Annotated in this window: 43 protein-coding genes; 31 read left to right on the forward strand and 12 right to left on the reverse strand. The window is 64.1% G+C overall.

Annotated features, from left to right (window positions below; genetic code table 11):
* The 3 genes from ilvC to Q8Q83_RS03685 all read right to left on the reverse strand — a co-directional run.
* A partial coding sequence (ilvC, locus tag Q8Q83_RS03675) for a ketol-acid reductoisomerase (RefSeq protein WP_305621217.1) occupies positions 1-809 on the reverse strand: 809 nt, incomplete at its 3' end.
* A 41-nt stretch (positions 810-850) separates the two neighbouring features.
* The gene (gene ilvN, locus Q8Q83_RS03680; protein WP_305621219.1) at positions 851-1,342 is read right to left on the reverse strand and encodes an acetolactate synthase small subunit; all 492 of its coding nucleotides are present in this window, start codon (positions 1,340-1,342) and stop codon (positions 851-853) included.
* Positions 1,343-1,344: 2 nt separating this feature from the next.
* The gene (locus Q8Q83_RS03685; RefSeq protein ID WP_305621221.1) at positions 1,345-3,069 is read right to left on the reverse strand and encodes an acetolactate synthase 3 large subunit; all 1,725 of its coding nucleotides are present in this window, start codon (positions 3,067-3,069) and stop codon (positions 1,345-1,347) included.
* A gap of 405 nt (positions 3,070-3,474) precedes the next feature.
* On the opposite strand from Q8Q83_RS03685, the gene Q8Q83_RS03690 reads away from it, so the two are divergent.
* The gene (locus Q8Q83_RS03690) at positions 3,475-3,918 is read left to right on the forward strand and encodes a DUF4124 domain-containing protein (protein ID WP_305621223.1); all 444 of its coding nucleotides are present in this window, start codon (positions 3,475-3,477) and stop codon (positions 3,916-3,918) included.
* A gap of 16 nt (positions 3,919-3,934) precedes the next feature.
* Here Q8Q83_RS03690 and Q8Q83_RS03695 read toward each other — a convergent pair whose 3' ends face one another.
* Genes Q8Q83_RS03695 through mrcB form a run of 3 tightly spaced genes read right to left on the reverse strand, consistent with a single transcriptional unit; the run spans position 3,935 to position 7,285 of the window.
* The gene (locus tag Q8Q83_RS03695) at positions 3,935-4,264 is read right to left on the reverse strand and encodes a YqcC family protein (protein ID WP_305621225.1); all 330 of its coding nucleotides are present in this window, start codon (positions 4,262-4,264) and stop codon (positions 3,935-3,937) included.
* Positions 4,264-4,950 carry a M48 family metallopeptidase gene (locus Q8Q83_RS03700; protein ID WP_305621228.1) on the reverse strand — a complete coding sequence of 229 codons (687 nt, stop codon included), beginning with the start codon at positions 4,948-4,950 and terminating at the stop codon, positions 4,264-4,266. Before Q8Q83_RS03700 ends, Q8Q83_RS03695 begins: the two co-directional genes overlap by 1 nt.
* A gap of 16 nt (positions 4,951-4,966) precedes the next feature.
* Positions 4,967-7,285, reverse strand: a complete 2,319-nt coding sequence (mrcB, locus tag Q8Q83_RS03705; RefSeq protein ID WP_305621230.1) for a penicillin-binding protein 1B — start codon at positions 7,283-7,285, stop codon at positions 4,967-4,969.
* Positions 7,286-7,401: 116 nt separating this feature from the next.
* Here mrcB and Q8Q83_RS03710 point away from each other — a divergent pair, with 116 nt between their 5' ends.
* The 5 genes from Q8Q83_RS03710 to Q8Q83_RS03730 all read left to right on the forward strand — a co-directional run bounded on the left by Q8Q83_RS03710 (position 7,402) and on the right by Q8Q83_RS03730 (position 11,357).
* The gene (locus Q8Q83_RS03710) at positions 7,402-8,964 is read left to right on the forward strand and encodes a bifunctional aminoglycoside phosphotransferase/ATP-binding protein (RefSeq protein WP_305621232.1); all 1,563 of its coding nucleotides are present in this window, start codon (positions 7,402-7,404) and stop codon (positions 8,962-8,964) included.
* A 76-nt stretch (positions 8,965-9,040) separates the two neighbouring features.
* Complete coding sequence (locus tag Q8Q83_RS03715; protein WP_305621234.1) at positions 9,041-9,385, forward strand: pentapeptide repeat-containing protein; 345 nt, start codon at positions 9,041-9,043, stop codon at positions 9,383-9,385.
* 2 nt (positions 9,386-9,387) lie between these two features.
* On the forward strand, positions 9,388-10,137 hold the full coding sequence (locus Q8Q83_RS03720) for a class I SAM-dependent methyltransferase (RefSeq protein ID WP_305621235.1): 750 nt from the start codon (positions 9,388-9,390) through the stop codon (positions 10,135-10,137).
* A gap of 40 nt (positions 10,138-10,177) precedes the next feature.
* Entirely contained in the window at positions 10,178-10,450 is a 273-nt protein-coding gene (locus Q8Q83_RS03725) for a TfoX/Sxy family protein (RefSeq protein WP_305621237.1), read from the forward strand.
* Positions 10,451-10,556: 106 nt separating this feature from the next.
* On the forward strand, positions 10,557-11,357 hold the full coding sequence (locus tag Q8Q83_RS03730) for a Crp/Fnr family transcriptional regulator (RefSeq protein WP_305621239.1): 801 nt from the start codon (positions 10,557-10,559) through the stop codon (positions 11,355-11,357).
* Between the two features lie 276 nt (positions 11,358-11,633).
* Here Q8Q83_RS03730 and Q8Q83_RS03735 read toward each other — a convergent pair whose 3' ends face one another.
* Together Q8Q83_RS03735 and Q8Q83_RS03740 are read right to left on the reverse strand one after the other, a co-directional pair.
* Positions 11,634-12,041: a ketosteroid isomerase-related protein gene (locus tag Q8Q83_RS03735; protein WP_305621241.1), complete on the reverse strand. Its 408-nt coding sequence runs from the start codon at positions 12,039-12,041 to the stop codon at positions 11,634-11,636.
* Between the two features lie 59 nt (positions 12,042-12,100).
* A complete protein-coding gene (locus tag Q8Q83_RS03740; protein ID WP_305621243.1) occupies positions 12,101-13,006 on the reverse strand; it encodes a ChaN family lipoprotein in 906 nt (301 codons plus the stop codon).
* A 196-nt stretch (positions 13,007-13,202) separates the two neighbouring features.
* On the opposite strand from Q8Q83_RS03740, the gene Q8Q83_RS03745 reads away from it, so the two are divergent.
* On the forward strand, positions 13,203-13,529 hold the full coding sequence (locus Q8Q83_RS03745; protein ID WP_305621244.1) for a Rieske (2Fe-2S) protein: 327 nt from the start codon (positions 13,203-13,205) through the stop codon (positions 13,527-13,529).
* A 33-nt stretch (positions 13,530-13,562) separates the two neighbouring features.
* On the opposite strand, the gene Q8Q83_RS03750 is transcribed toward Q8Q83_RS03745, so the two are convergent.
* The gene (locus Q8Q83_RS03750; protein WP_305621246.1) at positions 13,563-14,453 is read right to left on the reverse strand and encodes a triacylglycerol lipase; all 891 of its coding nucleotides are present in this window, start codon (positions 14,451-14,453) and stop codon (positions 13,563-13,565) included.
* Positions 14,454-14,580: 127 nt separating this feature from the next.
* Between Q8Q83_RS03750 and Q8Q83_RS03755 the strand changes: the two genes are divergently transcribed.
* Positions 14,581-15,303, forward strand: coding sequence for a bifunctional 2-polyprenyl-6-hydroxyphenol methylase/3-demethylubiquinol 3-O-methyltransferase UbiG (locus Q8Q83_RS03755; RefSeq protein WP_305621247.1), 723 nt, complete (start codon positions 14,581-14,583; stop codon positions 15,301-15,303).
* Between the two features lie 233 nt (positions 15,304-15,536).
* Here the strand turns inward: Q8Q83_RS03755 and Q8Q83_RS03760 are convergent, their stop codons facing one another.
* Positions 15,537-16,613: a fatty acid desaturase gene (locus Q8Q83_RS03760; protein ID WP_305621248.1), complete on the reverse strand. Its 1,077-nt coding sequence runs from the start codon at positions 16,611-16,613 to the stop codon at positions 15,537-15,539.
* A 15-nt stretch (positions 16,614-16,628) separates the two neighbouring features.
* Positions 16,629-17,744: a flavin reductase family protein gene (locus Q8Q83_RS03765; RefSeq protein WP_305621250.1), complete on the reverse strand. Its 1,116-nt coding sequence runs from the start codon at positions 17,742-17,744 to the stop codon at positions 16,629-16,631.
* Positions 17,745-17,914: 170 nt separating this feature from the next.
* Between Q8Q83_RS03765 and fabR the strand changes: the two genes are divergently transcribed.
* The 18 genes from fabR to Q8Q83_RS03855 all read left to right on the forward strand — a co-directional run bounded on the left by fabR (position 17,915) and on the right by Q8Q83_RS03855 (position 40,157).
* Positions 17,915-18,550 (forward strand): HTH-type transcriptional repressor FabR, encoded by a 636-nt coding sequence (gene fabR / locus Q8Q83_RS03770; protein WP_305621289.1) that lies wholly within the window; start codon positions 17,915-17,917, stop codon positions 18,548-18,550.
* Between the two features lie 167 nt (positions 18,551-18,717).
* Complete coding sequence (gene ureE / locus Q8Q83_RS03775; protein WP_305621252.1) at positions 18,718-19,218, forward strand: urease accessory protein UreE; 501 nt, start codon at positions 18,718-18,720, stop codon at positions 19,216-19,218.
* 108 nt (positions 19,219-19,326) lie between these two features.
* Entirely contained in the window at positions 19,327-20,001 is a 675-nt protein-coding gene (locus Q8Q83_RS03780) for an urease accessory protein UreF (protein ID WP_305621253.1), read from the forward strand.
* A gap of 16 nt (positions 20,002-20,017) precedes the next feature.
* Entirely contained in the window at positions 20,018-20,632 is a 615-nt protein-coding gene (gene ureG, locus Q8Q83_RS03785) for an urease accessory protein UreG (RefSeq protein WP_305621254.1), read from the forward strand.
* Positions 20,633-20,652: 20 nt separating this feature from the next.
* Positions 20,653-21,225 carry a HupE/UreJ family protein gene (locus Q8Q83_RS03790; RefSeq protein WP_305621256.1) on the forward strand — a complete coding sequence of 191 codons (573 nt, stop codon included), beginning with the start codon at positions 20,653-20,655 and terminating at the stop codon, positions 21,223-21,225.
* Between the two features lie 211 nt (positions 21,226-21,436).
* A complete protein-coding gene (locus Q8Q83_RS03795; RefSeq protein ID WP_305621258.1) occupies positions 21,437-22,348 on the forward strand; it encodes a glycerophosphodiester phosphodiesterase in 912 nt (303 codons plus the stop codon).
* Between the two features lie 860 nt (positions 22,349-23,208).
* Entirely contained in the window at positions 23,209-24,150 is a 942-nt protein-coding gene (locus tag Q8Q83_RS03800) for a DUF808 domain-containing protein (RefSeq protein WP_305621260.1), read from the forward strand.
* A gap of 230 nt (positions 24,151-24,380) precedes the next feature.
* A complete protein-coding gene (locus Q8Q83_RS03805; RefSeq protein ID WP_003244646.1) occupies positions 24,381-24,557 on the forward strand; it encodes a hypothetical protein in 177 nt (58 codons plus the stop codon).
* A 129-nt stretch (positions 24,558-24,686) separates the two neighbouring features.
* A complete protein-coding gene (locus Q8Q83_RS03810; RefSeq protein ID WP_305621261.1) occupies positions 24,687-27,641 on the forward strand; it encodes a sensor histidine kinase in 2,955 nt (984 codons plus the stop codon).
* A 78-nt stretch (positions 27,642-27,719) separates the two neighbouring features.
* The gene (locus tag Q8Q83_RS03815) at positions 27,720-29,147 is read left to right on the forward strand and encodes a sigma-54 dependent transcriptional regulator (protein WP_305621263.1); all 1,428 of its coding nucleotides are present in this window, start codon (positions 27,720-27,722) and stop codon (positions 29,145-29,147) included.
* 848 nt (positions 29,148-29,995) lie between these two features.
* Positions 29,996-31,390, forward strand: a complete 1,395-nt coding sequence (locus Q8Q83_RS03820; protein WP_305621264.1) for a polynucleotide adenylyltransferase PcnB — start codon at positions 29,996-29,998, stop codon at positions 31,388-31,390.
* Positions 31,390-31,899 (forward strand): 2-amino-4-hydroxy-6-hydroxymethyldihydropteridine diphosphokinase, encoded by a 510-nt coding sequence (folK, locus tag Q8Q83_RS03825; protein ID WP_305621266.1) that lies wholly within the window; start codon positions 31,390-31,392, stop codon positions 31,897-31,899. Before Q8Q83_RS03820 ends, folK begins: the two co-directional genes overlap by 1 nt.
* Positions 31,900-32,277: 378 nt before the next feature.
* Positions 32,278-33,078 (forward strand): 3-methyl-2-oxobutanoate hydroxymethyltransferase, encoded by an 801-nt coding sequence (gene panB, locus Q8Q83_RS03830; protein WP_305621268.1) that lies wholly within the window; start codon positions 32,278-32,280, stop codon positions 33,076-33,078.
* Positions 33,075-33,935, forward strand: a complete 861-nt coding sequence (gene panC, locus Q8Q83_RS03835; protein ID WP_305621270.1) for a pantoate--beta-alanine ligase — start codon at positions 33,075-33,077, stop codon at positions 33,933-33,935. Before panB ends, panC begins: the two co-directional genes overlap by 4 nt.
* A gap of 129 nt (positions 33,936-34,064) precedes the next feature.
* Positions 34,065-35,729: a glucose-6-phosphate isomerase gene (gene pgi / locus Q8Q83_RS03840; RefSeq protein ID WP_305621272.1), complete on the forward strand. Its 1,665-nt coding sequence runs from the start codon at positions 34,065-34,067 to the stop codon at positions 35,727-35,729.
* Between the two features lie 185 nt (positions 35,730-35,914).
* Positions 35,915-37,852 (forward strand): acetate--CoA ligase, encoded by a 1,938-nt coding sequence (gene acs, locus Q8Q83_RS03845; RefSeq protein ID WP_305621273.1) that lies wholly within the window; start codon positions 35,915-35,917, stop codon positions 37,850-37,852.
* Positions 37,853-37,954: 102 nt separating this feature from the next.
* Positions 37,955-38,836, forward strand: a complete 882-nt coding sequence (locus Q8Q83_RS03850; protein ID WP_305621275.1) for an oxygenase MpaB family protein — start codon at positions 37,955-37,957, stop codon at positions 38,834-38,836.
* A 139-nt stretch (positions 38,837-38,975) separates the two neighbouring features.
* Entirely contained in the window at positions 38,976-40,157 is a 1,182-nt protein-coding gene (locus Q8Q83_RS03855; RefSeq protein WP_305621277.1) for an acetyl-CoA C-acetyltransferase, read from the forward strand.
* 165 nt (positions 40,158-40,322) lie between these two features.
* On the opposite strand, the gene Q8Q83_RS03860 is transcribed toward Q8Q83_RS03855, so the two are convergent.
* Complete coding sequence (locus Q8Q83_RS03860) at positions 40,323-41,231, reverse strand: LysR family transcriptional regulator (protein WP_305621279.1); 909 nt, start codon at positions 41,229-41,231, stop codon at positions 40,323-40,325.
* A 209-nt stretch (positions 41,232-41,440) separates the two neighbouring features.
* On the opposite strand from Q8Q83_RS03860, the gene Q8Q83_RS03865 reads away from it, so the two are divergent.
* The 5 genes from Q8Q83_RS03865 to Q8Q83_RS03885 all read left to right on the forward strand — a co-directional run.
* Positions 41,441-42,934 (forward strand): aldehyde dehydrogenase, encoded by a 1,494-nt coding sequence (locus Q8Q83_RS03865; protein ID WP_305621281.1) that lies wholly within the window; start codon positions 41,441-41,443, stop codon positions 42,932-42,934.
* A gap of 149 nt (positions 42,935-43,083) precedes the next feature.
* Positions 43,084-44,466: an aspartate aminotransferase family protein gene (locus Q8Q83_RS03870; RefSeq protein ID WP_305621283.1), complete on the forward strand. Its 1,383-nt coding sequence runs from the start codon at positions 43,084-43,086 to the stop codon at positions 44,464-44,466.
* Positions 44,467-44,739: 273 nt separating this feature from the next.
* Entirely contained in the window at positions 44,740-45,723 is a 984-nt protein-coding gene (locus Q8Q83_RS03875; protein ID WP_305621285.1) for an ABC transporter substrate-binding protein, read from the forward strand.
* 64 nt (positions 45,724-45,787) lie between these two features.
* A complete protein-coding gene (locus Q8Q83_RS03880; protein ID WP_305621287.1) occupies positions 45,788-46,591 on the forward strand; it encodes an ABC transporter permease in 804 nt (267 codons plus the stop codon).
* The coding region (locus Q8Q83_RS03885; RefSeq protein WP_371132359.1) for an ATP-binding cassette domain-containing protein at positions 46,579-46,967 on the forward strand (389 nt) is incomplete at its 3' end. The genes Q8Q83_RS03880 and Q8Q83_RS03885, both read left to right, overlap by 13 nt.

Consider the following 46,967-nt stretch of genomic DNA (forward strand, 5'->3'; position numbering starts at 1 on the left):
GATTCGGCGTTGATCACTTCCGGGCCGGTCACGTACTCGCCGTACTCGGCGTTGTTGGAGATCGAGTAGTTCATGTTGGCGATACCGCCTTCGTACATGAGGTCAACGATCAACTTCAGCTCGTGCAGGCACTCGAAGTAAGCCATTTCCGGCGCGTAACCCGCGTCGACCAGGGTTTCGAAGCCAGCCTTGACCAGTTCAACGCAACCACCGCAGAGAACAGCCTGCTCGCCGAACAGGTCGGTTTCGGTTTCGTCTTTGAAGGTGGTTTCGATGATGCCGGTACGGCCGCCACCAACGCCGGAGGCGTAGGACAGGGCAACGTTCTTGGCATTGCCGGAGGCGTCTTGGTAGATGGCGATCAGGTCGGGGATGCCGCCGCCCTTGACGAACTCGGAACGCACGGTGTGACCCGGAGCCTTAGGCGCAATCATGATCACGTCGAGGTCGGCGCGCGGCACTACTTGGTTGTAGTGAATGGCGAAACCGTGGGAGAAAGCCAGGATAGCGCCCTTCTTCAGGTTCGGCTCGACTTCGTCCTTGTACAACTTGGACTGGAACTCGTCCGGGGTCAGGATCATCACCAGGTCGGCAGCAGCAACGGCGGAAGCCACGTCAGTCACTTTCAGGCCGTGGGCTTCAGCCTTGGCGACGGTGGCGGAGCCTTTACGCAGACCGACAGTCACGTCAACACCGGAATCTTTCAGGTTGCACGCCTGGGCGTGGCCCTGGGAACCGTAACCGATGATGGCGACTTTCTTGCCCTGGATGATCGAGAGGTCACAGTCTTTGTCGTAATACACTTTCATGGAAATTCCCCTATTCGGCCCCTTGGGCCATTTCACAAAGGTTAGATGCTGTGTACTTTGTCGCCACGGGCGATGCCGGTGACGCCACTGCGTACGGTTTCCAGGATCGACGCGGTGCCGATCGCCTGAATAAAGCTGTCCAGCTTATCGCTGGTGCCGGCCAGCTGAATGGTATAGACGCTGGTGTTCACATCGACGATCTGCCCACGGAAGATATCGGTGGTGCGCTTGACCTCGGCGCGCTGGGCGCCAGTGGCCTTGACCTTGACCAGCATCAGCTCGCGCTCGACGTGAGCGCTTTCCGACAGGTCGACCAGCTTGACCACCTCGACCAGCTTGTTGAGGTTCTTGGTGATCTGCTCTATCACTTCATCGTGGCCCACAGTGGTCAGGGTCAGACGCGACAGGGTCGGGTCTTCGGTCGGGGCCACGGTCAGGCTTTCGATATTGTAGTTACGCTGCGAGAACAGACCGACCACGCGGGACAGTGCGCCGGGCTCGTTTTCCAGCAGCAGGGAAATAATGTGTCGCATGATTAGGTACGCTCCGTCTTGCTCAGCCACATATCGCGCATCGCACCGTCTTTGATCTGCATCGGGTAGACGTGCTCACTGGTATCAACCTGGATATCGAGGAACACCAGACGGTTTTTCAGGGCGAACGCCTCTTCCAGCTTCGGTTTCAGGTCTTTCAGCTCGGTGATGCGCATGCCGATATGGCCATAGGCCTCGGCCAGTTTGACGAAGTCAGGCAACGACTCCATGTAAGAGTGCGAGTGGCGGCTACCGTAGTTCATGTCCTGCCACTGACGGACCATGCCCAGCGCACCATTGTTCAGGTTGACGATCTTCACCGGCAGGTCGTACTGCAGGCAGGTCGACAGCTCCTGAATGTTCATCTGGATGCTGCCTTCACCGGTCACACAGGCGACGTCATCATCCGGAAAGTTCAACTTGACGCCCATGGCCGCGGGGAAGCCGAAGCCCATGGTGCCCAGGCCGCCGGAGTTGATCCAACGGTTAGGCTTGTTGAAGCGGTAGTACTGCGCCGCGAACATCTGATGCTGACCGACGTCGGAGGTGACGAAGGCATTGCCGTGGGTGACTTCGGACAGCGTCTCGATCACGGTCTGCGGCTTGATGATGCTGCCGTCACCCTGATCGTAAGGGAACATGATGCGACCGCCGCGCCATTCCTCGATCTGCTTCCACCAGCTCGACAGCGCCTCTTTATTGAGGTTCTCGCCGATCTCCTTGAGGATCGCGACCATCTCGGTCATCACGCTCTCGACCGGACCGACGATGGGGATGTCGGCCTTGATGGTCTTGGAGATGGAGGCCGGGTCGATATCGACGTGAATGATCTTGGCATTCGGGCAGAATTTGCTCGCGCCGTTGATCACCCGATCATCGAAGCGTGCGCCTACTGCGAGGATCACATCGGCGTGGTGCATGGCCAGGTTGGCGGTATAGCTGCCGTGCATGCCGAGCATGCCGAGGAACTGGCGATCGGTACCCGGATAGCCGCCCAAACCCATCAGGGTATTGGTCACCGGCAGGTTGAGCATCTGCGCCAGCTCGGTCAGCGGCGCCGCCGCACCGCCCATGATCACACCGCCGCCGGAGTAGACGATCGGCCGCTTGGCACTCAGCAGCAGTTCAGCCGCCTTGCGGATCTGCCCGGAATGACCGCGCAGCGCCGGGCTGTAGGAACGCAGCTTGACCTTCTTCGGATAGACGTATTCGAACTTCTCGGCCGGATTGGTCATGTCCTTCGGAATATCCACGACCACCGGGCCTGGACGGCCGGACTGCGCCAGATAGAAGGCTTTTTTCAGTACTTCCGGAATTTCCGAGGCGTGCTTGATCATAAAGCTATGCTTCACGATAGGCCGCGAGATACCGATCATGTCGGTTTCCTGGAAGGCATCGGTACCGACCATATTGCTCGGCACCTGGCCGGACAACACCACCATCGGGATGGAGTCCATATAGGCGGTGGCAATACCGGTGATGGCATTGGTCGCGCCAGGGCCGGAGGTCACCAGTACCACGCCGGCTTTACCGGTAGCACGGGCATAGCCGTCAGCCATATGGGTGGCCGCTTGTTCGTGACGAACCAGGATGTGATTGACTTCCGGTTCCTTGAACAGGGCATCGTAGATATGCAGCAGAGCACCGCCCGGGTACCCATAGATGTTCTTAACGCCTTCGTCGCGCAAAAAGCGGACGACCATTTCAGCGCCGGATAAAAGCTCCACGTTGTTCACCTCTAAAACGCCAGAAAACCGTCCACAGGAGGACGGCCTAAGATAGGTTTACTGCCAAGCAGAGCATGAGCGACGGTGGTCGCCGACTACGTCAGCTACTACTGAGCAAGTATTGGGAATTCCCCAAAGTGTTGCGGGGCTTTCCCACCCAGCGCGAGGTAACGCGTTGCGGGTGAAACAGGTCGGCGCGGGTGTGCACCTCATGTCTGCTGAGCTAAAGCCTGCTTGCGGCGGACTCCACTACAGCGAACGTGGAATTGTTCGGATTCGTAACGGCCAAGTCAAGTAATCCGTGATGTATTCTGCAATCTTCTGCTGTGACGCAGCGCAGGATGACGATTCAAGCATTTTGGTTATAGTAGTTAGCAGGTATCGCAGCTCACATAAGGAAACAGCATGCGCCGCATGATTATCACCAGTAGCTTGCTGCTCGCCATGAGCGCAACCGCTATGGCCAGCCAGGTGTACAAATGGGTAGACGCGCAAGGCGTCACCCATTTCAGCGCACAACCGCCGCAAGGCCAGCAAGCCACTAGCGTCAATACCTCCGTAGCACCGCCAAAGCCCGCGGAACCTGCGGAGCCAAAAGCCACACCGACCTTCGAAAGCATTGCCGACCCCGAGCAAGCGGCCATCGATGAGAAGGTCAAACAAGAAGTGGCCGCCAAAGAAGCCGAACGCAAGAAGTATTGCGAGGATGTGCGCACCAACCTGGCGCAACTGGAGAATAACCCGCGCCTGCGCACCGAGGTCGAGGGTGAAGTGCGCCGCCTAACCGAAGAAGAGCGCCAGCAACGCATCAGCGATGCCAAGAAGGCCATTACCGAAAACTGCAAGTGACCCCGCTCGGCGCGACTCAAGTCGCGCCAATGATCAACCGATCAAACTCCCCTAGCAGCTGGATCAGCCTTCTGGCTTTTTCAGCCTGGCCACCGTACACCTGCTCAGCCATGGGCTGAATGCCGGAAACCTTGGGTAGCGCCGCGCCGGTCTCCAGCAACTGTTTCATGCGCGGCAGAAAGATCCACTGCAGCCACTGCTCGAATGCCAGGGTATCCACGCAGAACGGCTGTTGGCTGGAGAGCGCTTGCGCACTGGGTGCCTGCGCCTCCCACCAACCCTGCACGCGTAACTCCCGCTCGATCAGCAGCAGCTGTTCGGCCACAAGCGGCACACGCGCATCCATCAGAGGCTGACTCGCGCCTGTTCGCGGGCCTGGGCGGCACCGACAGGATCGCCCTGACGCTCACGGGCCTGGGCGATCAGGTTCCACAGACTGGCCTGCAGCGCCGGACGGCCACTGGCGTAACTCAAACCGCGCCGGGCAAACTGCTCAGCCTGCGCCGCATCGCCTTGGGCCAAGCGCACCTCGGCCAGCCGATAGAGCACCTGCGGCTCACGCGGCGCAATGCGCTGAGCACGCTCCAGGCTGGAGGCTGCACCGTTCAAGTCGCCGCCACTCTGCTGTTGCTGGGCCGTGGTCAACAGGGCCAGAACCGGGCCATCCAGCTGCTCATCCAGGGCCAAACCACCACTGGGAGCCGGGGCCGGGGCCACATAGCCGCCTTGGCTCCCCGCGCCAGGCGCACTCCAGGGCTGACTGCCGCTGCTTTCAATCGGCGCGCTGCTCGCCGGAAAAGACTGAATCGGCGCGGAGCTCATACCCGCCCCCGGCACCATCACTACCACTCCGGAATCCTCCGGCAGACTCTGTGTCTGAGCCGACTGAGCGCCATAGCCGCCCTGCCCCGCTGGCTGCTGGCTAGACGCCGAGGAGCCCGCATCGACCACTGGAACCGAACCGCGGGGCACGCTGGCGCAACCGCCAAGCACGAGCGAAGCCGTTAACGCTGGAATCAACCACTTATTCACTGCACACCCTCTTCACTTAATCCAACCAGCCACGAACCCAATCCATCACCTCATCGACCGGCGCCTGAATCCCACAAGCCGCACCGGCAACAGGTTCGCTACCACGAATATACGGCATCTGCACGGCATTCGGACAACTCGGATCAGAACCCTGGCCGCTACTGGCATCGATCCAGGCCTGCACTATATTGTCGGGCACCGGCATATCCAGCGGCAGCGGATCGGCCTTGCGCATAAAGTCCGTCCACACCTGCAGGGCACCGGTCGCGCCGGTCAAGGGGGTCGGGCCATTGTCATCGCGACCGAGCCAGACTACCGCCAACACATCCTGACTAAAACCGGCAAACCAGCTGTCGCGCGAGTCGTTACTGGTACCCGTCTTCCCCGCCAGCGCCAGCGAACGCGGCAACTGGGTGTAAACCGAGCGCCCGGTGCCCTCGAGCATGGTGCGCTGCATGGCATTCTGCAGCAGGTAGATGGCCCCGCTATCGAAACGTTGCTGAATCTGGAACGGGTAACGCTTGAGCGGCTCGCCCTCGGCAGTCAGAACGTTGCGGATACCGCGCAACGGCGTGTTGAAGCCGCCATTGGCCAGGGTCTGGTACATATTGGCCACTTCCATCGGACTTAACGCCCCCGCCCCCAGCAGCATCGACGGGTAGGCCGGCCACTTGCGCTCGACGCCCAGCCGTTCGAGGGTTTGCAGCACCGTAGGCACGCCCAGCTCAAGGCCGAGCTTGGCCGTGGACAGGTTGTAGGAGTTGACCAGGCCCTGGTACAGATAAATCGTACCGTGGGCCTTGCGATCATAGTTTTGCGGCTTCCAGACCTGGCCATCCTGGCCCTTGATGGAGAAGGGTTGGTCTTCTAGCAAACTGGTCAGACTGTACTGGCTCGGGCGCTCCAGGGCGGTCAAGTAGATCGCCGGCTTGATCAGCGAGCCGATGGGCCGCACCGCATCCAGGGCCCGATTGAACCCGGCGAAACGCGGCTGGCGACTGCCGATCAGCGCCTGCACTTCGCCGCTTTCCGGATTGGTCACCACCATCCCCGCCTCGACCTCATCCACGCCCTTGCGCCCGGACAAGCGTTTCAGCGAGTCGGCCAAGGCGCTTTCGGCCTTGAGCTGCAGAATAGGATCGAAGCTGGTGAAGATCCGCAGCCCTTCTTCGGTCAGGTCTTGCTCCTGGTAGTCCTCGCGCAGCTGACGCTTGACCAGGTCCAGGAAGCCCGGGAACGAGCTGTCCGCCAAACTGCCGCGCGGCGTGACACCCAGCGGCTTCTGCTTGGCTGCCGCCACTTCCTCGACGCTGACCACGCCCTGCTCGGCCAGTACATCGAGTACCAGATTACGCCGCTCCAGGGCACGTTCGGGGTTGCGCCTGGGGTTGTAGAAGGTCGGCCCCTTGACCATACCGACCAGCAACGCCACCTGGTCGAGTTTCAGCTCGGATAACGGCTGACTGAAGAAATACTGGCTGGCCAGACCGAAGCCATGCACCGCGCGCTGACCGTCCTGACCGAGGAATACTTCATTGAGGTAGGCCTCGAGAATGTCTTCCTTCTTGTAATGCAGCTCCAGCAGCACCGCCATCATGGCCTCGGTGGCCTTGCGCGACAGGCTGCGCTCGTTAGTCAGGTAGAAGTTTTTCACCAGCTGCTGGGTCAGGGTGCTGCCACCCTGGCGCAGTTGCCCGGCCGTGGCGTTGATCCACACCGCACGGGCGATGCCCTTGGGCGACACGCCGAAGTGATGGAAGAACTCGCGGTCCTCGATCGCCACCAGGGTTTCCACCAGATAGGGCGGCACCTGCTCCAGCTTGATCAGCACCCGATCTTCCTGATGCGCCGGGTACAGCCCGCCGATCAACAACGGCTCCAGCCGCGCAACCGCCAGATTGCCGCCATTGGCCTGGGTCAGGCCCGCGACGTAATCGCCGGAAAAGCGCACCCGCACCCGTTGCGACGGCTCAGTGCTTTCATAGAACTGAAAGCCCCGCGAATGCAATTCGATGTTATTGCCGGCCACCGCTACCGCACCCGGCCCGGACACCGTACTTTCGTGGCGATAGCCCAGGGCATCCAGTTCCTTGAGGAAATCAGCCTTGGCCAGCTTCTGCCCGACGAACAGTTCCAGCGGCCGTGCGTAGACCTTGGCCGGCACAGTCCAGCGCTTGCCGGAGAACTTCTCCTGGACCACGGCATCGAGGTAAACCGCGAAGACAGCCAGCAGCACCAGGCCAACCAGGCCAAGCTTGATAAGCCAGCCCAACCAGGGACGGGTGCCGCCTGAGCGGCGTTTTGAACGGGGGCGAGAAGATCGGGTACGAGTCATGGCGCGGCATTATACGCACTTTGCCTGACGTCAGCAGGCCGGCGCAGCGGTTTGCAGACAGCCCTCAAGCGGCCATAATGGCCGCTCTTATTTAGTACAAACGCCAAGGATCGCTCGTGAGCCAAGCCCTGATCGCCGCATTGCAGAACCCGGCCCTCTATCCGCATCCGGTGGACGGATTCCAGGTCATCGAAACCCATATTTCCTGGGTGCTACTCACCGGCCCCTTCGCCTACAAGATCAAGAAAGCTGTCGATTTCGGCTTTCTCAACTTCACCGAGCTGAGCGCCCGCGAGCACTTCTGCCAGGAAGAGCTGCGCCTCAACCAGCGCCTGACCCAAGGCCTGTACCTCGAGGTACTGCCGATTGGCGGTAGCGCAAGTGCCCCGCAGCTGGGCGGTGCCGGCCCCGCCATCGAATACGCACTGAAGATGCGCCAGTTCCCGCAGAGCCAGCTGCTCAGCGCAGTGCAGGCCCGTGGCGAACTGAGCGAGGCGCATATCGACGCCCTGGCCAAGCAGATCGCCGATTTCCACGCCCAGACCCCGGCCGTGCCGACCAGCCACCCGCTGTGCTCGCCCGCCGCCATAGTCGCGCCGATGCGGCAGAACTTCGCGCAGATCCGCCCACTGTTGACTGACAGCGCCGACCTGCCGCAACTCGACGCCCTGGAAGCCTGGACCGAGGCCAGCTTCGCCCGCCTGGAGCCGCTACTGGCTGAACGCGCGGCCAACGGCTCGATCCGCGAATGCCATGGCGACATTCACCTGGGCAACGCCACCCTGCTGGATGACCAGGTGGTGCTGTTCGACTGCATCGAATTCAACGAGCCGTTCCGCCTGATCGACATCGCCTCGGACGCCGCCTTCCTCGCCATGGACCTGGAAGACCGTGGCCTCAAGGCCCATGCCTGGCGCTTCGTCAATGCCTGGCTGGAACACACTGGCGACTATGCGACGCTGGAACTGCTCAATTTCTATAAGGCCTACCGCGCCCTGGTACGCGCCAAGGTCGCGCTGTTCAGCCTGGCCCATCAGACCGATGCGGTGCAGAAAGCCGTGACCCTGCGCCAGTACCGCAACTACGCCAACCTGGCGGAGAGTTACAGCGCCATTCCGTCGCCCTTCCTGGCCATCACCCATGGCGTTTCCGCCGTCGGCAAGAGCCACGTGGCCATGCGCCTGGTCGAAGCCCTGGGCGCCATTCGCCTGCGCTCCGACGTCGAGCGCAAACGCCTGTTCGGCGAGCAGAAAGACGCCGATCTGGGCCAACTGAGTGCCGGCATCTACAGCCATGACGCCAGTGTGGCTACCTATCAGCGCCTGCACCAGCTGGCCGATGTCGCCCTGCATGCAGGCTTCCCGGTGGTGATAGACGCCACCTACCTCAAGCGGGCGCAACGCCAAGCCGCCTGCGACGTGGCCGAGGCCAGCGGCGTACCCTTTCTGATCCTCGACTGCGCCGCCCCCGAGGAAATCATCGCCGGCTGGCTGGAACAGCGCAAAGCCGCCGGCCTCGATCCTTCCGATGCAACCCTGGACGTGGTGCATGCCCAGCAGACCAGCCGCGAAGCGCTGAGCGACGAGGAGCTGACCCACAGCAAACGCGTGGACACCCATGAGAGTGCCAGCCTGGACAGCCTGATCGAGCGAATTCGTCAGCACCTGCCCGGACTCTAAGCACATTCGGCCAAGGCGCGAGCAGCCCGCGCCTTGGCTTCTATACTGGCGTTGAACCCTTCAGTGGAAACGCCCCATGAGCCAGCCGCGACAACTCGACAATCCGCTGTATCGCCTGATCCACGGCGAAAACATCTCCGCGTTCAACGCCCAGAAACCCAAGGGCGCCGAGGTCGATATGACCGACGGCGACTTTCGCGGCCTGGACTTGCGCGCGCTGGATGCCCAAGGCATCAACTTCACCAACGCCTACTTCCGCGGCACCGACCTGCGCGGCCTCGACCTGCGCAACAGCCGCCTGGAAGGCGCCAGCCTGGCGCACGCGCAGATTTCCGGCACCTACTTCCCGGTGGAGCTGAGCGCGGACGAAATTCTGATGTCGGTCAATTTCGGCACCCGCCTGCGCTATCGCAGCAAATAAGCATGAGCGACGTCGCCCAACTCTTTGGTGCCCGCGCGGGCGCCTACGCCAGCTTTCGCCCGCACTACCCCGATGCCTTGTTCGCCTGGCTGGCGGCCAACAGCCCTGGGCGGCAACGCGCGCTGGATATCGCCTGCGGTAGCGGCCAGGCCAGCCGGCCACTGCGCCAGCATTTCGCCCAAGTGCTGGCCTGCGATGCCAGCATCGAGCAACTTCGCGCCGCCACAGACCTCGCCGGCATCGAGCTGTTCGTCGCCAACGCCGAGGCCCAGCCGCTGGCCAGCGCCAGCCTCGACCTGATAGTGGTGGCGCAAGCCCTGCACTGGTTCGCCACCCCGGCATTCTTCAGTGAAGCCGCGCGCCTGCTCAAACCCGGCGGCCTGTTCTGCGCCTGGTGTTACGGCCTGCTGCGCATCGACAGCCCGGTGGACGCGCTGATCGACCCGTTCTACTGGAACACCCTGGGCGGCTACTGGCCAGCAGGCCGGGCCAGTGTCGATGCGGGTTACCGAGATATAGCCAACCCCTTTACCCAGGTCAGCCCACCCGCCTGCGCCATCGAGACGACGTGGCAGCTCGACCAGCTACTGGGCTATCTGCGCACCTGGTCGGCAGTCCAGCGCTACGAGCAACAAAATGGGCACGACCCGGTGCGCCAATTGCGGCCGGCCCTGCGCCAGGCCTGGGGCGATGCCAATCGGCCACGCTTTGTCCACTGGCCGCTACACTTCCTGGCAGGCACTCCGCATTGACTCCATTAGGCATCACCGGCCAGCAGCGCAAGGAGGCTTGATGAAGGACGAGTTACAACATATGAAGAATCTCGGAAAAACCTCAGCCCAATGGCTGCACGCCGCCGGCATCCACAGTGCCAACGATCTGCGCCGGCTAGGCGCCGTCAGCGCCTACCGGGCCGTGCGCGCCCGGGGTTTCAGGGTATCCAAGGTATTGCTGTATGCCATCGAAGGGGCGCTGCTGGATGTGCATTGGAATGAGCTGCCGCCGGCGCACAAGGCCGCATTGAATGGCCAACTCAATGAAGGCGTGCGACACAATAAGAGCTAGCTCACAACCTCCAGCGACAATGATTTACCTGGGGGGCGCTGCCACCTATTGTTTTAGGGACGTTCGTGGGTTTTAGTATGCCCAGCCAGTTCAAGGAAATTCGCTCATGTATTTACTCGGGGAGCAACCGGCTTACGCCGATCAGCTGATCAACCGACTGCAAAGCATCCCCACCCAGCTGCTGGATGGGCTCGCCCCCATAGGTGCGCCCCTGCAACTGGAGCGGGTCGACGATCTGGCCGAAGTGCTTCCGGGCAATCAGTTGTTCATCATTGAAAATGGCCTGCTGCATGCCGTGGTCGACGAACGTCCCTTGTTCTACCTGCAGGAAGGCGATCTGGTCGGCCTGCGCCAGGGCTTGGAGATGCCCAGCTGCCGCTACAGCAGCGAAGAGCACCTGAGCCTGATTCCCTATTCACGCAGCGAAGTGTTCAAGCACATCTACGCCAGCGAGCAACGCCAGGAACTCTTTATCCAGTACCTGATCGGCCACACCGCCCTGCTTTCCGACGCCCTGGCGCGCCTGAAGCAGCCGGAAATTCGCCCCTCCACCGGCTTCCAGCACTTTGCCGCGGGGGAAGAGCTGATCCACCAGGGTGATATCGCCGACAACGTCTTTATCATTATCGAAGGCCACGCCGAAGCCTATGTCGACGGGCACAAGGTCGGCGACGTGCAGAAAGACGAGATTTTCGGCGCCATGGCCGTGTTCACCCGGGAGAGACGCAGCGCCACCGTGCTGGCCAGCGAACCCTGCACGGTGATGGTGATACCCAAGGAGCAGTTCCTCAGCCTGATGCAAAGCAACCCACGGATTGCCCACAGCCTGATCGAGAGCATGGCCAAACGCATCGACCTGCTGAACAAGGAAGTCACCCAACTGCGCTTCCCCAGCGAAGCTTCCTGAGCGAGCCGCAGGCCGCACAACGAACCCGACCTCGCGTCGGGTTCGCTTTTTCAGGGGTTGCCCGGCCATTTCCCGCACGGTTGAGAAAGTTTAACAAGACCGTTGACATGGAAATGAGAATTGTTATTATTAGCGCAACTGATCGCGAGATCAGCCGATAAGCTTAAGAGACCTTACAGTCGGCCTCTTCAGATTATCTCCTCATCAGGCTAATCACGGTTATTGACCCGGCTTTTGCCGGGTCTTTTTTTGCCGGTAGAAAAGGCTCGCTGGCTGTCAGTAATCCACCTGGGCCAACCAGTCCGGCAGGTTGAAGTGCTGGCTCACCCGGCAAATCTTGCCGTCGTGAATCTCGAAGAAGGTCGCGGCATTGAGCCGGTAAGACTGGCCGCAAGCATCCGGCAGACCATCGTCGGTGGCCAGGTATTCGCCACTCAGGGTGAATTCGCAGGCGGCCCGCCGTCCGCTCGACTCGGTAAGAATCTGCAGATCATCCAGGCTTTCCCGGTAGCAACGCTGCATGCGCTGCAGATACTCGGCAAAGGCCTGCAGACCCTGCTCGCGGGGGCCCTGATTGATATCCAGCAATACATCGTCGCTGAGCAGCGCCAGGCAGGCTCGGCTGTCGCGGTCGTTAAGGGCATTGAAGTAGCGGGTCAGCAGCTCGTGAGCAAGGGCGGGCATGGCGCGATCTCCTGGTGAGAAAACCCGCAGACTACCCCGCCAGCCGCTGGCAAATCGGGCTAGGGTCGCAGTTTTGCGCAGTGGTCCTGCGCAGGTTGCGCCGGCGTGTACCAGAGGTAATCGGCGGCGTGGGCATCGACCGGCTCGCCCAGCTCGGCCAGTAGCAGCACCTGGGTACCCGCCGCCGCGCCCAGATCGGCCAGATGCAGCGGTACGCCGAGGTCGCGGCGCACATGAAAGGCGCCGGCAAGCAACAGGCTGGGTTCGGGCGCCGCCAGCATGGCCTCGGCCATCCGCCGGTCGCGCTGCTGCTGCACCGCCAGCATGGCCGGCAGCTGGCTTTCCGACAGCAAATTGCAATGGGACTGGCGAATCTGCGCCAGCAAGGCCGCGCGCACCGGCTCTGCGGCGGCCAGCCCCTTAAGCTTTGGTACCTGGATATAGATCCGCCCGATCTCGGCGCGCTCAAGATTGGCCGCCAGCACGGGATAAGGCTGGCGCAAGGCATACTGCACCAGCGGCCCATACAGCGACCAAGCCCAACCGCGCTGCCAGGCCAGCTCAGCGAGAAGATCCTGCGGTAGCTGACCGGCGGCCATGGCTGCGCGCAGCCGATCGACCCCGGCCTGCTGGTCGGGGTTGAGCATTTCCAGCAGCAGGCTGCCCTGCCCTCGCTGCGTGGCCAAGGCGCGCAGCAACCAGAGTTGCAGGGCATGCTGATCCGGGTTGTCATGCCGCTCGCCGACCAACACCCGCGGCGCCTTGGCCAAGCGCTCGACCAGCTGCGCCGGCGTCAGCACAGCCCCAGTACGCAACTCGATAATCCGTCCCAGCTCGGCCTGTTCCAGTCCCACGGGGCTTTGCCAGGCGGGCAACGCCGGCAAGGACGCATGACAGCCACAGAGCAGCGCCAGCAGCAGGCTCAGCGCGACAAACAGTGAGCGCGGTCGAATAACGGGATTCATGGCGTGGACTTAGCTTCGGCAACCAGGGTTTGCCTGGCAGGATAAAAGGCGGCGGACAAGGCCGCCAGCCCAACGCATAAGCCCGCCCAGTAGAGCCGCGCCAAACCGGACTAAACCACGTCCGGCACCGCCGGTAGGACTGCCCTTCCACTTCTGTGGCAGAACGGGATAATGCCCACCTGTTGTGGAGATGCCTATGTTGCGTTTATGTGCGCCGGATGAGTTGGCCGAAGGCCAGAGCCGGGGCTTTGAAATAGCCGGTGACAAGCTGTTTGCCGTGCGCAGGGACGGCCAGTGCTATGCCTACCGCAACCGCTGTCCGCACCGCGGCATCCCCCTGGAATGGTTGCCGGACCAGTTTCTCGATCACAGCGCCAGCCTGATCCAGTGCGCCACCCACGGCGCGCTGTTTCTGATCGAGTCGGGCGAATGCGTGGCCGGCCCCTGCGCCGGGCAAGCGCTGCAGATGCTGAGCACTCGCGAAGATGCCGACGGGCTGTGGGTCAGCCTGACCAGCGAGTAAGTCGGCGATTGACCAGAGCCTAGGCTCAGCACCTCAGAGGCCGGCCGCCTGCAAGCGCTGCGCATGTTCGACAAACAACCTGACCGGATCGGCCCCCTTGCCGACCAGGCCGAAGGTCTGATTGACGATGTCGAAGTGATCCAGCGGGTAGCTATCGCCGATCACAGTGCCCAGGTGCGAGCTATAGCGCCCGACCATACCGTCGCACTGCCCCGCCTCGCGGCGAAAGGTACGGGCGAACAGGCGGCAGGCGACATTCGGCCCGTCGAAGCGGTTGCCGTCTTTATCGGTGATACCGGCCTGCAAGGTGCCGGACCAGGAGTAGTAGCGCACGCCAGCCACCTCGGCCGCGCCCTCGCCGCCCCAACTCTCGGGTAGCCCTTGCGGGTACTGCGCATTGAAGGCGGCAACACCCGCGCTGGTCAGCGACTGCTGCGCGGCCGCCACATCCATCGGCAGGGGCGGGCCTGTATAGCCACGTTCCAGCCAGGCCATGCAGCGGGCCACGGCACGCAGCAAGAAGGCCAGCAGTCGCTCGCGCAGGCTGCCGTGGGGTGCCTTGCGCTGGAGGAAATCGGCCAGCTCCGAGCCATGGTTGGGGCCGGCCACCGAGGTGACCGAAGCCACCCACTCGGGCCTGAGCGCCGCGACGTAACGGGCGGTCAACGCACCCTGGCTATGGCCGATCAGATGCACCTTCTCGGCCCCGGTCTGCTGCAAGATTTCGCCGATGCGCAGCAGCAACTGCTCGCCGCGCACCTCGCTGGAATGCACCGACGACACCAGCACCGGAAACACCCTGGCACCGAGCCGGCGCAAGGCGCTGACTATGCCGTACCAGTAGGGATAACCGAGCAGGCTGATAAAGCCGAGCAAACCCGGCACCAACACCAGGGGATAACGGGGCGCAGCGGAAGACGACATAGGCCAGCATCCTGGTTACAGAAAGTGCGATTAGTGAGTGCGGTTAAACAAGCAGTCCAAGCGCCAAGAGTGGGCAAGGTGCACGGCCTGTCTTATAGTCCAGGCCCCACCCTGCGCTGCTGTGACCATGCACACCATAGAACGGATATACCCCAAGGATCTCGATCCGCTCAGTCAGGATGACCAACACAGCCTGCGCATCCATATGCAACGTTACGAGTTCGCCGCCGCGCACCTGAGCGGCCAGCGCGTGCTCGACATGGCCTGCGGCTGTGGCTACGGCACCGCCCTGTTGGCCGAACGCAACCCGCAGATGCAGGTGCTGGGCGTGGATATAGACCCCGACGCCATCGCCTATGCGCAGCAGCATTACCGGCTGCCCAACCTGAGCTATCGGTGCGCCGATGCCGAGCAGTTCGCCAGCGAGTGCGGCTTCGACTGCATCGTCAGCCTGGAAACCATCGAACACCTGCCGCGCCCGCAACAACTGCTGGCCAACTATACGCGGCTGCTGGCCGTGGGCGGCAAGGTGATCGCCTCGGTACCCATCACCCCGACCCTGGATGGCAACCCCCACCACCTGCACGATTTCAGCCGGCGCAGCTTCCATGCGCTGTTTCGCCAGCAGGGTCTGCACGCCCAGCAGCAGCTGGAGCAGATTCAGTGGTGGCAGTGCAAAGCCTTGTTCTCCAAGCAGGCCGATCGGCACAAGCAGCACCGCTCGGCAGGCGTCGGCAACGCCGTGCTGCAGTACTACCGGCGCCACCCGCTGTACCTGTTCAGTCGCCTGTATTCAATGCTGCGTTACGGTTTCAGCAACCGTTATCTAACCTGCGTATTCAGCAAATAACCGCATCTAGCAGGCTGTTGAAACGTAGGCGAGGCAGCCGAGACAAGGCGCTACGTTAGTAACAGCCTCCGGCTGGTCAAAACGGCGAGGAAGCGGAGTTTACGTGCAGTAAATGAGAATGACTCGCTTCGCTCGCCCTGCGGGCCGCGCTAAAGCGCGTTAGCCGCAAGCGGCTTGCCGAGCCTGTTTTTAACGCCCTTTTCTTTTATCCAGAGGGGCAACGCAGGTAGTTTTCAACAGGTTGCTAGCGGGGCGCGGCGATAGATCCAGATACGCCTAAGCACGGTGGCGAACTGGCGCCACAGGCTGCCGCAGTTGTAGACCTGGCCGTAACGTGCGGCGATCTCGCGCACCTCCACGGCCAGGGCCGCATAACGGCGGGCCGGCAGGTCGGGAAACAGGTGATGCTCGATCTGGTGGCTGAGGTTGCCGGTGAGAATATGCAATAGCGGCCCGCCGCTAAGGTTGCTGGAGCCGCGTAGCTGACGCAGGTACCAATGGCCGCGACTCTCGCCCAGCACCGACTCCTTGCTGAACACCGCGGCCTGCTCGGTAAAGTGGCCGCAGAAGATCACCACAAAGGTCCATAGATTGCGCAGCAAATTGGCCAGCACATTGCCGGCCAGCACCGCCAGGGCGTTGGCGCCGAGCAGCAACGCCAGCAACGGGAAGAACAGATAGTCCTTGCCCCACTGGCGCAGCACCTTGGCGTTGAACTGCTTGAGCAAGGGTGCCACCTCGGCGCGGCTGAGTTTGCCCTTGTAGACCTTGTCCAGACGCAGGTGCTGGATCGCTATCGAGTACTGGAACAGCACGGCCTGAATCGTCACCCACAGCGGCTGCCAACGGTAGAAGGGCTTCCAGCGCTGTTCGGGAAACAACCGCACCAGGCCGTAACCGACGTCGTCGTCCATGCCCAGCACATTGGTCCAGGTGTGGTGCACATGGTTGTGGGTATGCCGCCAGAAGTCGCCGGGCCCGGCTATATCCCACTCGTAGCTGCGCCCGGCAAACTCCGGGTCGTTCATCCAGTCGTACTGGCCGTGCATCACGTTATGCCCCAGCTCCATGTTTTCCAGAATCTTACCCAACCCCAGCAGCGCGCTGCCGAGCAGCCAGGTCGGCGGCAACCAGCCGAGCATCAGCAGCGCCCGCCCGCTCCAGCAGCAGAAGCGCACGGCGGCGCGGATACGGCGGATATAGCGCGCATCGGCTTCGCCCAGATCGGCTAGCGTGCGCTGACGCAAGGCGTCCAGCTCGTGGCCAAAAGCATCCAGTTCCTCGACAGACAATTCGCGATCGCTACGCATGGGCTTTCCTCGGAATTAGAGATCGATCTCAACATCGCCATGGGGCGCGCTGACGCATAGGCGAATTGGCTGCCCCGGCTCGCTGAACAGCGCACCGGAGCGCAGATCGCGCACCACGCCGCTGAGCAGGGTGCAGGTGCAACTGGCGCAGATACCCTGGCGGCAACCATGGGCCGGTTTCAGCCCCAGGGCTTCGGCCTGCTCCAGCAGGCTGCGCTGGTTATCCGCCTGGGCAACCTGACGGCTGCGGGCAAAGCCCAGGCGCACCGAGCGCAGGCTGATATCGGCGCTGAGCGCCGGCGGGGTAAAGGCTTCCACCTGCAGCTCGCCGTGCCCCCCGGCGCCCTGCCACCACTGCTGCACCTGCCCGACAAAACCGGCCGGGCCGCAACTGAGCACTGCGCGCTGACTCAAGTCGGCCACGGCTTGCAGATGCTCGGCACGGAAACGGCCCTGCAGTTCGGTATCAACCGCGTCTGCGCCGGTCAAAGCCCAACGCACCTGCAGGTTGCTGTACTGCCCCTGCAAGGCCTGCAGCTCGGCGACAAAGGCGCGCTGGCCCTGCTCGCGCACGTAATGCAGCAGGCTGATGGGCGCGCTGCAGCCCTGGGCCAGGGCCGCGCGCAGCAAGCCCAGCAGCGGCGTGATACCGCTACCGGCGGCCAGTAGCAGCACGCCCTGAGCGGCCGCTGGCCAACACAACTGACCATGGACCGGGCCCAGCTCCAGCAGCTCGCCCACTGCCAATTGCTCCAGCAGATAGGGCGAAACCCGCCCACCCGGCTGGCGCTTGATCGCAATCTCCAGGCTGCCGTCCGCATGGAGTGCGGTCAGGCTATAGCTGCGGCTTAGGCGCACGCCATTGCGCTGCAGATAGAGCTGCAGATGCTGACCCGGCTGCGCGCCGCGCCAATTGCCGTTGGGCCGCAAGCACAGCGCCAGCATGTCGTCGGCGACCCACTGCCGCGCCACCACCCGCGCCATCACCCGATTCAGGCGCAGGGCCGGATGCAACAACGCCAACCAGGTATCGACATCGCTCTCGCGCAGCCAGCCACGCGCCACCAAGCCACGCAAGGGCCGCAGCCACAGCGAGAGTCCACGCATCCAAGCAAAAGGCATCAGGGCCATAACAGTCACTCCAGTGAACAACCGTTCACCAGACTGGCAGAGCATGCCAACTCAGTCAACAGTCGTTCACTCGATTTCATCGAACAACCTCGGTTCGACGCAGGCGAAGGCCATTTGCTAGAGTGCGGCGCTTATTGATGGAGCCAGCCTTGATTGGAAGCCAGAAGCCGATGCAGCCGCGCGCCGAACAGAAACTGCAAACCCGCCACGCCCTGATGGAGGCTGCGCGCAGCCTGATGGACAGCGGCCGCGGTTTCGGCAGCCTGAGCCTGCGCGAGGTGGCGCGCAGCGCCGGTATAGTGCCGACCGGCTTCTACCGGCACTTTCAGGACATGGACGAACTCGGCCTGGCGCTGGTCGAGGAGGTCGGCGAGACCTTTCGCGAGACCATTCGCCAGGTGCGCCACCATGAGTTCGAATTGGGCGGGGTGATCGACGCCTCGGTGCGCATCTTCCTCGCGGCGGTGGCGGCCAATCGCTCGCAATTCCTCTTTCTCGCCCGCGAGCAGTACGGCGGCTCGCAGCTGGTACGCCAGGCCGTGGGCGCCCTGCGCGAACGCATCACCGCCGACCTGGTGGCGGACCTGGCCGCCATGCCCAAGCTGCAGCACTTCGACGCACCGGCGCAGAATGTCATCGCCGACCTGGTGGTGAAGACCGTATTCGCCACCCTGCCGGAACTGATCGACCCGCCTGCCCCCGCGCTGCCGGCCCACGCCACCCCCGAAGCCAAGATGATCGAGCAGCTGCGCTTTATCTTTATCGGCGCCAAGCACTGGCAGGGCCTGGGCCAGCCCAGGGACTGACCCGGATCGCACCCAAACGGCGCACCAAAGTCAGCCGCGCACCAAGTCGACCCGGGCAACGCCCCAATTCCTGACACCGACTCAGCCCAGGCGCGGCCAGCGCGGCGCCGAAGCGGATTGGCAAGCCCCTTGCTCTAGTTCCGGCATAGCCCTGCCGGAAACTACCCATGCTGGTCATTCACCACCGTATTGCCACCCAGGCGCACTGGGACGCCGAACTGGAACTGAGCTTCGACGCCCGCAGCAAAAGCCGCCTGCGCTGTTTCAGCCGCAGCGGCGAGGATGTCGGTCTGTTTCTCCCACGCGGCCAACCGGCGCTGCACGACGGTGAATGCCTGCAAGCCGAGGACGGCCGCATCGTGCGCGTACGCGCCCGCGCCGAGCCGCTGCTGCATGTGACCTGCGCCAATCCCTTCGAGCTGATGCGCGCCGCCTACCACCTGGGCAACCGCCATGTCGCCCTGCAGCTGGGCGACGGCTGGCTGCGCCTGCCGGACGACTATGTGCTCAAGGCCATGCTCGAACAGCTGGGGGCGACGGTCACCAGCGTCGAAGCGCCCTACCAGCCCGAACAAGGTGCCTATGGCGGCGGCCACCATCACTCGCACGCCGGCGACGCCGAATTCAGCTATGCGCCGCGCCTGCACCAGTTTGGTGTGCGCTCGTGAACCCGGCTTGGCAGCTGCTCAGGCTCGCCAGCCCACAGCTGCCGAATAACAAGCTGGCTACAGCGCACTCGGCAACACAGTACATAAGCTGCGGCTCGGAGCATCCCGGTGAATAAGGCCTGGGCGTTACTCAGACTGGCCAGCCCGCAGTTACCCATCGGTGGTTATAGCTATTCCCAGGGGCTGGAAATGGCCGTCGAACAAGGCCTGGTGCATAACGCCGCCAGCGCGAAAAGCTGGATCGCCGATCAGCTGCTGCTCAATCTGGCGCGCTTCGAAGCGCCGCTGTTGCTGGCTCACTGCCAGGCCGCCGCCGACAACGACTGGGCGCGCCTGCAGAGCCTGGCCGAGCAACAGCGCGCCAGCCGCGAAACCCGCGAGCTGCGCCTGGAAAGCCGGCAGATGGGCTATTCCCTGGAACAACTGCTGTGCGGCCTGCCCGAGCTGGATGCCCAGGCCCGCCAGCTGTTTAGCGAACTGGGGGAACCGGGCCTGGCAGTCGGTTGGGCCCTGGCCGCCCGCGCCTGGCAGATCGGCCCGCAGGACGCCCTGGCCGCCTGGCTGTGGGGCTGGCTGGAGAACCAACTGGCAGTGCTGATGAAAACCCTGCCCCTGGGCCAGCAGGCCGCCCAGCGCCTGACCTCCGAACTCTTGCCCCTGCTCGAGCAGGCGCAGCAGCAGGCCAGCGCCATGCAACCCGAACACTGGGGCAGCGCCACCTTCGGCCTGGCCCTGGCGAGCATGGCGCACGAGCGCCAATACAGCCGTTTATTCCGCTCTTGATAAGGAAGACTCGAAGATGAACAGCCAACCCCTGCGCATTGGCATCGGCGGCCCGGTCGGTTCCGGCAAGACCGCCCTGACCCTGGCCCTGTGCCTGGCCCTGCGCGAGCGCTACAACCTGGCGGTGGTCACCAACGATATCTACACCCAGGAAGACGCGCAGTTTCTGGTGCGCCATGAGGCCCTGGCGCCGGAGCGGATCATCGGCGTGGAAACCGGCGGCTGCCCACACACGGCCATCCGCGAAGACGCCTCGATCAACCTGGAAGCGGTGGATCAGCTCAACCGGCGCTTTCCCGGCCTGGACCTGATCATCGTCGAGTCCGGCGGCGACAACCTGTCGGCCACCTTCAGCCCGGAGCTGTCGGACCTGACCCTCTATGTGATCGACGTGTCCGCCGGCGACAAGCTGCCGCGCAAGGGCGGCCCGGGCATCTGCAAATCCGACCTGCTGGTGATCAACAAGATCGACCTGGCGCCGCTGGTCGGCGCCTCCCTCGAGGTGATGGAGCGCGACACCCTGAAGATGCGCGGCGACAAGCCCTTCGTCTTCAGCAACCAGAAGATCGGCCAGGGCTTGGATGAAATCATCGCCTTTATCGAACGACACGGCATGTTGACTGCCGCCTGACTCAACGCAAGGAGCCTGTTATGAACCTAGGTAAATCGCTGTTCGCCATTGCCCTGTTTCTCACCCCGGCCGCGGCCTTCGCCCATAGCGGCCACGACCACTCAGGGCTGATGGCCGGTCTGGCCCACCCGCTGTTCGGCCTCGACCATCTGCTGGCCATGCTCGCCGTCGGCCTGTGGGCCGCGCAGCAATCCGGCGCGGCGCGCTGGGCGCTGCCGCTGAGCTTTGTCGCCAGCATGCTGCTGGGCGGCCTGCTGGGTTTTAACGGCGTGCAACTGCCGTTGGTGGAAACCGGTATCGCCGCCTCGGTACTGGCCTTCGGCCTGTTGCTGGCCGTGGCCATACGTCTGCCGCTGGCGCTTTCCCTCGGCCTCACCGCGCTGTTCGCCCTTAGTCATGGCCTGGCCCACGGCCTGGAACTGCCGGAGCTGGCCAGCCCCTGGGGTTACGCCACAGGCTTCGTGGTTGCCACCGCCGCCCTGCATGCCAGCGGCTATGCCCTGGTGCGCCTGCTGCCACCAGCCGCCGCCCCTCTGCTGCGCCTGGCGGGTGCCGCCGCGGCGCTTAGCGGAGGCTGGCTGCTGGCCGGCTAAGAGCGCATCTTTCTGGGTGCTGGACCAGCCGCGCGACGGCATGTCCAGCAAAAACCTTGCAACTGCGTAGGGCGAAGCCTTGTCCGCCCCCCTCTCCTAACTTGTCCGCAATCGTCTATTAGCTGTCGCTTTTCACCTCTCGCTCGGCGCAGCCTGCTTTGGCATAGTCGGCGCGCCTTACCGGACCCACCTTGCCCCTTTGGAAACCATCATGCTGCGCCTCGCCCGCTTTCTGCTGATTCCCCTCGCACTGCTTGCCGTCACCCTGCTCGCCCTGGCCCAGACCAGCCGCCCGGCCAGCCAACCGGCGGTACTCGCCGCCTTCGGCGAACAGCCCCTGGTTATCGCCCATCGCGGCGGCCGGGGGCTGTGGCCGGAAAACAGTCTGTTGGCCTTCCAGCGCGCCAGCGACCTGGGTGTGGATATGTTGGAGATGGACCTGCGCCTGTCCAGTGACGGCGAGCTGATGGTGATCCACGACCGCACCCTGGGTCGCACCACCGATGGCCAAGGCCCGGTCGCCGCACTCAGCCGCGAGCAGTTGCAGGCCCTGGATGCGGGCTACCGCTGGAGCGCCGACGGTGGCCAGAGCTATCCCTATCGCGGCCAGGGCGTGCGCATTCCGACCTTCGCCGAGGTGCTCGAACGCTTCCCCGAGCAGGCCAAGGTGATAGAGATCAAGGTGCCGGATGTCGGCATGGAGGCGCAGCTGTGCGCGGCCCTAGAGGCGCACCAGCAGCGCGACCGGGTGATAGTCGGCAGCTTCTACGACCGCAGCCTGCAACTGTTCCGCGAACAGTGCCCGGGAGTGGCCACCTCGGCCGGCCCCGCCTCGGTACGCCTGCTGGTGGCGCTCAACTGGCTCGGCCTGGGCGGCCTGCTGTCGCCGTCCTACCAGGCACTGCAGATCCCCGAGCAACATGACGGCCTGCAGATCGCCAGCCCGCGCATGCTCCAGACCGCCCAGGAGCGCGGGCTTAACGTGCAGCTGTGGACCATCAACGAACAACCGAGCATGCGCCGCCTGTTCGACCTGGGCGCCCAGGCCCTGATCACCGACTACCCGGACCGCGCCCTGCAGGTGTTGGGGCGTTCGACCCGGATCGGCGCGCTGCCCGAATAAGCCGCGCAAGTCTGGACAAAAAACCACCAACCACGTTCAGGCCTTGCTAGGCATGGCCTGAACGCAGGCGTACGCAGCTTATCCACAGAACGCTCCACAGCAATCCGGGATAAGTCTCCACTGCCCCTTCCTCATTCCTGACAATCCCTTGAAATACCTCGATTATTTCTTGACTCAGGGATGTCTGCATGCCGCCTCGGCCAGCCTAGCAAGACTGATCAAAAAGCAACCAGACAGCGCAAAAGCACGGCATCCGGGGCCTCCAGCCAGGCATACCAGAGTTATCAACAGCTCTACCCACAATAGCCGTGGACAACTTCACGGCTACCCCATCCGATCCTGAATAACCAGACTAACTTGCTGTTTTAACGATAAAAAATCGCCTGATCAAAAAACACACAGGTCGTGCAAAAAGCCGCAGGACTAGGGCCGCAAGCGCCTGCACCCACCTTATCCACAGTTCGCTCCACAGTCTTTGTGCACAACTCCGTGACGTTAGCCGAAGGCCTGTGCACAACCCGGCCCCAGCCAGCGGCTATGGACCCCATCGAGATAATCAACAGGCCAGTTGCGCTCGGCAGACGTAGCGTGGTGGACATCAATAACTGGAGAAGCCCCATGGCCATTAATGAACTGTTACGCCGCCTGCTCGCCGCCTACGCCAGTGGGGGCGCTGGCCGCAGCCACGACTGAGCGCGCCCCCGCCTCGCCGCTGCTCTCCGGCCCCCGCGCAAAAGCTCGCCGGCTGCCTATGGCCGCGACCTGCGGACTCACGTATAAGTCTGCCGAACCGCCGCCAGGCTGCTCGGCGCCGGTTCCCTTCTGCATAAAGCTATAGAAATAGACAAGGAACCTTCTCCATGGCCGGCGCTAGCCTGTTAACCCTGCTCGATGACATCGCCACCGTACTCGACGACGTGGCGGTGATGACCAAAGTCGCGGCGAAGAAGACCGCCGGTGTACTGGGCGACGATCTGGCGCTGAATGCCCAGCAGGTCAGCGGCATACGCGCCGAACGCGAGCTGCCGGTGGTGTTTGCGGTGGCCCTGGGCTCGTTGAAGAACAAACTGATTCTGGTGCCGGCCGCCCTGCTGATCAGCGCCCTCGCGCCTTGGGCGATCATCCCACTGCTGATGTTCGGCGGCGCCTTCCTCTGTTACGAGGGTTTCGAGAAACTCGCGCACAAGTTTCTCCACAGCAAAGCCGAAGATCAGGCGCAGCACGCAGAACTGCTGCACGCCATCGCCGACCCGCAGGTGGATATGCTGGCCTTCGAGAAGGACAAGATCCGCGGCGCGATCCGCACCGACTTTATCCTCTCTGCGGAAATCATCGCCATCACCCTGGGCACAGTGGCGGCCGCCAGCTTCACCCAGCAGGTGGTGGTGCTGTCCGGCATCGCCCTGGTGATGACCCTAGGCGTCTACGGCCTGGTGGCCGGCATAGTCAAACTGGATGACGCCGGCCTGTATCTGAACCAGCGCAGCGGCGCGGGCCTGTTCGGCCGTCTGCAACGGGCCCTGGGCCGCGGTCTGCTGCTGACCGCCCCGCACCTGATGAAAGGTCTGTCGATTCTCGGCACCGCGGCGATGTTTATGGTCGGTGGCGGTATCCTCACCCATGGCGTGCATGCCGCCCAGGAGTGGATTGAGCAACTGGCGCAGAGCGTCGCGGCCAATAGCGCCCTGCTGGCCGCCTTGCTACCGACCCTGGCCAATGCCCTGGTGGGCATAGCCGCCGGGGCCGTGGCCCTGGCCCTGGTCAGCCTGGCCACGCGCGTCTGGAAAGCCGTCAAAGGCTAAGCCAAAGACTCAAGCGCCACCTGCAGAATCATGGCTGCCGCCGCGTATCACCTCGCGCAGCGGCGACCCGCGGCAAAATCACAGTCCAGGCCTGGTTATGCAACTCAAGTAGCACCTAGGTATAAAAGCCAGACCCATCCGCCACCAGCCCGTCACCCCGAGTCACCGCCCGCCTACGCAGAGCCGCGCGCATCCGTTACCATCGCCGCACCCTTGCGAAGAGATGCGGCATGTATATCTACCGATTGGTTCTGATCCTGGTGGTGGGGATCTACCTGTTCTCCCCGGCCATCATGGACTGGTGGATCGACCCCAATGGCGCCTGGTACCGGCCCTACCTGCTGTGGCTGATCCTTATAGTCGTGACCTTTATCCTTCAGAGCCAACGCGATGCCGATGAACTCTAAGCCGCAGCAGCGCAACCCCGTGACCGCTCTTTATCTTTATTCGCAGAGCCAGCGCGATGCCGACAAACTCTGATCAGCACCGGCGCACCCCCGTGACCGCCCTCTATCTTTATTCGCAGAGCCAACGTGATGCTGACGAGCTTTAGCCTGAGCCAGCTGATCCTGATCAGCGCCGCCTACCTGCTGGTGCTGTTCGGCGTGGCCTGGATCAGCGAACACGGCTTGATCCCGCGCTGGGTCATCCGCCACCCGCTGACCTACACCCTGTCGCTGGGCGTATATGCCAGCGCCTGGGCCTACTACGGCACAGTGGGCCTGGCCTACCAATACGGCTACGGCTTTCTCGCCAGTTACTTGGGGGTATCCGGGGCCTTTCTGCTGGCGCCGGTGCTGCTCTACCCGATTCTGCGCATCACCCGCACCTACCAGCTGTCGTCCCTGGCCGATCTGTTCGCCTTCCGCTTTCGCAGCACCTGGGCCGGCGCGCTGAGCACGGTGTTTATGCTGATCGGCGTGCTGCCGCTGCTGGCCCTGCAGATCCAGGCGGTGGCCGACTCCATCGGCATCCTCACCCGCGAGCCGGTGCAGGAACGGGTGGCCATGGCCTATTGCGGCCTGATCATCCTCTTCACCATCCTGTTCGGCGCCCGCCATATCGCCACCCGGGAGAAACACGAGGGCCTGGTGTTCGCCATCGCCTTCGAGTCGATCGTCAAGCTGGTGGCCATCAGCATCATCGGCCTCTATGCGCTGTATGGCGTATTCGATGGCCCGCAGGACCTGCAGCACTGGCTGGTGCAGAACCAGGACTCCCTGACCAGCCTGCACACCCCGCTGCAGGAAGGCCCCTGGCGCACCTTGCTGCTGGTGTTCTTCGCCTCGGCCATCGTCATGCCGCACATGTACCACATGACCTTTACCGAGAACCTCAACCCGCGCGCCATGGTCAGCGCCAGCTGGGGTCTGCCGCTGTTCCTGCTGCTGATGAGCCTGGCGGTGCCGCTGATTCTCTGGGCCGGGCTCAAGCTGGGTGCCACCACCAACCCGGAATACTTCACCCTCGGCGTCGGCATCGCGGTAAACAGCCAGACCCTGGCGCTGATCGCCTACGTCGGCGGCCTGTCGGCCTCCAGCGGGCTGATCATAGTCAGCACCCTGGCGCTGTCGGGCATGGTGCTCAACCACGTGGTGCTGCCGCTGTACCAGCCGCCCGCCGAAGGCAATATCTACCGCTGGCTGAAGTGGACCCGGCGCGCGCTGATTTTGATGATCATCATGGCCGGCTATGGCTTCTACCTGCTGCTGGGGGCCGAACAGGACCTGGCCAACCTCGGCATAGTCGCCTTCGTCGCCACCCTGCAGTTCCTCCCCGGCGTACTCTCGGTGCTGTACTGGCCAACCGCCAACCGCAAAGGCTTTATCGCCGGCCTGCTGGCCGGTATCGGCGTCTGGGTGCTGAGCATGCTGTTGCCGATGATCGGCAACTTGCAGGGTTTCTACCTGCCCTGGTTCAACGTCATCTATGTGCTGGATGACAGCAGCTGGCACCTGGCTGCCATAGGTTCGCTGGCGGCCAACGTGCTGGTGTTCACCCTGGTCTCACTGTTCACCGAAGCCAGCGATGAAGAAAAAAGCGCCGCCGAAGCCTGCGCTGTAGATAACGTGCGCCGCCCGCAACGGCGTGAGCTGCTGGCGGCCTCGCCCCAGGAATTCGCCACCCAACTGGCCAAGCCCCTGGGCGCACGGACCGCCCAGCATGAAATCGAGCAGGCCCTGCGCGACCTGCACCTGCCCTTCGATGAACGCCGCCCCTATGCCCTGCGCCGCCTGCGCGACCGCATCGAGGCCAACCTCTCCGGCCTGATGGGCCCCAGCGTGGCCCAGGACATAGTCGAGACCTTCCTGCCCTATAAGGCCGGCAGCGAAACCTATGTCACCGAAGACATCCACTTTATCGAGAGCCGCCTAGAGGACTATCACTCGCGCCTCACGGGCCTGGCCGCCGAGCTCGACACCCTGCGCCGCTACCACCGCCAAACCCTGCAGGAGCTGCCCATGGGCGTCTGCTCCCTGGCCAAGGATCAGGAGATCCTGATGTGGAACAAGGCCATGGAAGAGCTCACCGAAATTCCCGCGCAGCACGTGGTCGGCTCGCGCCTGACCAGCCTCGGCGAACCCTGGCGCGGCCTGCTGCAGAATTTTATCGAGCTGCCCGACGAGCACCTGCACAAGCAACGCCTGGCCCTCGATGGCCAGACCCGCTGGCTCAACCTGCACAAGGCGGCCATCGACGAGCCCCTGGCGCCGGGCAATAGCGGCCTGGTGCTGCTGGTCGAGGACCTTACCGAAACCCAGCTGCTGGAAGACAAGCTGGTGCACTCCGAGCGCCTGGCCAGCATTGGCCGACTGGCCGCCGGGGTGGCCCACGAGATCGGCAACCCCATCACCGGCATCGCCTGCCTGGCGCAGAACCTGCGCGAGGAGCGCGAAGGCGACGGCGAACTGACCGAGATCAGCGAGCAGATCATCGAGCAGACCAAACGCGTCTCGCGCATCGTCCAGTCGCTGATGAGCTTCGCCCATTCCGGCAGCCATCAGAACAGCGAAGAGCCGGTGTGCCTGGCCGACGTGGCGCGTGACGCCATCGCCCTGCTGGCGCTCAACCGGCGCAGCGTCGAGGTGCAATTCTTCAACCTGTGCGACCCCGAGCACTGGGCCTGCGGCGACTCGCAACGCCTGGCCCAGGTGCTGATCAACCTGCTGTCCAACGCCCGCGACGCCTCCCCGCCCGGGGCGGCGATCCGGGTCAAGAGCGAGGCCTTCGAGCACACCGTCGACCTGATAGTCGAGGACGAAGGCAGCGGCATTCCCAAGGCCATCATCGATCGCCTGTTCGAACCCTTCTTCACCACCAAGGACCCGGGCAAAGGGACGGGGCTGGGCCTTGCACTGGTCTATTCGATCGTGGAAGAGCATTATGGACAGATAACAATCGACAGCCCGGCCGACCCCGAGCAACAGCGTGGCACCCGCATCCGGGTCAGCCTGCCGCGGCATGTCGAGGCGACGTCCATAGCGACTTAAACCAGCTACTAGAGAACCCGCCAGCGAGGTCGAGACGACCCCGCTCAGGGCTTCCGAGACCGTCGAGAGACCGAATTAATGCCTCATATTTTGATCGTCGAAGACGAAACCATTATCCGCTCTGCCTTGCGTCGCCTGCTCGAACGCAACCAGTACCAGGTCAGCGAGGCCGGCTCGGTACAGGAAGCCCAGGAACGCTTCAGCATTCCCAGCTTCGACCTGATCGTCAGCGACCTGCGCCTGCCGGGCGCTCCCGGCACCGAGCTGATCAAGCTGGCCCAGGGCGCCCCGGTGCTGATCATGACCAGCTACGCCAGCCTGCGTTCGGCGGTCGACTCGATGAAGATGGGCGCGGTGGACTACATCGCCAAACCCTTCGACCATGACGAGATGCTGCAGACCGTGGCGCGCATCCTGCGCGATCACCAGCAGGCAAAAAACGCCCCCAGCGAACGCCCGGCCAGCGGCCGCAACGCCGCGGAAAAGGTCGTCGACAACAGCAACGGCGAGATCGGCATCATCGGCTCCTGCGCGGCCATGCAGGAGATGTACAGCAAGATCCGCAAGGTCGCGCCGACCGACTCCAACGTACTGATCCAGGGCGAGTCCGGCACCGGTAAGGAGCTGGTGGCCCGCGCCCTGCACAACCTCTCGCGGCGCGCCAAGGCCCCGCTAATTTCGGTGAACTGCGCCGCCATCCCGGAAAGCCTGATCGAGTCGGAGCTGTTCGGCCATGAGAAAGGTGCCTTTACCGGTGCCAGCGCCGGCCGCGCCGGCCTGGTCGAAGCCGCCGACGGTGGCACGCTGTTTCTCGATGAAATCGGCGAGTTGCCACTGGAAGCCCAGGCGCGCCTGCTGCGCGTGCTACAGGAAGGCGAGATTCGCCGGGTCGGCTCGGTGCAGTCACAGAAGGTCGATGTGCGCCTGATCGCCGCGACCCACCGCGACCTCAAGAGCCTGGCGAAAGTCGGCCAGTTCCGCGAAGACCTGTATTACCGCCTGCACGTGATCGCCCTCAAGCTGCCCGCCCTGCGCGAGCGCGGCGCCGACGTGATAGAGATCGCCCGCGCCTTTCTTATCCGCCAATGCAACCGCCAGGGCCGCAATGACCTGAGCTTCGCCGCGGATGCCGAGCAGGCGATCCGCCACTACCCCTGGCCGGGTAACGTGCGCGAACTGGAAAACGCCATAGAGCGCGCGGTGATTCTCTGCGAAGGCAACAGCATCTCGGCCGAACTGCTGGGCATAGATATCGAACTGGACGACCTGGAAGACGACTTCACCGGCCTGGCCGTCCAAGACGGCGGTTTGGGGCACGAGCCCAGCGAACCGACCGAGGACCTGTCCCTGGAAGACTACTTCCAGCACTTCGTCCTCGAGCATCAGGACCATATGACCGAAACCGAACTGGCGCGCAAACTCGGCATCAGCCGCAAATGCCTGTGGGAACGCCGCCAGCGCCTGGGCATCCCGCGGCGCAAATCCTCGGGCGCCACCGCAGGTTAAGGCGGAAGTCGCATAGCGACACCATCCTTATGTCCTTCTCCCTCCGGGAGGCGGCTCCCGCTCCCGGAGGGATTGCCGCATTCGCCACATCCATGTGGGTCAAGGTGGCGCGCAGCGCCGGATGAGGGAGACGGGCATGCCCTGCGGCGGTGACAAATGCCAGGGCGCAAGGTTCCCTCCGCCTGTTACCCATCCAACACTTAGTAACAAATGCCGGGTCTTATGGTAACGAGAACCCGGCTTTTTTATGCCACCCCGCCACCCCACAAAACACACAAGCCCTTGTATTTAAAGGGTTTGCAAAAACTGGCACGGCTTCTGCTTTATTGCTGGTACAACAACAATAACAAGCACGATCCAAAGCTAATAAAAATAAGACGTACCGACTCCAGCACAATAAAAACAACAACGCGGAGGCGCAGCTAACTGATTCTTTTGGAAAGGAATTGCCTTTGGGGTTCGCCCCAAAACCGGGCCGAGAACAACAAAACTGCCTCAAGGCAGAGCCCGCACTGGTTGGGTCACTGTGTGATCATGGCAGCGTCAGCATCCAAAGCAATCCGTTTGCTATTAACTCCCAGCTTGGGAGGTTTTCCAAAGGTCTTTGACTGGATGGAACGGGTAAATCAACAAAAACAACTAGCCCGTCATAATAATAAAAATAAAGCACGCACCAATTTGGGGGGGAGCTTCGGCTCCCCCAGTAGCTTCCGCGCTGCGACTCTCCCCGCGTTTCCTGCCGCATTCCCCGACTCTCCTACACCCCATCCCGACTCGATGCTAGAATCCGCGCCATTCCTGCGGCCGGCATATACTCTGGCCAGTCATTTCGTCAAACAGTGCCTCCCATGCTGAAAAAGCTGTTCAAGTCCTTCCGTTCCCCCCTGCGTCGTGGCAAACACTCGCACAGCACTCCCGAAGTGCTGAGCAGCAGCCAGCATCCGATCGAGCGCCGGGAAATCAGCCGTTACGCCACCAGCGTGGTCGAACGTCTGCAACATGCCGGCTACCAGGCCTACCTGGTCGGCGGTTGCGTGCGCGACCTGCTGCTGGATCTCGACCCCAAGGATTTCGACGTCGCCACCAGCGCCACGCCTGAACAGGTTCGCGCCGAGTTCCGCAATGCGCGGGTGATTGGCCGCCGTTTCAAGCTGGTGCATGTGCACTTCGGCCGCGAAATCATCGAGGTGGCAACCTTCCGCGCCAACCATCCGCAAGGCGATGAGGAAGAAAACAGCAACCTGGCCTCGCGCAACGAAAGCGGGCGCATCCTGCGCGACAACGTCTACGGCAGCCTGGAAGACGATGCCCAGCGCCGCGACTTCACCATCAATGCGCTGTATTACGACCCGGGCACCGAACGCATTCTCGATTACGCCAACGGCGTACATGATATTCGCAACCATCTGATCCGCCTGATCGGCGATCCGACCCAGCGTTACCAGGAAGACCCGGTGCGCATGCTGCGCGCCGTGCGCTTTGCCGCCAAGCTGGACTTCGACATCGAGAAACACAGCGCCGCGCCCATCTACAAACTGGCGCCGATGCTGCGGGAAATCCCCTCGGCACGCCTGTTCGAGGAAGTGCTCAAGCTGTTCCTCGCCGGTTACGCGCTCTACACCTACGAACTGCTGGTGGATTACGGTCTGTTTGGCGAGCTGTTCCCGGCCAGCGCCGAAGCCCTGAAGCACAACCCCGACTACACCGACCAATTGATCCGCAATGCCCTGGGCAGTACCGACCTGCGCATCCAGCAAGGCAAGACGGTGACGCCGGCCTTCTTGTTCGCCGCCCTGCTCTGGCCGGCGCTGCCGGCGCGGGTGCTCAAGCTGCAGGATCGCGGCATGCCGCCGATACCGGCCATGCAGGAAGCCGCCCACGAGCTGATCAGCGAGCAATGCCTGCGCATCGCCGTGCCCAAGCGCTTCACCCTGCCAATCCGCGAGATCTGGGACATGCAGGAGCGCCTGCCACGCCGTAGCGGCAAGCGCGCCGACACGCTGCTGGAGAACCCGCGCTTCCGCGCCGGCTACGACTTCCTCCTGCTGCGCGAAAGCGCGGGCGAGCAGACTGGTGGCCTGGGCGACTGGTGGACTGTCTACCAAGACGCCAGCGACAGCGACAGACGCGGCATGATCCGCGACCTCAGCAGCAAGGACGACGCCCCCGGCGCGCCGCGCAAGCGCAAGCGCAGCAGTAGCAAGCGTAAACGCAACCCCGCCGGCGATGCCGCCAGCGAATAATGGAACGCGTCTATATCGGCCTGGGCAGCAACCTCGCCAGCCCACTCGAGCAACTGCACAGCGCCCTGGCGGCGCTGGCGGCCATGCCGCAATCCAGCCTGTGCGCCCACTCGTCCTTCTACGCCAGTGATCCGCTCGGCCCGGCGGATCAGCCGCGCTACGTCAATGCCGTGGCGGCGCTGGACACCGAACTCAGCCCACTGTGCCTGCTCGACGCCCTGCAAAACATCGAACTGGAGCAGGGGCGCACGCGCAAGGCCGAACGCTGGGGCCCGCGCACCCTGGATCTGGATATCCTGCTGTTCGGCGAACGCCAATTGAATGAGCCGCGCCTGTGCGTGCCGCACTACCATATGCACGCCCGCGCCTTCGTCCTCTACCCGCTGGCGGAAATCGCCCCCGAGCTGAGCCTGCCGGACGGCCGCGCCCTCGGCGAGCTGCTCGCCGCCTGCCCCTTCGAAGGCCTGGAGCGGCTCACCACATCTGAAACCGTCACGAGCGAAGGTTAGGCAAGGCGCAACGCAGCGAAGCGGAGTAACAGCCGCAGGCTGGCCCGAAGGGCGAGCACGGCGAGTCAAAGCAGGCGAAAAAGCGGAGTGTACGTCTGTACATGAGCATTTGACTCGCTTCGCCCTCCCCTTCGGGGCCGCGCTAAAGCGCGTTCAGCTTATCGCTGTGAGCCTGCTTTTAACGCCGCATAACCGAGCGCAGTAGGTTTCATTGGCGGTAACGCCAGTAACAGGCCGGTAACACCTGCAATTGACTTCGAGCCCCCCCATCAGGACTATAGGCGTCCCATTGCTCCGCACCGGTGCAAATCGAGGCCAATGCAGGCCAACCTGAAGCAGCACAACTGCCGACTGAATGCCTGAGCGAGGACAGTTTTCATGCCAGATGTAACCCTGACCACCCTGCAAAGCCTCAAGCAGAGCGGCGAGAAGATCGCCATGCTGACCTGCTATGACGCCACCTTCGCCCAGGCCGCCTGCCAGGCCGGTGTCGATGTGCTGTTGGTTGGCGATTCCCTCGGCATGGTCTTGCAGGGCCATGACAGCACCCTGCCTGTGAGTACCGCCGAGATGGCCTACCACACCGCCTGCGTCAAACGCGGCAACCAAGGCGCGCTGATCCTGGTCGACCTGCCCTTTATGGCCTATGCCACCAGCGAACAAGCCCTGAACAACAGCGCCGCCCTGATGCAGGCCGGTGCCCATATGGTCAAGCTGGAAGGCGCGGCCTGGCTGGCCGAGCCGATTCGCCTGCTGGCCGAGCGCGGCGTGCCGGTGTGCGCCCACCTGGGCCTGACCCCACAGGCGGTGAACCTGCTTGGCGGTTACAAGGTGCAGGGCCGCCAGGAAGCCCAGGCGCGGCAGATGCGCGCCGACGCCATGGCCCTGGAGCAGGCCGGCGCGGCCATGCTGTTGCTCGAATGCGTACCCAGCGAACTGGCCGCGGAGATCAGCCAGGCGGTACGCATCCCGGTGATCGGCATAGGTGCCGGTAGCGCCACCGACGGCCAGGTGCTGGTGCTGCACGATATGCTCGGCCTGTCCCTAAGCGGCCGCACGCCGAAGTTCGTGAAGAACTTTATGGCCGGCCAGAGCAGCATCCAGAACGCGCTCAGTGCCTATGTCAAAGCGGTCAAGGATCAGAGCTTCCCAGCAGCCGAACACGGGTTTTCTGCATGAATACAGTTAAAAGCGTGCGCGAGTTGCGCGCCGCCGTCGCCCAGGCCCGCGCCGAAGGCAAACAGATAGCGTTCGTGCCGACCATGGGCAACCTGCACGCCGGCCACGCCGCGCTGGTGGAGAAAGCCGCCCAGCGCGCCGACTTCGTGGTCGCCAGCATCTTCGTCAACCCGCTGCAGTTCGGCCCCAGCGAAGACCTCGACAAGTATCCGCGGACCCTGATTGCCGACCAGGAAAAGCTGGTCGAAGCCGGCTGCCACCTGCTGTTCACCCCGGATGTCGAGGAGATGTACCCCCACGGCATGGACGGCCAGACCCGGGTCAGCGTGCCCGGGGTTTCCGAAGGCCTGTGCGGCGCCAGCCGTCCCGGGCATTTCGAGGGCGTCGCCACGGTGGTGAGCAAGCTGTTCAATATGGTCCAGCCGGACCTGGCGATCTTCGGCCAGAAGGACTTCCAGCAGCTGGCGGTGATCCGCACCCTGGTACGCGACCTGAATATGCCGATCCAGATCATCGGCGAGCCGACCGTGCGCGCCGAGGATGGCCTGGCGCTGTCCTCGCGCAATGGCTACCTCGACACCGAGCAGCGCGCCAGCGCGCCCGTGCTGTATCGCAGCCTGCAGCAGCTGGCCGCAGTCATCCAGGCCGGAGAACGCGATTACCCCAAGCTGATCGCCGCGGCCCAGCAGCAACAGCGCGAAGCCGGCTTTAAACCCGACTATCTGGAGATCCGCGAGTCGAACAGCCTGCGCCCGGCCACTGCCGAGGACCGCCAACTGGTCATTCTGGTCGCGGCTTTTATCGGCAGCACCCGGCTGATCGACAATCTGGCCTTCGACCTGGACACCGCGTCTTAGCCAGCCGAGGCTATAGGCCCAGCCCTGTGCGGCTTGCCTAGCACCCGCCGCAGGCAGTTACACTCAAGGCCCGGACTGTTCCGGGCCTTTTACCTTCTCACCGTACCCCCGGACAAGGAACACGCTGCAATGGCCTATTACCAGCAACCGCACGCTGTCACTCAGCTTCCCGCCTGGCAGGCGCTGCGCCAGCACCGCGAGCAGATGAATGACTTCCGCATGCGCGAGGCCTTTGCCGCTGACCCGCAGCGTTTCAACCGTTTCTCCCTGAGCAACAGCGGCCTGCTGCTGGATTACTCGAAAAACCTGATCAGCGATAAGACCCTGGAGCTGCTGGTGCAACTGGCCGAGCAGGCCAAGCTGGATGAGTCGATTCAGGCCCAGCTGCGCGGCGAGCAGGTCAACGCCTCGGAAGGCCGCGCCGCCTTGCACAACGCCCTGCGCAGCCCCATCGGCCGCACCTTGAAACTGGATGGGGTGGACCTGATCCCCCAGGTGCACCGCGTACTCAATCAGATGACCGAGCTGGTCAGCCGTATCCACAGCGGCCTGTGGCGCGGCTACAGCGACAAGCCGATCACCGAGGTGGTGAATATCGGTATCGGCGGCTCCTTCCTCGGCCCGCAACTGGTCTCCGAGGCCCTGCGCCCCTTTACCCAGCGCGGCGTGCGTTGCCATTACCTGGCCAATATCGACGGCAGCGAGTTCCGCGAGCTGACCGCCCGGCTGAACCCTGAGACCACCCTGTTTATCGTCTCCTCGAAGTCCTTCGGCACCCTGGAAACCCTGAAAAACGCCCTGGCCGCCCGTGACTGGTACCTGGCCCTGGGCGGCCCGGAAGCCGAGCTGCACAAGCACTTTATCGCGGTGACCAGCAACCCGAGCGCCGCCATCGAGTTCGGCATCAAGGCGGAAAACATCTTCCCCATGTGGGACTGGGTCGGCGGCCGTTATTCGCTGTGGTCGGCCATCGGCCTGCCGATCGCCCTGGCCATCGGCATTTCCAACTTCAAGGAACTGCTGGCTGGCGCCTATGCCATGGACCAGCACTTCACCCAGGCGCCGCTGGCCGAGAATATGCCGGTGCTGATGGCCCTGCTGGGCATCTGGTATGGCAACTTCTGGGGCGCCAAGAGCCAGGCGATCCTGCCCTACGACCATTACCTGCGTAACTTCACCAAGCACTTGCAGCAGCTGGACATGGAGTCCAACGGCAAGTCGGTGCGCCAGGATGGCAGCGCGGTGGACTTCAGCACCGGGCCGGTGATCTGGGGCGGCGTCGGCTGCAACGGCCAGCACGCCTACCACCAGCTGTTGCACCAGGGCACCCAACTGATCCCAGCCGACTTTATCGTGCCGGTGAACAGCTTCAGCCCGCTGGCCGACCACCACCAATGGCTGTTCGCCAACTGCCTGTCGCAAGCCCAGGCGCTGATGCACGGCAAGACCCGCGCCGAGGCCGAGGCCGAACTGCGCGCCAAGGGCCTGGATGAGGCCGAAGTGCAGCGCCTGGCGCCGCACAAGGAAATCCCCGGCAACCGGCCGAGCAATATCCTCGTGCTGACCCGCGTGGCGCCCTATAACCTGGGCGCCCTGGTGGCCCTGTACGAGCACAAGGTGTTCGTGCAGAGCGCCATCTGGGGCATCAACGCCTTCGATCAGTGGGGCGTGGAGCTGGGCAAGGAACTGGGCCTGGGCGTCTATCAGCGCTTGACCGGCCAGCTCGACACGCCTGCCGGCGATGCCTCGACCGAGGGCCTGATTCAGCATTTCCGCGAGCGCCATCGCGGGTAAGCCGTCGTAGGGTGGGTTACGCGGCGCATGTCTACCGTTGTTGCCCTGCAAATCCAGCTCGGCGCCACCCACCCTACAAAAGCTTACGACCCCTACTGCTCCTTGAGCGGCATAGCCCCTTGAACCGAGCACCCGCTTGAGTGCACCCTTGGCGGCATCGCGGAACACAACAACAAGGACCCGTCATGTTCGAGATTACCCGCCACCCAGTCGCCGCTGCCGTGCGCCAGCGCGCCCACCTGAACGCCGACGATTACCAACGCCTGTATCGACAGTCCGTCGAGCAACCGGAAATCTTCTGGGCCGAGCAGGCGAAGAGCTTTCTCGACTGGTCCAAGCCCTGGACCAGCGTCCAGCAAGGCGATCTGCTCAGCGGCCAGGGCTCCTGGTTCACCGGCGGGCAACTGAACGTCAGCTACAACTGCATCGACCGCCACCTGGCCCAACGCGGCGAGCAGATCGCCCTGATCTGGGAAGGCGACAACCCCAGCGAATCCGCCCATATCACCTACAACAAGCTGCACAGCCACGTCAGCCGCCTGGCCAACGTGCTGAAGAGCCGCGGGGTGAAGAAAGGCGACCGGGTGTGCATCTATATGCCGATGATCCCGGAAGCCGCCTACGCCATGCTCGCCTGCACGCGCATCGGCGCGGTGCATTCGGTGGTGTTCGGCGGTTTCTCCCCGGACGCCCTGCGCGACCGCATTCTGGATGCCGACTGCCGCACCGTGATCACCGCCGATGAAGGGGTGCGCGGCGGCAAGTACGTGGCGCTGAAAAACAACGTCGACCAGGCCCTGCAGAGCTGCCCGGCGGTGAGCACAGTGGTGGTGGTCGAGCGCACCCAGGGCGAGATCCACTGGACCCCCGGCCGCGATATCTGGTACCACCAGGCCCTGAGCGAAGTTTCCAGCGATTGCCCACCGGAGCCGATGGACGCCGAGGACCCGCTGTTTATCCTCTACACCTCAGGCTCAACCGGCAAGCCCAAGGGCGTGCTGCATAGCACCGGCGGCTATCTGCTGATGGCGGCCATGACCCACAAATACGTGTTCGACTACCACGAAGGCGATATCTACTGGTGCACCGCCGACGTCGGCTGGGTCACCGGGCACAGCTATATCGTCTACGGCCCCCTGGCCAACGGCGCCACCAGCCTGATCTTCGAGGGCGTGCCGAACTACCCGGACGCCTCGCGCTTCTGGCAGGTGATCGACAAGCACCGGGTGAATATCTTCTACACCGCGCCGACCGCATTGCGCGCGCTGATGCGCGAAGGTGATGGCCCGGTGCAGCAAACCTCGCGCGCCAGCCTGCGCCTGCTCGGCACAGTGGGCGAGCCGATCAACCCCGAGGCCTGGGAGTGGTACTACAACGTGGTCGGCGAAAAGCGCTGCCCGATAGTCGACACCTGGTGGCAAACCGAGACCGGCAGCATCATGATCACCCCGCTGCCCGGCGCCACCGACCTCAAGCCCGGCTCGGCGACCGTCCCCTTCTTCGGCGTGCAGCCGGTGCTGCTGGATGAGCAGGGCAAGGAAATAGAGGGCGCGGGCGCCGGTGTGCTGGCGATCAAGGACAGCTGGCCGAGCCAGATCCGCAGCGTCTACGGCGACCACCCGCGGATGATCGACACCTACCTCAAGCCCTACCCCGGCTACTACGTCACCGGCGACGGCGCGCGCCGCGACGAGGACGGCTACTACTGGATCACCGGGCGGGTGGACGACGTGATCAACGTCTCCGGCCACCGCATCGGCACCGCCGAGGTGGAAAGCGCCCTGGTGCTGCACGACTCGGTGGCCGAAGCGGCGGTGGTTGGTTACCCCCACGACATCAAGGGTCAGGGCATCTACGCCTTCGTCACCCCGATGAACGGCGTGGAGATCAGCGACCAGCTGAAGAAAGATCTGCTGGCCCTGGTCGGCAAGGAGATCGGCGGTTTTGCCCGCCCGGAGTTGCTGCAGTGGGCACCGGGCCTGCCCAAGACCCGTTCGGGCAAGATCATGCGGCGCATCCTGCGCAAGATCGCCTGCAACGAGCTGGACAACCTCGGCGATATCTCCACCCTGGCCGACCCCAGCGTGGTGGATAGCCTGATCGAGCAGCGCTTGAACCGCTGAAAGCCAGGCGTAGGGTGGACATGGCATCGCCTTGTCCACCGTCCCCATGGCGGACAAGCCGCACAGCGGCATGTCCGCCCTACAACTGAGTTTTCTGCTTCCATGGAATTTCTCCGCCGCCGCATCGAAAGCCAGGTGCTCAGCCTCAGCGGTACCGCCCTCGGCCAGATCGACCTGGAAAACCCCAAGGGCGATCCAGGGCTGTTCGGCCCGGATTCGGTGAGCTGGCAGGTGCACGGCGATTTCACCAGCATGCTGATCGGCGGCATCAGCGCCCTGCTGCTGCAAGCCCTGCATCCCCTGGCCCTGGCCGGGGTGTGGGATCACTCGAACTTTCGCGAGGACCTGCTCGGCCGCCTGCGCCGCACCGGGCAGTTTATTTCCGGCACCACCTACGGCTCGCGCGCCGACGCCGACTGGCTGATCGACAAGGTCAAGCGCATTCACCTGCACGTCGTCGGCACCGCGCCGGATGGCCGCCCCTATGCCGCCAGCGACCCGGCCCTGCTGACCTGGGTGCATGTGGCCGAGGTGCACAGCTTCCTCCAGGCCCACCTGCGTTACCGCAACCCGCAGCTGTCCGGCGCCGACCAGGACAGTTACTACGCGGAAATCGCCCTGGTCGCCGAACGCCTGGGCGCCACCCAGGTGCCGCATTCGCGGGCCGAGGTGGCCGCCTATCTGGCGCAGGTACGCCCCGATCTGCGCTGCGAGGAGCGCTCCCTGGAAATCCTCCGTATCCTGCTCCACGCCCCGGCCCCCAGCGCCCTGGCCAGGCCTGCGGCCAAGCTGCTGATGCAGGCCGGTATCGACCTGCTGCCGGACTGGGCGCAAAGCATGCTCGGCCAGCGCATAAGCCCGCTGCGCAGCCGTCTGCTCCATGCCGGCGTGCACTGCCTGGCCCCGCTATTGCGCTGGGCGGTGCACGGCGGCGCCATTCATCGCGCGCGCCGGCGCCTGAACCTGCCGCCTAGGGTCTGTTGACGTTTCGTCGCGGCCGCGACTGAGGTCAACAGACCCTTGGGCTGACTGGTCGGTTCGCATGCTGGCCGTTGGCCGAGCCGGTATGCCACCATAGCGGCCTCTCGCGGCCCGCCGCGCCCCTTATGTGAGGATCGCAGTTATGCAAGATGTCGTCATAGTCGCCGCCACCCGCACCGCCATCGGCAGCTTCCAGGGCTCGCTGGCGAGCATTCCAGCCCCCGAGTTGGGCGCCGCGGTGATCCGCCGCCTGCTGGAACAAACCGGCCTGGACGGCGCTCAGGTCGACGAAGTGATTCTCGGCCAGGTGCTCACCGCAGGCTCAGGGCAGAACCCGGCGCGTCAGGCCGCGATCCTCGCCGGCCTGCCCCATGCGGTGCCGGCCCTGACCCTGAACAAGGTCTGCGGCTCGGGCCTCAAAGCCCTGCACCTGGCGGCCCAGGCGATCCGCTGCGGCGACGCCGAGGTGATCATCGCCGGCGGCATGGAAAACATGAGCCTGGCCCCCTATGTGATGCCCGGCGCGCGCACCGGCCTGCGCATGGGCCACGCCAAGCTGGTCGACACCGTGATCCAGGACGGCCTGTGGGACGCCTTCAATGACTACCATATGGGCATCACCGCCGAGAACCTGGTGGACAAGTACGGCATCAGCCGCGAAGCGCAGGACGCCTTCGCCGCCGCATCCCAGCAGAAGGCCTGCGCCGCCATCGAGTCCGGGCGCTTTGCCGATGAGATCACCCCTATCCTGATTCCCCAGCGCAAGGGCGAGCCCCTGGCCTTCGCCACCGACGAGCAACCCCGTGCCGGCACCACAGCCGAATCCCTGGGCAAGCTCAAGCCGGCGTTCAAGAAAGACGGCAGCGTCACCGCCGGCAACGCCTCCAGCCTCAACGACGGCGCCGCCGCGGTGCTGCTGATGAGCGCGGCCAAGGCCCAGGCCCTGGGACTGCCGGTGCTGGCGCGCATCGCCGCTTACGCCAATGCCGGCGTCGACCCGGCCATCATGGGCATAGGCCCGGTCAGCGCGACTAAACGCTGCCTGGAAAAGGCTCAGTGGCAACTCGCCGACCTCGACCTGATCGAGGCTAACGAAGCCTTCGCCGCCCAGGCGCTGGCGGTGGGCCAGGAGCTGGGCTGGGATGCCAGCAAGGTCAACGTCAACGGCGGCGCCATCGCCCTCGGCCACCCCATCGGCGGCTCCGGTTGCCGAGTGCTGGTGAGCCTGCTGCACGAGATGATCAAGCGCGACGCCAAGAAAGGCCTGGCCACCCTGTGCATCGGCGGCGGTCAAGGCGTGGCCCTGGCCATCGAGCGCAACTAATACAACCGCACTAGCCCTGCCCTAGCCTGGCAACTCAGAACGTAGCCCGGATGCAATCCGGGAGCAGACTTTCAGGGAATAGCGCTCCCCGGATTTTATCCGGGCTACAAAAAATGCCGTCCACTTGGCTTAAGTGAACGGCATTACCGCCTAGCCGGGCCCAGGCTAAGCAGGCGCGCCCAACTGCTCCTTGCAGAACTCGACAAACAGCTGCGCCGGCTTGGTCAGCTGCGAGCGCTTCAGCCAGGCGGCGGCCAGCCCGGAGCTGGTCACCGGCTCGGCGATATCCAGCATCAGCACCTTCTTGCCGTCGTAGGTGCATTCCGAGTGCGGCCGGGTCACCAGCAGGGAGAAGCCGAAGCCCTGGCCGACCATGCCGCGCACCATCTCGATGGACGGCGAGCTGAAGACGATATTGGGCGTCAGGCCCAACTCCTCGAACAGGCTGACGAAGTAGGTGCGGCTCGGCTGCACGTCGAGCAGGATCATCGGCTCCAGACACAGGTCGCGCAGCGACACCTGGGCCTGGCCGCTAAAGCGGTGGCCCTCGGGCAATAGCGCATAGGGTTTCTGCGGAGCCATCAGCGCCTCGCTGTCGATGGTCGCATCCAGGTCGTGGTCGTAGAGGATCGCCAGGTCGAAACGTCCGGCGGTCAGGCCCTGCACCAGCTCCTGCTGCTCGCCGTCGCGGATGCGAATCTCCACCCCGGGATAGCGCGCATTGAAGCCGGCGATCAGGCGCGGCAGATAGAGCGGCGCCACGGTCTCGAAACAGCCGATATCGATCTGCCCGGCCACCACGTCGTTGTCGGCCAGGGCGTTCTGCTCGAACTCGCGGGCCATGCGGATCAGCTCCTGGGCCTTCTTGTAGAAGCGCGCGCCGCCCGGCGTCAGCGACACGCCCTGGGCGTGATGGCGGATAAACAGCTGCAGGCCGAAGCTCTCTTCCAGGCCCTTGATCGCCGTGGAGATCGATGGCTGGGCGATATACAGCTTGCGCGAGGCCTCGGCCACGCTGCCGCACTCCACTGTGGTGACGAAATACTTGAGCTGGCGCAAGGTATAGGCGGCCATGCGGTACCTCTTCGATAGTGGCCTGCGCAGGCCATCTTGTTGTGGATTAGCGGTATTCAACATACCCCAGCGGGGGCTTTTCGCCTGCCCAGTTTTTTCATGGCCTGCGAGCATATATTTACTAATTTTCCTTAACGCCAGTCTGCGCCACCATCCGCCTCAACAACCAGGTGACGCCGCGTTTGGCGCTAGGTATGAGGATAAAGGCGATGGTGCACTACAGCGATTGGCAACGGCGGGCGGCCGAGCAAGGCTTTATCACCCAGGCACTGATAGACGGCCAGCTGCGCCCGGCCCAGAGCGGCGCGACCTTCGCCTCGATCAACCCGGCCACCACCCAGCTGCTGGCCGAAGTCGCCGCCTGCGACGCGGCGGATGTCGATACCGCCGTGCGCAGCGCCCGCAGCGCCTTCGACCAGGGTCCCTGGGCGCGCATGGCGCCGCGCGAGCGCAAGCAGGTATTGCTGCGCCTGGCCGAGCTGATCCTGGCCAATCGCGAGGAACTGGCCCTGCTCGACTCGCTGAATATGGGCAAGCCGGTGATGGATGCCTACAACCACGACGTTCCCGGCGCCGCCCAGGTCTTCGCCTGGTACGCCGAAGCCCTGGACAAGCTCTACGATCAGGTCGCCCCCACCGCCAGCGACGCCCTGGCCACCATCCGCCGCGAACCCCTGGGGGTGATAGGCGCCGTGGTGCCGTGGAACTTCCCCCTGGACCTGGCCGCCTGGAAACTGGCCCCGGCCCTGGCTGCCGGCAACTCGGTGGTGCTCAAGCCCGCCGAGCAGTCGCCCTTCTCCGCCCTGCGCCTGGCTCAGCTGGCCCTGGAGGCCGGCTTGCCGAAAGGGGTGCTGAATGTGGTGCCGGGCCTGGGCGAAAGCGCCGGCAAGGCCCTGGGCCTGCATAGGGATGTGGACTGCCTGGCCTTTACCGGCTCCACCGAGGTGGGCAAGTACTTTATGGCCTACGCGGCCCAGTCCAACCTCAAGCAGGTGTGGCTGGAGTGCGGCGGCAAGAGCGCCAATCTGGTGTTCGCCGACTGCCAGGACCTGGACCTGGCCGCGGAGAAGGCCGCCTTCGCCATCTTCTTCAACCAGGGCGAAGTCTGCTCGGCCAACTCGCGTCTGCTGGTGGAGCGCTCGATCCACGATGAGTTCGTCGAACGCCTGCTGGTCAAGGCCCGCGCCTGGCAACCGGGTGATCCACTGAACCCGGCCAGCCGCATGGGCGCCATAGTCGAGGCGCGCCAGGCCGAACGCATCATGGGCTTTATCGACCAGGCGCAGAACCAGGGCGCCACCCTGGCCTGCGGCGGCCAGCGCCTGCGCATCAACGGCTCGGACAACTTTATTCAGCCGACCATCTTCACCGGCGTACGCCCGGACATGCAGCTGGCCCGCGAGGAAGTGTTCGGCCCGGTGCTGGCGGTGCTGCCCTTCGACAGCGAGGAAGAGGCCATAGCCCTGGCCAACGACAGCCCGTATGGCCTGGCCGCCTCGCTGTGGAGCGACGACCTCAACCGCGCTCACCGCGTGGCCAGGCGCCTGCGCGTCGGCACAGTGTCGGTGAACACGGTGGACGCCCTGGATGTCTGCGTGCCCTTCGGCGGCTGCAAGCAGTCGGGCTTCGGCCGCGATCTGTCGCTGCAGGCCTTCGACAAATACAGCCACCTGAAGACCACCTGGTTCCAGCTGCGCCCCTAAGCGCACGCGGCCTGCTGCTGGTCGCACTGTGGTGGTGCACGCGCGCGCTGCGCAGGTCACCGTCCCAGCTGGCGGCGCGCCAATAAAATTTCGCCTGGGGCTTGGGCCCCTGGCCATCCGCTAACACCTAAAGAGGCGAGGTCGTTGCCATGACTGTTGTGCAGAACCCCACCCGTACTACCCGTGACTACCAGGCCCTGGATGCGGCCCACCATATCCACGCCTTCGTCGACCAGAAGGCGCTGAACGCCGAGGGGCCGCGCGTAATGGTGCGCGGCGAGGGCCTGCAGCTCTGGGACAACGACGGTAAGCGCTATCTGGATGGCATGTCCGGCCTGTGGTGCACCAACCTCGGCTACGGCCGCAAGGACCTGGCCGCCGCCGCCAGCCGTCAGCTGGAGCAGCTGCCGTACTACAACCTGTTCTTCCACACCACCCACCCGGCGGTGGTGGAGCTGTCCGAGCTGCTGTTCAGCCTGCTGCCCAGCCACTACAGCCACGCCATCTACACCAACTCCGGTTCCGAGGCCAACGAGGTGCTGATCCGCACCGTGCGCCGCTACTGGCAGATCCTCGGCAAGCCGCAGAAGAAGGTGATGATCGGCCGCTGGAACGGCTACCACGGCTCCACCCTGGGCAGCACCGCGCTCGGCGGCATGGGCTTTATGCACGAGATGGGCGGCATGCTGCCGGACTTCGCCCATATCGACGAACCCTACTGGTATGTCCAGGGCGGTGAGCTGACGCCGGCCGAGTTCGGCCGGCGCTGCGCCCTGCAGCTGGAGGAGAAGATCCTCGAGCTGGGCGCCGAGAAGGTCGCCGCCTTCGTCGCCGAACCCTTCCAGGGCGCCGGCGGCATGATCTTCCCGCCAGAAAGCTACTGGCCGGAAATCCAGCGCATCTGCCGCCAGTACGACGTGCTGCTGTGCGCCGATGAGGTGATAGGTGGCTTCGGCCGCACCGGCGAGTGGTTCGCCCACCAGCACTTCGGCTTCCAGCCGGACACCCTGTCGATCGCCAAGGGCCTGACCAGCGGCTATATCCCCATGGGTGGCCTGGTGCTGAGCCAGCGCATGGCCGAGGTGCTGGTGCAGCAGGGCGGCCTGTTCGCCCACGGCCTGACCTACTCCGGCCACCCGGTGGCGGCCGCCGTGGCCATCGCCACTATCAAGGCGCTGCGCGACGAAGGCGTGGTCGACCAGGTGAAGCACGACAGCGGCCCCTACCTGCAGCAGTGCCTGCGCCAAGTGTTCGACGGTCACCCGCTGGTCGGCGAAATCCAGGGCAGCGGCCTGGTCGCCGCCCTGCAGCTGTGCGAGGACAAGGCCAGCCGCACGCGCTTCGCCAACGAGACCGAGATCACCTGGCGCTGCCGCAGCATCGGCTTCGAGGAGGGCCTGATCATCCGCGCCACCGGCGGCCGCATGATCATGGCGCCGGCCCTGGTGGCCACCCGCGCCGACCTCGACGAGCTGGTGAGCAAGACCAAGCTGGCGCTGGACCGCACCGCCCAGGAGTTCGGCCGGATGTAACGGCCACAGCTCCCCCTGAGAGCCTGTTTACGATCTCGCGAGCTAGAGCCAGACAAGGCAAAACTGGCCGAGGGAGCGGAGTTTACGAGCTGTAAATGAGCATCCCGAGGCTAGTTTTAACGCGGTATGGCCGACGCGCAGCAGATCGTAGACAGGTTCTTAAACAACAACCATGCAGCGCTGCCCCTGGGGCGGCGCCAAGGATTGCTTTTGGCCGTTGGCCAGCCTGCCACACAACTTAAACAACAAGCCGAAAGGCTGTGGGAGAGCTCCATGAAGAAGACCTTGCACCCCCGTTTCACCCATTCCGTTGCGACACTGGCCCTGGCTACGGGGCTGGCGACCGGCGCCCAGGCCGGCACCCTGTCGATCGGCCATACCACCTGGGTCGGCTACGGCACCCTGTACCTGGCCCGCGACCTGGGTTACTTCAAGGAGCAGGGCCTCGACCTGCAACTGACCACCATGGAAGAGTCGTCCATGTATATGGCCGCCCAGGCCTCCGGGCAGCTGTCGGGCTCGGCCTCGACCATCGATGAAATCCTCAAGTACCGCCCGCAGTTCTGCTTCAAGGCGGTGGCCGCGCTGGACGACAGCTTCGGCGGCGACGGCGTGCTGGTGGGCAAGGAGGTGACCAGCCTGAAGCAGCTCAAGGGCCAGCAAGTGGCGGTCAACGAGGGCTCGGTCTCGCAGTTCTGGCTGTCCTACCTGCTCAAGCGCAACGATATGCAGATGAGCGACCTGGATATCCAGAATATGACCGCCGACGACGCGGCCACCGCCTTTATCGCCGGGCGCGTGCCGGCGGCCGTGACCTGGGAACCGCACCTGTCGATGGTGCGGCAGAAGGGCCAGGGCAAGGTGCTGGTGGACAGCACCCAGACGCCTGGGGTGATAGTCGACGTGGTGGCGCTCAACTGCGAGGTCATCGAGCAGCAGCCGGAGGACGTCAAGGCCCTGGTCAACGGCCTGTATCGCGCCGTGCAGTACACCAAGGAGCACCCGCAGGAGGCCTACGCGATCATGGCCAAGGGCGTCGGCGGCTACCTGGCCGACCCGCTGGAAATGGCCAACGCGGCCAAGGGCGTACGCTTCTATGACCAGGCCATGAGCGAGCAACTGCTCGGCAGCGCCGACCAGGCCGGCGAGATCAAGGGCGTGATCCGCCTGGCCAACGAGACCTGGAGCGCGCTGCAAGGCAAACGCTTCGAGGTGCGCTACGACGAACTGGTCGATAGCCGCTTCGTCACGCCATAACCCCTGTCCGTCCCTTCCGCCGGGAGGGACTTACGTTCGCGCAACCTTACGACTGGAGGTGGCCATGGCCACTCGCACATCCTGGCTGCACCGCTGCCTGACCCCCAAGGTCGAGCTGCCGGCCCAGCTTCTCCTCGGCGCCAGCGTGCTCGGCTGGCTGCTGGTCATCGGCCTGTGGGCCGGACTCTCCTACGGCGGCGTGGTGCCGAGCATGTTCCTGCCCACCCCGGGCGCGGTGCTGCAAGCCGCCGCGCGCCTGGGCACCGACGGCACCCTGGCCAAACACATGTGGGCCAGCGTCGAGGTGGTGATGATCGGCTTCGTCGTCTCCTCACTGGTGGCGGTGCCGCTGGGGCTGCTGATGGGCAGCTTTCGCATAGTCCAGGCGTTTCTCGAACCGCTGGTGAACTTTATCCGCTACCTGCCGGTGACCTCCTTCGTGCCGCTGTTCATCCTGTGGATCGGCATCGGCCTGGAGCAGCGGGTGACGGTGATCATCTTCGGTGTGTTCTTCCAGCAACTGGTGATGATCGCCGACGTGTCCAAGGGCGTCGCCAAGGACCTGGTCAACGCCTCCTACACCCTCGGCTCCAACCGCCGCGACGTGCTCTTCCACGTGCTCGGCCCGGCCTCGCTGCCGGGCGTGCTGGATTGCCTGCGGGTGACCATGGGCTGGGCCTGGACCTACCTGGTGGTGGCCGAACTGGTCGCCGCCAGCAGCGGCCTCGGCTACATCAGCCTGAAGGCCATGCGCGGCTTCCAGGTCGACGTGATCTTCCTCGCCATTGCCATCATCGGCCTGCTGGGCCTGGTGACCGATCAACTGTTTCGAGTCCTTCGACTCAAGGTGGCCTCATGGGCGCAGTAACCGCTATGCAAGGTGCCAGCGCGCTGGCGCAACCCCTGCCGGCAACGGCGCCGGCGCGCCTGCGCGTCGAAGAAGTCAGCCTGCATTACCAGACGCCCAGTGGCGCCACCTTCACCGCCCTGGACAAGGTCTCCTTCGAGGTGCCGGACCAGCAGTTCGCCGTGCTGGTCGGCCCCTCGGGCTGCGGCAAGTCGAGCCTGCTGTATCTCACCGCCGGCCTGGCCGAGCCGAGTTCGGGGCGCATCCATGTCGGCGGCCAGCAGGTCGAGGGGCCGGGGGCGGACCGCGGCATGGTGTTCCAGAGCTACACCCTGTTCCCCTGGCTGACGGTGCGGCAGAACATCGAGTTCGGCCTCAAGCGGCGCAATATGCCGGC

The organism is Pseudomonas sp., assembly GCF_030696055.1.
Classification (GTDB): Bacteria; Pseudomonadota; Gammaproteobacteria; order Pseudomonadales; family Pseudomonadaceae; genus Aquipseudomonas.

Excerpts from the sequence above, each read along its gene's own strand:
- ilvN (WP_305621219.1), bottom strand. The coding sequence starts at position 1,342 with ATGCGACACATTATTTCCCTGCTGCTGGAAAACGAGCCCGGCGCACTG.
- Q8Q83_RS03690 (WP_305621223.1), top strand. The coding sequence starts at position 3,475 with ATGCGCCGCATGATTATCACCAGTAGCTTGCTGCTCGCCATGAGCGCA.
- Q8Q83_RS03695 (WP_305621225.1), bottom strand. The coding sequence starts at position 4,264 with ATGGATGCGCGTGTGCCGCTTGTGGCCGAACAGCTGCTGCTGATCGAG.
- mrcB (WP_305621230.1), bottom strand. The coding sequence starts at position 7,285 with ATGACTCGTACCCGATCTTCTCGCCCCCGTTCAAAACGCCGCTCAGGC.
- Q8Q83_RS03715 (WP_305621234.1), top strand. The coding sequence starts at position 9,041 with ATGAGCCAGCCGCGACAACTCGACAATCCGCTGTATCGCCTGATCCAC.
- Q8Q83_RS03720 (WP_305621235.1), top strand. The coding sequence starts at position 9,388 with ATGAGCGACGTCGCCCAACTCTTTGGTGCCCGCGCGGGCGCCTACGCC.
- Q8Q83_RS03725 (WP_305621237.1), top strand. The coding sequence starts at position 10,178 with ATGAAGGACGAGTTACAACATATGAAGAATCTCGGAAAAACCTCAGCC.
- Q8Q83_RS03730 (WP_305621239.1), top strand. The coding sequence starts at position 10,557 with ATGTATTTACTCGGGGAGCAACCGGCTTACGCCGATCAGCTGATCAAC.
- Q8Q83_RS03735 (WP_305621241.1), bottom strand. The coding sequence starts at position 12,041 with ATGCCCGCCCTTGCTCACGAGCTGCTGACCCGCTACTTCAATGCCCTT.
- Q8Q83_RS03740 (WP_305621243.1), bottom strand. The coding sequence starts at position 13,006 with ATGAATCCCGTTATTCGACCGCGCTCACTGTTTGTCGCGCTGAGCCTG.
- Q8Q83_RS03745 (WP_305621244.1), top strand. The coding sequence starts at position 13,203 with ATGTTGCGTTTATGTGCGCCGGATGAGTTGGCCGAAGGCCAGAGCCGG.
- Q8Q83_RS03750 (WP_305621246.1), bottom strand. The coding sequence starts at position 14,453 with ATGTCGTCTTCCGCTGCGCCCCGTTATCCCCTGGTGTTGGTGCCGGGT.
- Q8Q83_RS03755 (WP_305621247.1), top strand. The coding sequence starts at position 14,581 with ATGCACACCATAGAACGGATATACCCCAAGGATCTCGATCCGCTCAGT.
- Q8Q83_RS03760 (WP_305621248.1), bottom strand. The coding sequence starts at position 16,613 with ATGCGTAGCGATCGCGAATTGTCTGTCGAGGAACTGGATGCTTTTGGC.
- Q8Q83_RS03765 (WP_305621250.1), bottom strand. The coding sequence starts at position 17,744 with ATGGCCCTGATGCCTTTTGCTTGGATGCGTGGACTCTCGCTGTGGCTG.
- fabR (WP_305621289.1), top strand. The coding sequence starts at position 17,915 with ATGCAGCCGCGCGCCGAACAGAAACTGCAAACCCGCCACGCCCTGATG.
- ureE (WP_305621252.1), top strand. The coding sequence starts at position 18,718 with ATGCTGGTCATTCACCACCGTATTGCCACCCAGGCGCACTGGGACGCC.
- ureG (WP_305621254.1), top strand. The coding sequence starts at position 20,018 with ATGAACAGCCAACCCCTGCGCATTGGCATCGGCGGCCCGGTCGGTTCC.
- Q8Q83_RS03790 (WP_305621256.1), top strand. The coding sequence starts at position 20,653 with ATGAACCTAGGTAAATCGCTGTTCGCCATTGCCCTGTTTCTCACCCCG.
- Q8Q83_RS03795 (WP_305621258.1), top strand. The coding sequence starts at position 21,437 with ATGCTGCGCCTCGCCCGCTTTCTGCTGATTCCCCTCGCACTGCTTGCC.
- Q8Q83_RS03800 (WP_305621260.1), top strand. The coding sequence starts at position 23,209 with ATGGCCGGCGCTAGCCTGTTAACCCTGCTCGATGACATCGCCACCGTA.
- Q8Q83_RS03805 (WP_003244646.1), top strand. The coding sequence starts at position 24,381 with ATGTATATCTACCGATTGGTTCTGATCCTGGTGGTGGGGATCTACCTG.
- Q8Q83_RS03810 (WP_305621261.1), top strand. The coding sequence starts at position 24,687 with ATGCTGACGAGCTTTAGCCTGAGCCAGCTGATCCTGATCAGCGCCGCC.
- Q8Q83_RS03815 (WP_305621263.1), top strand. The coding sequence starts at position 27,720 with ATGCCTCATATTTTGATCGTCGAAGACGAAACCATTATCCGCTCTGCC.
- Q8Q83_RS03820 (WP_305621264.1), top strand. The coding sequence starts at position 29,996 with ATGCTGAAAAAGCTGTTCAAGTCCTTCCGTTCCCCCCTGCGTCGTGGC.
- folK (WP_305621266.1), top strand. The coding sequence starts at position 31,390 with ATGGAACGCGTCTATATCGGCCTGGGCAGCAACCTCGCCAGCCCACTC.
- panB (WP_305621268.1), top strand. The coding sequence starts at position 32,278 with ATGCCAGATGTAACCCTGACCACCCTGCAAAGCCTCAAGCAGAGCGGC.
- panC (WP_305621270.1), top strand. The coding sequence starts at position 33,075 with ATGAATACAGTTAAAAGCGTGCGCGAGTTGCGCGCCGCCGTCGCCCAG.
- pgi (WP_305621272.1), top strand. The coding sequence starts at position 34,065 with ATGGCCTATTACCAGCAACCGCACGCTGTCACTCAGCTTCCCGCCTGG.
- acs (WP_305621273.1), top strand. The coding sequence starts at position 35,915 with ATGTTCGAGATTACCCGCCACCCAGTCGCCGCTGCCGTGCGCCAGCGC.
- Q8Q83_RS03850 (WP_305621275.1), top strand. The coding sequence starts at position 37,955 with ATGGAATTTCTCCGCCGCCGCATCGAAAGCCAGGTGCTCAGCCTCAGC.
- Q8Q83_RS03855 (WP_305621277.1), top strand. The coding sequence starts at position 38,976 with ATGCAAGATGTCGTCATAGTCGCCGCCACCCGCACCGCCATCGGCAGC.
- Q8Q83_RS03860 (WP_305621279.1), bottom strand. The coding sequence starts at position 41,231 with ATGGCCGCCTATACCTTGCGCCAGCTCAAGTATTTCGTCACCACAGTG.
- Q8Q83_RS03865 (WP_305621281.1), top strand. The coding sequence starts at position 41,441 with ATGGTGCACTACAGCGATTGGCAACGGCGGGCGGCCGAGCAAGGCTTT.
- Q8Q83_RS03870 (WP_305621283.1), top strand. The coding sequence starts at position 43,084 with ATGACTGTTGTGCAGAACCCCACCCGTACTACCCGTGACTACCAGGCC.
- Q8Q83_RS03875 (WP_305621285.1), top strand. The coding sequence starts at position 44,740 with ATGAAGAAGACCTTGCACCCCCGTTTCACCCATTCCGTTGCGACACTG.
- Q8Q83_RS03880 (WP_305621287.1), top strand. The coding sequence starts at position 45,788 with ATGGCCACTCGCACATCCTGGCTGCACCGCTGCCTGACCCCCAAGGTC.